The organism is Yoonia maritima (assembly GCF_043641945.1).
Taxonomy (GTDB): Bacteria; Pseudomonadota; Alphaproteobacteria; order Rhodobacterales; family Rhodobacteraceae; genus Yoonia; species Yoonia maritima_B.
Genome location: NZ_JBHZRX010000004.1, coordinates 165755 through 221490, shown reverse-complemented (window position 1 = coordinate 221490; position 55736 = coordinate 165755). Strand labels below are relative to the sequence as shown.

The 55736-nt window shown below is 54.1% G+C and carries 60 protein-coding genes and 1 tRNA gene (2 of these 61 running past the window's edge); 26 read left to right on the top strand and 35 right to left on the bottom strand.

The features are described from left to right. A protein-coding gene (locus ACHUEV_RS10740; RefSeq protein WP_394179696.1) for a hypothetical protein crosses the window boundary here: on the top strand, positions 1–363 show its 3' portion. It extends 84 nt beyond the left edge of the window; 363 of the gene's 447 nt are visible here — the last part of the coding sequence; the start codon falls outside the window, past its left edge; it ends in the stop codon at positions 361–363. A 374-nt stretch (positions 364–737) separates the two neighbouring features. On the opposite strand, the gene ACHUEV_RS10735 is transcribed toward ACHUEV_RS10740, so the two are convergent. The 5 genes from ACHUEV_RS10735 to ACHUEV_RS10715 all read right to left on the bottom strand — a co-directional run bounded on the left by ACHUEV_RS10735 (position 738) and on the right by ACHUEV_RS10715 (position 3484). Beyond that, positions 738–1247, bottom strand: a complete 510-nt coding sequence (locus ACHUEV_RS10735; protein ID WP_394179694.1) for a hypothetical protein — start codon at positions 1245–1247, stop codon at positions 738–740. Positions 1248–1374: 127 nt separating this feature from the next. Then, positions 1375–1530 (bottom strand): hypothetical protein, encoded by a 156-nt coding sequence (locus tag ACHUEV_RS10730; protein ID WP_394180183.1) that lies wholly within the window; start codon positions 1528–1530, stop codon positions 1375–1377. Between the two features lie 190 nt (positions 1531–1720). Continuing rightward, positions 1721–2905 carry a DUF6538 domain-containing protein gene (locus tag ACHUEV_RS10725; protein ID WP_394179692.1) on the bottom strand — a complete coding sequence of 395 codons (1185 nt, stop codon included), beginning with the start codon at positions 2903–2905 and terminating at the stop codon, positions 1721–1723. A gap of 98 nt (positions 2906–3003) precedes the next feature. Then, positions 3004–3079: transfer RNA gene (locus ACHUEV_RS10720), tRNA-Ala, on the bottom strand. Positions 3080–3160: 81 nt separating this feature from the next. Continuing rightward, on the bottom strand, positions 3161–3484 hold the full coding sequence (locus tag ACHUEV_RS10715) for a TIGR02300 family protein (protein WP_394179690.1): 324 nt from the start codon (positions 3482–3484) through the stop codon (positions 3161–3163). Between the two features lie 111 nt (positions 3485–3595). On the opposite strand from ACHUEV_RS10715, the gene ACHUEV_RS10710 reads away from it, so the two are divergent. Both ACHUEV_RS10710 and ACHUEV_RS10705 read left to right on the top strand, forming a co-directional pair. Further along, positions 3596–4288 carry a M48 family metallopeptidase gene (locus tag ACHUEV_RS10710; protein WP_394179688.1) on the top strand — a complete coding sequence of 231 codons (693 nt, stop codon included), beginning with the start codon at positions 3596–3598 and terminating at the stop codon, positions 4286–4288. Between the two features lie 33 nt (positions 4289–4321). Further along, positions 4322–4969: a GntR family transcriptional regulator gene (locus ACHUEV_RS10705; protein ID WP_394179686.1), complete on the top strand. Its 648-nt coding sequence runs from the start codon at positions 4322–4324 to the stop codon at positions 4967–4969. On the opposite strand, the gene ACHUEV_RS10700 is transcribed toward ACHUEV_RS10705, so the two are convergent. The 9 genes from ACHUEV_RS10700 to sucC all read right to left on the bottom strand — a co-directional run bounded on the left by ACHUEV_RS10700 (position 4966) and on the right by sucC (position 15589). Further along, entirely contained in the window at positions 4966–5799 is an 834-nt protein-coding gene (locus ACHUEV_RS10700) for a TerB family tellurite resistance protein (protein ID WP_394179684.1), read from the bottom strand. The two genes, ACHUEV_RS10705 and ACHUEV_RS10700, sit on opposite strands and share 4 nt — an antisense overlap. A 180-nt stretch (positions 5800–5979) precedes the next feature. Continuing rightward, entirely contained in the window at positions 5980–7368 is a 1389-nt protein-coding gene (lpdA, locus tag ACHUEV_RS10695) for a dihydrolipoyl dehydrogenase (RefSeq protein WP_394179682.1), read from the bottom strand. A 66-nt stretch (positions 7369–7434) separates the two neighbouring features. Beyond that, on the bottom strand, positions 7435–7845 hold the full coding sequence (locus ACHUEV_RS10690) for an MAPEG family protein (RefSeq protein WP_394179680.1): 411 nt from the start codon (positions 7843–7845) through the stop codon (positions 7435–7437). A gap of 4 nt (positions 7846–7849) precedes the next feature. Continuing rightward, a complete protein-coding gene (locus tag ACHUEV_RS10685) occupies positions 7850–8053 on the bottom strand; it encodes a L,D-transpeptidase family protein (protein WP_394180181.1) in 204 nt (67 codons plus the stop codon). 164 nt (positions 8054–8217) lie between these two features. Next, entirely contained in the window at positions 8218–9417 is a 1200-nt protein-coding gene (gene odhB / locus ACHUEV_RS10680) for a 2-oxoglutarate dehydrogenase complex dihydrolipoyllysine-residue succinyltransferase (RefSeq protein WP_394179678.1), read from the bottom strand. Next, positions 9417–12374, bottom strand: coding sequence for a 2-oxoglutarate dehydrogenase E1 component (locus ACHUEV_RS10675; protein ID WP_394179676.1), 2958 nt, complete (start codon positions 12372–12374; stop codon positions 9417–9419). The genes odhB and ACHUEV_RS10675 overlap by 1 nt, the downstream gene beginning before the upstream one ends. Positions 12375–12893: 519 nt before the next feature. Continuing rightward, entirely contained in the window at positions 12894–13775 is an 882-nt protein-coding gene (gene sucD / locus ACHUEV_RS10670; RefSeq protein WP_394179674.1) for a succinate--CoA ligase subunit alpha, read from the bottom strand. A 15-nt stretch (positions 13776–13790) separates the two neighbouring features. Next, complete coding sequence (locus ACHUEV_RS10665; protein WP_394179672.1) at positions 13791–14399, bottom strand: hypothetical protein; 609 nt, start codon at positions 14397–14399, stop codon at positions 13791–13793. After that, on the bottom strand, positions 14396–15589 hold the full coding sequence (gene sucC, locus ACHUEV_RS10660; RefSeq protein ID WP_394179670.1) for an ADP-forming succinate--CoA ligase subunit beta: 1194 nt from the start codon (positions 15587–15589) through the stop codon (positions 14396–14398). Before sucC ends, ACHUEV_RS10665 begins: the two co-directional genes overlap by 4 nt. A gap of 423 nt (positions 15590–16012) precedes the next feature. Between sucC and ACHUEV_RS10655 the strand changes: the two genes are divergently transcribed. Continuing rightward, positions 16013–16216: a LysE family translocator gene (locus tag ACHUEV_RS10655; RefSeq protein WP_394180179.1), complete on the top strand. Its 204-nt coding sequence runs from the start codon at positions 16013–16015 to the stop codon at positions 16214–16216. Positions 16217–16481: 265 nt separating this feature from the next. On the opposite strand, the gene mdh is transcribed toward ACHUEV_RS10655, so the two are convergent. After that, positions 16482–17444 carry a malate dehydrogenase gene (mdh, locus tag ACHUEV_RS10650; protein ID WP_394179668.1) on the bottom strand — a complete coding sequence of 321 codons (963 nt, stop codon included), beginning with the start codon at positions 17442–17444 and terminating at the stop codon, positions 16482–16484. 160 nt (positions 17445–17604) lie between these two features. On the opposite strand from mdh, the gene ACHUEV_RS10645 reads away from it, so the two are divergent. Next, complete coding sequence (locus ACHUEV_RS10645) at positions 17605–18360, top strand: sulfite exporter TauE/SafE family protein (RefSeq protein WP_394179666.1); 756 nt, start codon at positions 17605–17607, stop codon at positions 18358–18360. 35 nt (positions 18361–18395) lie between these two features. Here ACHUEV_RS10645 and ACHUEV_RS10640 read toward each other — a convergent pair whose 3' ends face one another. Next, on the bottom strand, positions 18396–19031 hold the full coding sequence (locus ACHUEV_RS10640; RefSeq protein WP_394179664.1) for a PRC-barrel domain-containing protein: 636 nt from the start codon (positions 19029–19031) through the stop codon (positions 18396–18398). A gap of 115 nt (positions 19032–19146) precedes the next feature. Then, complete coding sequence (locus ACHUEV_RS10635; RefSeq protein WP_394179662.1) at positions 19147–19458, bottom strand: hypothetical protein; 312 nt, start codon at positions 19456–19458, stop codon at positions 19147–19149. A gap of 173 nt (positions 19459–19631) precedes the next feature. On the opposite strand from ACHUEV_RS10635, the gene ACHUEV_RS10630 reads away from it, so the two are divergent. The 13 genes from ACHUEV_RS10630 to ACHUEV_RS10570 all read left to right on the top strand — a co-directional run bounded on the left by ACHUEV_RS10630 (position 19632) and on the right by ACHUEV_RS10570 (position 29254). Beyond that, entirely contained in the window at positions 19632–20474 is an 843-nt protein-coding gene (locus tag ACHUEV_RS10630) for an HpcH/HpaI aldolase/citrate lyase family protein (protein ID WP_394179660.1), read from the top strand. Then, complete coding sequence (locus tag ACHUEV_RS10625; RefSeq protein WP_106354509.1) at positions 20471–21016, top strand: NnrU family protein; 546 nt, start codon at positions 20471–20473, stop codon at positions 21014–21016. Before ACHUEV_RS10630 ends, ACHUEV_RS10625 begins: the two co-directional genes overlap by 4 nt. A 4-nt stretch (positions 21017–21020) precedes the next feature. Next, the gene (locus tag ACHUEV_RS10620; protein ID WP_106354511.1) at positions 21021–21224 is read left to right on the top strand and encodes a DUF1737 domain-containing protein; all 204 of its coding nucleotides are present in this window, start codon (positions 21021–21023) and stop codon (positions 21222–21224) included. After that, entirely contained in the window at positions 21221–22246 is a 1026-nt protein-coding gene (locus ACHUEV_RS10615; protein WP_394179657.1) for a MaoC family dehydratase, read from the top strand. The genes ACHUEV_RS10620 and ACHUEV_RS10615 overlap by 4 nt, the downstream gene beginning before the upstream one ends. 14 nt (positions 22247–22260) lie before the next feature. Continuing rightward, positions 22261–23349: a M48 family metallopeptidase gene (locus ACHUEV_RS10610; protein ID WP_394179655.1), complete on the top strand. Its 1089-nt coding sequence runs from the start codon at positions 22261–22263 to the stop codon at positions 23347–23349. A gap of 250 nt (positions 23350–23599) precedes the next feature. After that, positions 23600–23989, top strand: coding sequence for a succinate dehydrogenase, cytochrome b556 subunit (gene sdhC / locus ACHUEV_RS10605; RefSeq protein WP_106355322.1), 390 nt, complete (start codon positions 23600–23602; stop codon positions 23987–23989). A gap of 12 nt (positions 23990–24001) precedes the next feature. Continuing rightward, positions 24002–24373, top strand: a complete 372-nt coding sequence (sdhD, locus tag ACHUEV_RS10600; RefSeq protein WP_106354518.1) for a succinate dehydrogenase, hydrophobic membrane anchor protein — start codon at positions 24002–24004, stop codon at positions 24371–24373. 20 nt (positions 24374–24393) lie between these two features. Beyond that, positions 24394–26199: a succinate dehydrogenase flavoprotein subunit gene (gene sdhA / locus ACHUEV_RS10595; protein ID WP_394179652.1), complete on the top strand. Its 1806-nt coding sequence runs from the start codon at positions 24394–24396 to the stop codon at positions 26197–26199. Then, on the top strand, positions 26199–26522 hold the full coding sequence (locus ACHUEV_RS10590; protein WP_394179650.1) for a succinate dehydrogenase: 324 nt from the start codon (positions 26199–26201) through the stop codon (positions 26520–26522). The genes sdhA and ACHUEV_RS10590 overlap by 1 nt, the downstream gene beginning before the upstream one ends. Then, entirely contained in the window at positions 26522–26812 is a 291-nt protein-coding gene (locus tag ACHUEV_RS10585; protein ID WP_394179648.1) for a hypothetical protein, read from the top strand. Before ACHUEV_RS10590 ends, ACHUEV_RS10585 begins: the two co-directional genes overlap by 1 nt. Before the next feature lie 42 nt (positions 26813–26854). Next, a complete protein-coding gene (locus tag ACHUEV_RS10580) occupies positions 26855–27634 on the top strand; it encodes a succinate dehydrogenase iron-sulfur subunit (protein ID WP_394179646.1) in 780 nt (259 codons plus the stop codon). Further along, positions 27624–28313, top strand: coding sequence for a sulfotransferase (locus ACHUEV_RS10575; protein ID WP_394180177.1), 690 nt, complete (start codon positions 27624–27626; stop codon positions 28311–28313). Before ACHUEV_RS10580 ends, ACHUEV_RS10575 begins: the two co-directional genes overlap by 11 nt. A gap of 95 nt (positions 28314–28408) precedes the next feature. Then, entirely contained in the window at positions 28409–29254 is an 846-nt protein-coding gene (locus tag ACHUEV_RS10570; protein ID WP_394179644.1) for an urea carboxylase-associated family protein, read from the top strand. Here ACHUEV_RS10570 and deoD read toward each other — a convergent pair. The 3 genes from deoD to ACHUEV_RS10555 form a co-directional block, all read right to left on the bottom strand. Continuing rightward, positions 29251–29955 carry a purine-nucleoside phosphorylase gene (gene deoD / locus ACHUEV_RS10565; protein WP_394179642.1) on the bottom strand — a complete coding sequence of 235 codons (705 nt, stop codon included), beginning with the start codon at positions 29953–29955 and terminating at the stop codon, positions 29251–29253. The two genes, ACHUEV_RS10570 and deoD, sit on opposite strands and share 4 nt — an antisense overlap. Before the next feature lie 76 nt (positions 29956–30031). Continuing rightward, positions 30032–30358, bottom strand: a complete 327-nt coding sequence (locus ACHUEV_RS10560; RefSeq protein WP_394179640.1) for an H-NS histone family protein — start codon at positions 30356–30358, stop codon at positions 30032–30034. 105 nt (positions 30359–30463) lie between these two features. Next, on the bottom strand, positions 30464–32458 hold the full coding sequence (locus ACHUEV_RS10555; protein ID WP_394179638.1) for a methylmalonyl-CoA mutase family protein: 1995 nt from the start codon (positions 32456–32458) through the stop codon (positions 30464–30466). A 108-nt stretch (positions 32459–32566) separates the two neighbouring features. On the opposite strand from ACHUEV_RS10555, the gene ACHUEV_RS10550 reads away from it, so the two are divergent. From ACHUEV_RS10550 to ACHUEV_RS10520, 7 genes are all read left to right on the top strand, one after another. Continuing rightward, entirely contained in the window at positions 32567–33925 is a 1359-nt protein-coding gene (locus ACHUEV_RS10550) for a 1-acyl-sn-glycerol-3-phosphate acyltransferase (protein ID WP_394179636.1), read from the top strand. Positions 33926–34163: 238 nt separating this feature from the next. Further along, positions 34164–35444 (top strand): crotonyl-CoA carboxylase/reductase, encoded by a 1281-nt coding sequence (gene ccrA, locus ACHUEV_RS10545; RefSeq protein WP_394179634.1) that lies wholly within the window; start codon positions 34164–34166, stop codon positions 35442–35444. 193 nt (positions 35445–35637) lie between these two features. Further along, on the top strand, positions 35638–35853 hold the full coding sequence (locus ACHUEV_RS10540) for a hypothetical protein (protein ID WP_394179632.1): 216 nt from the start codon (positions 35638–35640) through the stop codon (positions 35851–35853). Between the two features lie 13 nt (positions 35854–35866). Continuing rightward, complete coding sequence (locus ACHUEV_RS10535) at positions 35867–36562, top strand: helix-turn-helix transcriptional regulator (RefSeq protein ID WP_394179630.1); 696 nt, start codon at positions 35867–35869, stop codon at positions 36560–36562. A gap of 117 nt (positions 36563–36679) precedes the next feature. Then, entirely contained in the window at positions 36680–37315 is a 636-nt protein-coding gene (locus ACHUEV_RS10530) for an acyl-homoserine-lactone synthase (RefSeq protein WP_394179628.1), read from the top strand. 40 nt (positions 37316–37355) lie between these two features. Next, on the top strand, positions 37356–38882 hold the full coding sequence (locus ACHUEV_RS10525; protein ID WP_394179626.1) for an ATP-dependent DNA helicase: 1527 nt from the start codon (positions 37356–37358) through the stop codon (positions 38880–38882). Continuing rightward, positions 38879–39589 carry an SDR family oxidoreductase gene (locus ACHUEV_RS10520; RefSeq protein WP_394179624.1) on the top strand — a complete coding sequence of 237 codons (711 nt, stop codon included), beginning with the start codon at positions 38879–38881 and terminating at the stop codon, positions 39587–39589. The genes ACHUEV_RS10525 and ACHUEV_RS10520 overlap by 4 nt, the downstream gene beginning before the upstream one ends. On the opposite strand, the gene ACHUEV_RS10515 is transcribed toward ACHUEV_RS10520, so the two are convergent. The 13 genes from ACHUEV_RS10515 to trpS form a co-directional block, all read right to left on the bottom strand. Continuing rightward, positions 39586–40338, bottom strand: coding sequence for a TIGR02186 family protein (locus ACHUEV_RS10515; RefSeq protein WP_394179622.1), 753 nt, complete (start codon positions 40336–40338; stop codon positions 39586–39588). The genes ACHUEV_RS10520 and ACHUEV_RS10515 overlap by 4 nt on opposite strands. Continuing rightward, positions 40338–41249, bottom strand: coding sequence for a sulfite exporter TauE/SafE family protein (locus ACHUEV_RS10510; RefSeq protein WP_394179620.1), 912 nt, complete (start codon positions 41247–41249; stop codon positions 40338–40340). The genes ACHUEV_RS10515 and ACHUEV_RS10510 overlap by 1 nt, the downstream gene beginning before the upstream one ends. 125 nt (positions 41250–41374) lie before the next feature. Beyond that, on the bottom strand, positions 41375–42181 hold the full coding sequence (locus tag ACHUEV_RS10505; RefSeq protein WP_394179618.1) for a purine-nucleoside phosphorylase: 807 nt from the start codon (positions 42179–42181) through the stop codon (positions 41375–41377). Next, the gene (locus ACHUEV_RS10500) at positions 42165–43130 is read right to left on the bottom strand and encodes an ABC transporter permease (protein WP_394179616.1); all 966 of its coding nucleotides are present in this window, start codon (positions 43128–43130) and stop codon (positions 42165–42167) included. The genes ACHUEV_RS10505 and ACHUEV_RS10500 overlap by 17 nt, the downstream gene beginning before the upstream one ends. Beyond that, positions 43131–43553 (bottom strand): hypothetical protein, encoded by a 423-nt coding sequence (locus ACHUEV_RS10495; protein WP_106354557.1) that lies wholly within the window; start codon positions 43551–43553, stop codon positions 43131–43133. Between the two features lies 1 nt (position 43554). Next, the gene (locus tag ACHUEV_RS10490) at positions 43555–44640 is read right to left on the bottom strand and encodes an ABC transporter permease (RefSeq protein WP_106354559.1); all 1086 of its coding nucleotides are present in this window, start codon (positions 44638–44640) and stop codon (positions 43555–43557) included. Beyond that, positions 44640–46178, bottom strand: a complete 1539-nt coding sequence (locus ACHUEV_RS10485) for an ABC transporter ATP-binding protein (protein ID WP_394179613.1) — start codon at positions 46176–46178, stop codon at positions 44640–44642. Before ACHUEV_RS10485 ends, ACHUEV_RS10490 begins: the two co-directional genes overlap by 1 nt. A gap of 78 nt (positions 46179–46256) precedes the next feature. Next, entirely contained in the window at positions 46257–47252 is a 996-nt protein-coding gene (locus ACHUEV_RS10480) for a BMP family lipoprotein (RefSeq protein WP_394179611.1), read from the bottom strand. 189 nt (positions 47253–47441) lie between these two features. After that, positions 47442–47861: a GNAT family N-acetyltransferase gene (locus ACHUEV_RS10475; RefSeq protein ID WP_394179609.1), complete on the bottom strand. Its 420-nt coding sequence runs from the start codon at positions 47859–47861 to the stop codon at positions 47442–47444. Continuing rightward, the gene (gene tsaB / locus ACHUEV_RS10470) at positions 47858–48466 is read right to left on the bottom strand and encodes a tRNA (adenosine(37)-N6)-threonylcarbamoyltransferase complex dimerization subunit type 1 TsaB (RefSeq protein WP_394179607.1); all 609 of its coding nucleotides are present in this window, start codon (positions 48464–48466) and stop codon (positions 47858–47860) included. Before tsaB ends, ACHUEV_RS10475 begins: the two co-directional genes overlap by 4 nt. Then, positions 48456–49019 carry a NifU family protein gene (locus ACHUEV_RS10465; protein WP_394179605.1) on the bottom strand — a complete coding sequence of 188 codons (564 nt, stop codon included), beginning with the start codon at positions 49017–49019 and terminating at the stop codon, positions 48456–48458. Before ACHUEV_RS10465 ends, tsaB begins: the two co-directional genes overlap by 11 nt. 75 nt (positions 49020–49094) lie before the next feature. Further along, positions 49095–49550 (bottom strand): universal stress protein, encoded by a 456-nt coding sequence (locus tag ACHUEV_RS10460; protein WP_394179603.1) that lies wholly within the window; start codon positions 49548–49550, stop codon positions 49095–49097. 228 nt (positions 49551–49778) lie between these two features. After that, a complete protein-coding gene (gene trpS, locus ACHUEV_RS10455) occupies positions 49779–50795 on the bottom strand; it encodes a tryptophan--tRNA ligase (RefSeq protein ID WP_394179601.1) in 1017 nt (338 codons plus the stop codon). 84 nt (positions 50796–50879) lie between these two features. Between trpS and ACHUEV_RS10450 the strand changes: the two genes are divergently transcribed. Further along, positions 50880–51563 carry a rhomboid family intramembrane serine protease gene (locus ACHUEV_RS10450; RefSeq protein ID WP_394179599.1) on the top strand — a complete coding sequence of 228 codons (684 nt, stop codon included), beginning with the start codon at positions 50880–50882 and terminating at the stop codon, positions 51561–51563. Here ACHUEV_RS10450 and murJ read toward each other — a convergent pair. Together murJ and ACHUEV_RS10440 are read right to left on the bottom strand one after the other, a co-directional pair. Continuing rightward, positions 51560–53146 (bottom strand): murein biosynthesis integral membrane protein MurJ, encoded by a 1587-nt coding sequence (gene murJ / locus ACHUEV_RS10445; protein ID WP_394179597.1) that lies wholly within the window; start codon positions 53144–53146, stop codon positions 51560–51562. The genes ACHUEV_RS10450 and murJ overlap by 4 nt on opposite strands. 108 nt (positions 53147–53254) lie before the next feature. Next, positions 53255–55736 carry the 3' portion of a [protein-PII] uridylyltransferase gene (locus ACHUEV_RS10440; RefSeq protein ID WP_394179595.1) on the bottom strand. Its footprint extends 332 nt past the window's final position, so 2482 of the gene's 2814 nt are visible here — the last part of the coding sequence; its start codon lies off the right edge, out of view — the gene reads right to left on this strand; it ends in the stop codon at positions 53255–53257.

Sequence of the window (55736 nt, the reverse complement as noted above, 5' to 3'; positions counted from 1 at the left end):
GTACCATTTCCTAAGAAATTCTGGGAGGATTGTGGCGAACAAGTCATTGTTAGCAATAGTAGTGATGGAACCCAAATGCAACTTCTGCTTGGATACGATGAGGCAGGTGGTTTAGCGATTAGTATTGAGGGAAAGAACAAGTCGGCCAAACCAAGGACATGGGGTTATTGTGCTGACCCCGAGAAAATTGGCCAGTCAGAAGTCTTTTTTACTAAGAATAATATTTTCTTTCCGAAGATGAGCATAGTTACGCCAGCTTTGGCTTTGAAAATTGTAGCGGAATTTTTAGCAAGCCCAACGGAGCTGCCAAATTCAATCAGCTGGACGGATAGTTCCGATATCGAATGGCCAGAAGTATTCTGAGGACAGTTTGATATTATAACAAGAACGCCGCCAATCTCGCCAGCGGCTCCAAACAAAATATGCCGCAATCAAATGATCCATAGGCGATTTCCGAAGTAGTTTTCCGGTCGCCAAAATCCACGGGCGTCAGTGTGGCAGTCGCCAGATTCAGCGCTGGGTGAGTACCTGCCGTCACCGAAGTTCACGTCCGACCAAACTCTGGCAAAGCAGCCATTCGTTCACTGTGCAGCATTCGTCAATTTGGGCTCTTCTGGGTCCTTCGCTGCGTTGGTCACCGATGACCGGTTCAGGAGTGCCCGCCGTTCGCTGCAACACGCCTGAACTGATACACTGCGGGACAAAGCTGCCGTCCAATAGGCGAACGCGAATGACCGCTAGAAGTCCATCTCTAATGCGGCGTCTGAGCCGACTTCTATTCCTTGGTTTGCCCAAAAATCAGCGATTACCTGTATGTTTTGGCGGAGGCGACGCATGTCGTTTGTTGCCGTTTTGCATTTCACTTTGACAGCCAACTTTTGGCTCAATTGTTCTATAACAAATACGAAGTGCTGGCTTCGTTCAATCGGATTGCGGAGAACATTGTAGCTGATCCTCAATCCATCAAATGGCCCAGGATGATGATCCACTACTTTTCCGTTAACCATAGGGTACAACCATACAGCGACGTCATCGCCGACACCTGAAGTTGTTCGCACGCCGAAGTAGTCGTCAACCTGAGAAAACTGAAGCGCGTCGAATGACTTGAAGTCGAAATTGCCTTCGGGCGGAAAATTTGGGTTTTCGTAGCCACAGATTGTGAACAGGTCGCCAAATTTCGGGCCCTGCGCGTCAAATATGAGGTCTACTGAAATATCTACTTCTTCCATTTTTTCCGTATAGATCATTGTTGTTCTTTTGCCGAGATACTTTGCGAAAGCAGACTTTCGTGAAAAACGCTGCATCAAGCAGTTTGGGCTCTTAGTTCGAATTCACTGCGCTCTGTGCGAACGACCGCTGTTTGTTGTTCTTGTATTATGCCGACATGCGGCTCTGAACTTCCAACTGCGCAACGGCTTGCGAGGACCGGCGCGGCATAATCCCAACCTCGGCATTATGGGTCATCTCATGCGCCAAGGTCGCACAATAGGATTCAGGGCTGCGGAAGGCCTGAAAGCTTGGCATTGCGATACGCCCACTTGCGCCTCTAAGCGCAAATCCATTCGGCGCTCCGACATAGAAGATGGCACAGAGGCGCTATTGCGTAGTCTGGAGCCCGCAAAGCAGCTCTTTGCGCTGGGGCGGGGGGGCATGTTCAAAGATGCGTGGGAAACGCGCTTGTCTGAGGCCCAGTGTGCGAAGGATACGCTTCACGCCCAGATCAAGACCATTGAGGATCAGATTGACACACTGCTGGACCGGATTCAGAACGACACCCAGTGAAGAGTGGACTGGAAAACAGCTTGGACAACTGCGCTGGGCTAAATGGATGACGTTGATCCCTTGCCGAAACGGTTTGTCGAATGGAAAGCCCTTTAAACAGAGAGGGCCTAACCTCGTCGTAGTGGGCTTCAGCCCAACCCCAGAACGATGCGACCCGCTGAAGCGCCTTGTTCACCGTAGTAGTGCTCATCGGGTCCATGCCTAAGGCTTCGGCTTGGTTGGCAGCGTCCAAGATGGATAAGTCTCTGATTTCGCGTTTCTTGCGCCAATTGGGTGGCAACTTCAACAATAGCGACTTGAAGGCCCTCGCGTCGTCCTTGGAGTAATCACCTAAGGGGCGATCACCTGCTATGTGAGTGAATGCAGCCATCCATGTCATATGGTCATTACGCACTTTGACAGACCAAGCGTCTCGGCTCTTTTCGGCGGTCCATTCACTAACGGCTACTGATAGGGTTAGCTGCTTGCCTGATATCGGGGCTGCATCAGGATATGAGGGAGTTGGTATGCTATCACCAATGTCACGCTTCCGTCTGGCTGTGGCAGCTTCAACCGACGCCTCCTGCAGCGCCCTTATAAGGCGCGGCCAACTTACTGATGTATCTTTTAGTGAAAGCTCTATGCCATCCCAAGTTAACACCTCTTGGGCCTCTGCGAGGAAGATTTCATCACGCTTGCCTCGAGCCAAGTTGGAGCGTGTGATCTCATCCAGCCACTCGAGGCTTTCTTGGCGTTCCTCAAAGGTGGGGCGAGGCGTATCAAAAAGTGGTTCAGAGGTGTCTTCGGGATCAGAGAACCCGTCAAGGCGGACCTCTTCCTCCTCGTCGAGGAGGTAATGTAGGTAGGCTTGCTTTGCTGTCGAAATTTGCTCTGACGTGAGTTCGTCTAACTCTAAGCTGTGGGCGTCAGGGGTGTTGGGGGCGCTTTCTAGGCGGTGCCTCGCAAATAGCTGGTCCACGCGTACGGCTTCGATCCTGACCCTCTGAAGCGCCTCTGAGCGGTCTTTTGTTCGCAGTGAAAACGTCTCTTCACGCTTTCTATAAGTATCGATGATGTCTTTTGGAACGACGGCGCGGTGGTAATAGGTTGCTCCACGGCGGTACAGACGAGTGTGTCCGGTCATCTTTTCAAGGTGCCTCACTGTAACACCTTAGTGTAACAACCCTCAAAAAACTCCCGCAAAATCAGCAAGTTACTGAACTTTCTTGCAATTTTGGTGTTTGGTGGAGCCTAGGGGAGTCGAACCCCTGACCTCTTGCATGCCATGCAAGCGCTCTCCCAACTGAGCTAAGGCCCCAAATGCAACCTTCGTTGCGAGGTGCTGTCTATGCAGCGAACCGGGCGAGATCAAGAGCAAATCGCGCCCGGGATCGTAAATTTAGTCGTCGTCGTTTGTCGCAACGTCGGCAAGCTCATCGAGCGACACTGTATCGTCGTCATCGTCGTCTTCCAGCACGTCATCGCCCAGATCAACATCATCTGTATCGTCGTCATCCAATACCAGATCGTCATCATCAGAGACGTCTGCGGCCTTCTTGGATTGCGCGTCTTCGGCGTCTGCAACCATGGTCCGGGTCTTGGACGTGTCGACAGTTACTTCATTGCCTGTATATGGGCTAATGATTGGTGTCGCGTTCAGGTCGTAAAAGCGTTTGCCGGTTTCAGGGCAAACACGCTTTGTGCCCCATTCTTCCTTAGGCATAGGCTATCCCTTCAAATTCTTGTCGTACCCTTGCGGGTGATCGGTGCCAACTGCCATAAGCAGGCAGGCGTGTCAAAGCCTTTGACACATGAAAAATATGAGTAATTGGATATGGGCCGTCATACGCTTGAAGGCAACCCCCCGATTGCGGTGAGTTTACGCCGTTCTGCACGGGCAAAGCGATTATCGCTACGGGTGTCCCGTTTGGACGGTCGTGTGACGCTAACAATGCCGCATCGCACCCCAGATCGCGAGGGAATCGCGTTTTTACGCGTGCAAGAGCCGTGGTTGCGGGGGCATTTGGCGCAACTTGCCCCAGTAATGAAGGTTTCTGTCGGTGGAACACTGCTGGTACGTGGACAGCAATTGCCCATTTTGCACGCAGATGTCCGCAGATTGCGCATTAGCGAAACGGCGGTTGAGGTTCCTATAGGTGCAAAAGCGATCGGTTCGATGATTCCCGCCCGTTTAAAAGTTATGGCACGTGATGCTTTGGCTGAAGCCTCTGACAGGTATGCCGCGCAGCTGGGCCATACCTATAGTCGACTATCGATTCGCGACACGCGGTCGCGGTGGGGGTCGTGTAGTAGTGCAGGGGTGCTGATGTACTCGTGGCGCTTGATTATGGCCCCACCAGAGGTGCTTGGTTACGTGGCCGCACATGAGGTGGCCCATTTGCAAGAGATGAACCATGCGCCCGAATTTTGGGCCGTTGTCGGGCGGCTATGCCCGGACTACGAAACCCATCGCAATTGGTTGCGCGAGAATGGTGATCAATTGCATCGCGTTTCATTCGATGATTGACCATTGCAAGCTTTGTGATCACATAGGTGCATTATGATCCAGCCACGTCCCGTTGATCCTTCGACAGCCGCCCACGAACGCGTGTATCGCGCACTTCGGACCCGCATTATGCATGGCGAGATCGATCCAGGTGCGGCATTGACCCTACGTGGCATTGGTAAAGACTATGAGGTCTCCATGACGCCCGCGAGAGAGGCTGTGCGCCGTCTTGTGGCCGAAGGGGCGCTGTTTTTGTCCTCGTCTGGGCGGGTATCAACACCAGCCTTGTCAAACGACCGGATTGAGGAGCTGGCCACGCTGCGTGCTCTGCTAGAACCCGAGCTGGCGTCACGAGCACTGCCACGCGCGCACTTTGCGCTAATTGATCGGCTAGAGGCGATTAACCAAGGCGTTAGTCAAATGATATCGCGCCAAGATGCGACAGGGTACATCCGGATGAACCTTGAATTCCATCGAACGCTGTATCTGCGGGCACAGGCTCCCGCTATGTTGGCAATGACTGAAACCGTCTGGTTGCAGCTTGGGCCAACGATGCGGGCGCTGTACGGGCGTCTGAATAGGACCGAACCGCCGTATCACCACAAGCTTATCCTAAGCGCATTGAAGGCGGGCGATGAGCCGGGCTTACGGCTTGCCGTTCGTACTGATGCGACACAAGGTTTGCGGATGCTTAAAGCTTAGCTAGAGGGCGCTGCCAATGCGAGATCTAGGACACGTCTGAAATCTTCGCCCGGCATGCCAAGCCCATAGGCCAGCTCTGTCGCGAATGCGTGCTCATTTGGCTGCATACGGTTGCTGGCGATTGCGACAGCAAGGATCCCTTGCATCATCAGGTCTTTCTCGCGGTCACGCAGCCCTTTACCAAAGGCAATGAAGTCGTTCTCATCAAGACCTTCGGACATATCGATTGTATCGACCATGTGAATGATGTCTGAGGTGGGGTAGTTTCTACCGGTCAGTCGCAGCGCTGTTTTGCGGATATGCGCAAGCTCTGCTGAATCTACGATGCCATCGCATTTCGCCATATGGCACATCGCGGACAAAATTCGTAGCGCGGCCTTTTTGCGCATGGGGCCACGCAGATCATATCCCATCAGTGATTTAATCCGGCGGATAATAACCGCGATCAGCCCCAACGCGGCGGCAATCAATAACCCATATACGGACAGATTGCGCTGCCAGTCGTTTCTTGCGACGGGACTAACATCTTCTGGGATAAGGTTCAGGGCTTGTGCGGCGACAACTTTGTCTTCGCTATAAAGCTGCTCATAGCCTTCACGACAGCCGTCGCTTGCTAGCGCGTAGCTCTGGATGTCGCTTGTGATCCGTAGCCCAAAGACCATCAGGTCATCGGTCACATAGCAAAGTGACATCATTTCGTCATTGGGGCCGGGAATGCGTGTCTCTGCGACGAATTCAAGTCCGGGGGTGCGGACGATATCAAAGTCGGCCGCCTGTGCCGAAGTGCCAAACGAAATAAGTAAACAAAGGGTAACAACGAGATTTTTCATATGGGCTCTCAGAAACTTTTACGCGTTAAAACACTAATTGGGTGCAAAAATATGGCAGGTATGTGGTTGATTGCACGCGGTTAAGCGGCACGGTCAACAAGTAATCTGTGCATTGTTGTTGCTGATGGGCCAATCTGCAACCAAAAGTAGTTGCGCCGGCAGAACCGGCGCAACAAAATTTTAGACGTGAATTGCACCGTCACCACAAGCCAAAGCAGCCTCGCGGACAGCTTCGGAGTAGGTTGGGTGCGCATGGCAAGTGCGCGCGATATCTTCGGCAGCGGCACCAAATTCCATTGCGACACAGATTTCGTGGATCAGATCACCAGCCATTGGGCCGATGATATGTGCACCCAAAATACGGTCCGTTTGCGCGTCAACCAGCAGCTTAACGAAACCATCACCGGCAAAGTTTGCCTTAGCGCGCGCGTTGCCCAAGAATGGGAATTTGCCGACCTTATAGGCGCGACCAGCGGCCTTTAGGGTTTCTTCGGTTTCGCCAACATTGCTGACCTCGGGGTGCGTGTAGATCACGCCGGGGATGACGCCGTAGTTCACGTGCGGCTTTTGACCGGCGATGACTTCTGCAACGGCCATACCTTCGTCTTCGGCTTTGTGGGCGAGCATTGGGCCTTCGATGGTGTCACCGATGGCATAGATACCCGGCACGTTCGTCGCGTAGCTTGTGTCGGTCTTGATCTGTCCACGCTCAGTTAGGGCAACACCCAATGCATCAAGGCAAAGGCCTGTGGTGTAAGGCTTGCGGCCTGTCGCAACCAGCACTGTGTCAGCTGTGATCGTATGTTCGCTTTCGTCTTTGCGAACGACATAACTGACGGTGGCTTTGTTGTTCTTGACTTCAACGCCCTGAACTGCGGCACCGAGGGTGAATTTAAGGCCCTGTTTGGTAAGCATTTTCTGGAACTGGCGTGCAATTTCAGCGTCCATGCCGGGGGTGATGGCATCGAGGTATTCGATCACAGTGACTTCGGCGCCAAGGCGGGCGTAAACTGAACCCAGCTCTAGCCCGATAACACCAGCACCGATAACAACCAGTGACTTTGGAACCTTTGGCAAGGTCAGCGCACCGGTTGATGTCACGACAGTCTTTTCGTCGACTTCGATGCCGGGCAATACAGATGCCTCGGAACCAGATGCGATGATGATGTTCTTGGCGTCATAGACATCGTCGCCGACTTTGACTTTGCCAGCTGCAGGGATAGACCCCCAACCTTTGAGCCAGTCGATCTTGTTCTTTTTAAACAAGAATTCGATGCCGCCAGTGTTCTGGCCAACGGTCTTTTCTTTGTAGGAAATCATCTGTTTCCAATCAACAGATGGGGCTTTGCCCTTGAGGCCCATTTCCGCAAAGTTATGCTCTGCTTCGTGCAGCATATGTGTGGCGTGCAGCAATGCCTTGGACGGGATACAGCCAACGTTCAGGCACGTACCGCCAAGCGTTTCACGGCCTTCGACGACGGCAACTTTCATCCCAAGTTGGGCGCAACGAATGGCGCTAACATAGCCGCCGGGGCCTGCACCGATCACGATGACATCATAGCTGGACATGGGGTCTCCTTCAGAGTTTTTAAGTGTCGGACTTGCGTCGGACTAAGGTCGGTTATTAGTCGGCGTCTAGAACAACGTCGAGATTATCATGAGCATGGTCGAGAGAAACCCCACAAACCAGATCAGCGAACGCCAAGGCGCCCAGCCAAAATAGTAGGCAGGGATGTAAAGAACGCGGGCACCAAGATAGGCCCACGCGCACGCCGCGCTGAACCCAGTTCCCTTATCACCTAGCGTGATCACGACGACCGCGATCGTGAACATGATCAGTGCTTCGAAATGGTTGTTCATCGCACGGAACAGACGGCCCGTTCCGACGCTGGCTTGGTCCATTAACGGTTTGCTAAGACGCTGGGGATCACGCGGCGACGCGGTTTTGCCTGTGCCAAGTTCCAGGTTTGCAGGGATCGCCATTAGACAAAACTGAATACCTTGGAGCACGCCAGCAAGGGCAAGAACAGTAAGCTCGGGTGTCATGGCGTCATTCCTGAATTGTGATCGGGGTGCCGTTCGGGACCAACGACCAGATTTCGCGCATTTGTTCATTATTGACGGCGATGCAGCCGTTTGTCCAATTCCAGTAGGTTTGCAGCGGGCCAAGCCAACCCAAACCGTTGAGGATGCCATGGATCATGATGCTGCCGCCGGGGGATAGGCGAAATGGCCGAGCGCAATCAAAGCCAATAGGGCGAGTGGTTTCAGAAAGCGTGGCATATTATTCTACGGTTTCAATAAAGCCCTGTGATTGTGGAGTGGTTTTGCCCGGCATCGCCGGGCAGCGCCCGGACCTCCCCCATGGGGAGGGCGCTTTGCACCCACCCCGAGGTCCGGGCGTTGCCCTATGTTTTATTACAGGTCCATCAACAGACGACGTGGGTCTTCCAGTGCTTCTTTGACGCGCACGAGGAATGTCACGGCGCCTTTGCCGTCTACGATCCGGTGGTCGTAGGACAGCGCGAGGTACATCATCGGGCGGATGACGACTTGGCCGTTGATCGCCATTGGGCGGTCCTGAATTTTGTGCATGCCGAGGATACCGGACTGCGGGGGGTTCAGGATGGGCGAGGACATCAGTGACCCGTAGACACCACCGTTAGAGATGGTGAATGTGCCGCCCTGCATTTCTGCCATGGACAGTTTGCCGTCACGTGCCTTTGCGCCTTTTTCAGCGATGGCTTTTTCGATCCCAGCGAATGACAGCTGATCAGCGTCGTTGATCACAGGAACAACCAGACCGGTTGGCGTACCCGCAGCGATACCCATGTTCACGTAGTTTTTGTAAACGATGTCAGTGCCGTCGATTTCCGCGTTCACTTCTGGGACTTCGTTCAGCGCGTGGATACATGCCTTGGTGAAGAAGGACATGAAGCCCAGTTTCACGCCGTGCTTTTTCAAGAACAGGTCTTTGTATTCGTTACGCAGCGCCATCACCTCGGTCATGTCGACCTCGTTATAGGTGGTCAGCATGGCAGCGGTGTTTTGGCTGTCTTTGAGGCGCTTGGCGATTGTCTGACGCAGGCGTGTCATTTTCACGCGCTCTTCGCGGTCAGCCTGAGATGCAGCAACAGGTGCACGTGGCGCAGCTGCTGGGGCAGGGGCGGCGGATGCGCCGGACAGTGCGTTCAGCACGTCCTCTTTCATGACGCGGCCGTCTTTGCCTGTGCCTGCAACGTTTGACAGGTTGTTTTCAGCCATCAGTTTCTTCGCAGATGGCGCGTCTTCGACGTCTTTGGCTGCTGGTGCGGCAGCAGCGGGTGCTGGGGCTTCAGCAGGTGCTTCGGCCTTGGGTGCAGCGGGTGCTGCGGCTGCACCGCCTTCGCTGATTTGTGCCAGCAGCGCGTCAACGCCAACGGTGTCGCCTTCGGCGGCAACGATTTCTGACAGGGTGCCAGCGACGGGCGAAGGTACTTCGACGGTCACTTTGTCTGTTTCCAGCTCGCAAAGCATTTCATCAACTGCGACGGCATCGCCGGGTTGTTTGAACCATGTGGCAACCGTGGCTTCGGTGACGGATTCGCCAAGTGTTGGTACGCGGACTTCGGTGCTCATTACTTTGTTCCTTCGATGGTCAGCGCATCGTTCACGAGCGCTGTTTGTTCTGCTTTGTGTTTGCTGGCCAGACCCGTCGCCGGAGAGGCCGAAGCCGCACGCCCAGCGTAAACGGGCCGTGTGTGTTTTGCTTTGATCCGGGTGAGGACCCATTCAATGTTTGGTTCCATGAAAGACCAAGCACCTTGGTTCTTGGGTTCTTCCTGACACCAGACCATTTCAGCGTTCTTAAAGCGCTCAAGTTCGTTCACAGCGGATTGGGCCGGGAACGGGTAGAACTGTTCGAAACGCATGATGTAGACGTCGTTGATCCCGCGTGCATCGCGTTCTTCCAGCAGGTCATAGTAGACCTTACCGGAACACATCACGACGCGCTTGATCTTATCGTCGGCGACCAATGTGGTGTCTGAATTGCCGTGCTGGGCGTCATCCCACAACACGCGGTGGAAGCTTGAACCAGTGGTGAATTCTTCGGCCTTAGACACCGCCAGCTTGTGACGCAGCAGTGACTTTGGCGTCATCATGATTAGTGGCTTACGGTAGCTGCGGTGCAGCTGACGACGCAGAATGTGGAAGTAGTTCGCGGGCGTTGTACAGTTCGCAACGATCCAGTTGTCTCCGCCACACATTGTCAGGAAACGTTCCAGACGTGCGCTGGAGTGCTCTGGCCCTTGGCCTTCATACCCGTGCGGCAACAGACAAACGAGGCCGGACATGCGGAGCCATTTGCTTTCGCCGGATGAGATGAACTGATCGAACATGATCTGCGCACCGTTGGCGAAATCGCCGAACTGGGCTTCCCATAGCGTCAGCGCGTTAGGTTCAGCCAATGAGTAGCCATATTCAAACCCAAGCACCGCGTATTCGGACAGCATGCTGTCGATGACTTCGTAGTTCGCCTGACCCTCACGGATGTGGTTCAGCGGGTAATAGCGATCTTCGTTGTTTTGGTTAATCAGGCCAGAGTGACGTTGGCTGAATGTACCACGTGTACTGTCCTGACCGGACAGGCGGACGGGGTAGCCTTCAGTGACCAATGAGCCAAACGCGAGCGCCTCTCCAGTTGCCCAGTCAATGCCTTCGCCGGTTTCGAACATCTTGGACTTTGCAGCCAAGATACGACCAACCGTTTTGTGCAGTGGGAAACTGTCTGGCACGGTTGTCAGGCCACGACCAATTTCTTGGAACGTCTTTTTCTTAATCGCTGTCGCGCCGCGCTGGTAATCTTCTTTTTGGGCATCCAAGTGTGACCACTTGCCGTCCAACCAGTCCGCTTTGTTCGGCTTAAAGGTTTTACCTGCTTCGAATTCAGCATTCAGATGCGCTTGGAAGCTGGCCTTCATATCCTCGATTTCGCCTTCGGGGATTAGACCATCTTTGACCAGCCGCTCTGTATAGAGCGTTAGCGTCGTCTTTTGCTTTTTGATCTTCTTGTACATCACCGGGTTGGTGAACATAGGCTCGTCGCCTTCGTTGTGACCAAAGCGGCGGTAGCAGATGATATCCAGAACCACGTCTTTGTGGAACTTCTGACGGAACTCGGTTGCGACGCGGGCAGCGTGTACCACGGCCTCTGGATCGTCACCGTTGACATGGAAAATCGGTGCCTCAACCATCAGGGCAATATCCGTTGGGTACGGGCTAGAGCGGCTGAAGTGTGGCGCAGTGGTAAAGCCGATTTGGTTGTTCACGACGATATGCATCGTGCCGCCGGTACGGTGACCGCGCAGACCAGACAGGCCGAAACCTTCAGCAACGACGCCTTGGCCAGCGAATGCCGCATCACCGTGCAGCAGAACACCCATGACCTTTGTGCGGTCTGTGTCGTGCTTTTGGTCTTGCTTGGCACGAACCTTGCCCAGAACAACAGGGTTCACGGCCTCTAGGTGTGATGGGTTCGCTGTCAGTGACAGGTGAACATTGTTATCGTCAAAGCTGCGGTCGGATGACGCGCCAAGGTGATATTTCACATCGCCAGAGCCATCGACATCCTCGGGCTTGAACGACCCACCTTGGAATTCGTTAAAGATCGCGCGGTATGGTTTTTCCATTACGTTCGCCAGAACCGACAAACGACCACGGTGCGGCATACCGATGATGATTTCCTCAAGGCCCAGCTGACCGCCGCGCTTGATGATTTGTTCCATCGCAGGGATCAGGCTTTCGCCGCCATCAAGGCCGAAACGCTTGGTGCCCATGTATTTGACGTGCAGGAATTTCTCAAAGCCTTCAGCTTCGACCAAGGAATTCAGGATCGCTTTACGACCTTCCTTAGTGAATGCGATCTCTTTGCCGTAGCCTTCGATGCGCTCTTTCAGCCAGCCCGCTTCTTCGGGGTCAGAGATGTGCATGTACTGCAATGCAAATGTGCCGCAGTAGGTACGCTGAACAATCGCAATGATTTCGTTCATCGTCGCAACTTCGAGGCCCAGCACGTTATCGATAAAGATCGGGCGATCCATGTCTGCTGCGGTAAAGCCGTAGGATTTTGGATCTAGCTCTGGGTGCGGAACGTTTTCGCGCATGCCCAGCGGATCAAGATCAGCAATAAGGTGTCCACGAATACGGTAGGCGCGGATGATCATCAGCGCACGAACAGAGTCCAAGACGGCCGCGCGTACTTGGTCCTCAGACAGGCTCACGCCTTTTTCGGCGGCTTTTGCTTCGATCTTTTTACCAGCGGCGGCGGGTTCAGCAGGCCACTGACCGTCAAGCGCAGACGTCAGATCATCGTTAGGAACCGGGGGCCAATCCATACGGCCCCAAGACGGGCCAGCGGCCTCTGCCTTGGCGTCCATCGGGGCATCACCCAGCGCCTTGAAGAACTCGCGCCAGCTTTCGTCAACCGCGTTCGGGTTGTCAGCATAGCGAGCATAAAGCTGTTCAACATATTCCGCATTGTGCCCCTGCAAGAACGAGGAAGCGTGGAAGATATCGTTAGGAGATTGGTCGTTCATGAGAGAGCCTCATTGGGTGGCTGATTTAAGGGGGGCTTCAGGCCAATCCTAGTCAGTATCGCAAGGCCTAGGATGAATAGAAATACAGCTATCGCTGGGAAGTGTTCAGTGGCTGTTGGGTCAGGTGCCAATCCAGATATATGCATACTGTAGAAGCAGAGTCCGACGAGCGAGGTTAATGGTCCGTATGTAGCGCCAGTGTGGCCCAAGCCTGCTTCGTTTGACCGACGGGCAGCCATTCCCATCGCCGGAGCTAGAATCATAGCGGCAATGAAAAATGCGGTAAGGATAGCATTCTTTGAGTGGGTGAACGGAATTAGAGCCATAAAAACCACAACAGACAGAGTTAGAGGTAAAGGAACAAATGTCCAAAATTCTCGTCTAGACGCCTGACTCTCGAAGTCAAACGTGGAAAGAACTCCTGCACGGATGAATTGCAGCGACTTCATTTTGTCTTCCTTAGAGCGCCCACGCGCAATGGATGGCACGGCGCAAACAAAATGCACCGTGCAGTTTCAATTAGCCGATTGCTTTCAGCACAGCTTCGCCAAGAGTGGCTGGGCTGTCTGCGACGACGATACCGGCAGATTTCATTGCTTCGATCTTGCTTTCCGCGTCGCCTTTACCACCGGCAACAATCGCTCCAGCGTGGCCCATGCGGCGGCCCGGAGGCGCTGTGCGGCCTGCGATGAAACCAGCGACTGGCTTCCAGCGGCCCTTTTTCTTTTGCTCAGCAAGGAATTCGGCTGCTTCTTCTTCTGCAGAACCACCGATTTCACCGATCATGATGATCGAATGTGTTTCGTCATCGTCCAGGAACATGTCCAGCACGTCGATGTGCTCTGTGCCTTTGATGGGGTCGCCACCGATACCAACAGCTGTGGACTGACCAAGGCCAGAGTCAGATGTCTGCTTCACGGCTTCGTATGTCAGTGTGCCGGAACGGGATACAACACCTACAGAACCACGCTTGTGGATGTGGCCCGGCATGATGCCGATTTTGCATGCGTCAGGTGTGATAACGCCTGGGCAGTTCGGCCCGATCAGACGAGATGTGGAACCTTCAAGCGCGCGCTTGACCTTCATCATGTCCAGCACAGGGATGCCTTCGGTGATACAGATGATCAGTTCCATTTCAGCGTCGATCGCTTCGAGGATGGAATCCGCAGCGAAGGGCGGAGGCACGTAGATCACCGATGCGTTTGCTTCTGTCACGTGCTTTGCTTCGTGGACAGAGTTGAACACAGGCAGGTCAAGGTGCGTCATGCCGCCCTTGCCGGGTGTCACGCCGCCAACCATTTTAGTGCCATAAGCAATGGCTTGTTCAGAGTGGAATGTCCCCTGAGAGCCTGTAAGACCCTGACAGATGACTTTGGTGTTTTCGTTTACGAGAATGGCCATATCGATGGTTTCTTTCTATTCTGCTGTTTCAGTGTGCTCGATGACAATGATCAAAGAGCCACGGTAAAAGCCGGGGATAAAGAACTGTGGGAGCACGGCGACTGCGATGGGCGTGCCGTTGTCCGTTTTCGCGTAGAATGCAGCGAGAACTTCGCGATCATCAGAAGTGTCGAAAATCTCAAAGGTGTCGCCATATTTTGCACCTAATACGCTTGAAGCGACAAGAACTGCCTCCTCATCACGTAGCCCGCTACGTCCAACAACGCACTCTGGATCATGTTTCCCTGTCTTGACCGCGGTGATGATGCTGCGGTTGAAAGCTGAGTAATAATCGCTGCCCCCATATTGACCTTCGGAACGAAAACCCGAGCGTTGCCAGTTAAGACGCGCAACGTTGAGATTCGGAAAGCTATCGAGGCAATAATTTAATGCTTCGATTGCTTTACGATTTCCCGAGTTATCGAGCGCATTAGCAAGCGGAATGCCCGCCGCCTTGCTTTCCGTGGGGGCCCCGCTGGTAGACGCCTGATTGGCAGCGCCTTCCGAAACGGTTGCCTCGCAGCTAGCGAGAACTATCACGCCAATCAGGGCAGCCCCAGCATATTTGAGGGCAGTAAAGATCACCCTTTAACCGCTTTCACGATTTTTTGGGCGCCGTCTTTGAGGTCGTCAGCAGCAATTACGGCGAGGCCGGAGTTGTTGATGATCTCTTTGCCTTTTTCGACGTTTGTACCCTCGAGGCGAACAACCAGCGGAACTTGCAGGCCGACTTCTTTGACTGCAGCGATCACGCCTTCGGCGATGACGTCACAGCGCATGATGCCGCCAAAGATGTTCACAAGGATGCCTTTAACGTTTGGATCAGATGTGATGATCTTAAACGCTTCGGTTACTTTTTCCTTGGTCGCGCCGCCGCCTACGTCAAGGAAGTTGGCAGGTTCAGCACCGTAGAGTTTGATGATGTCCATTGTGGCCATCGCCAAACCCGCACCGTTCACCATGCAGCCGATTTCACCGTCAAGCGCGATGTAGTTCAGGTCGAACTTGGACGCTGCCAGTTCTTTGGGGTCTTCTTCTGTTTCGTCGCGCAGAGCGGCAACGTCAGCATGGCGATAGATCGCGTTGCCGTCGAATGAAACCTTGGCGTCCAGCACCTTGAGGCTGCCTTGGTCAGTGACGATCAGCGGGTTGATTTCCAGCATTTCCATGTCTTTTTCGACGAATGCTGTATAAAGCTGGCCCATCAGTTGGACGCACTGCTTAATCTGCTGACCTTCCAGACCCAGCGCGAATGCAACGCGGCGACCGTGGAAGGGCTGGTAACCTGTTGCAGGATCAACAGTGAAGTTCAGGATTTTCTCAGGAGTGTTCTCGGCCACTTCTTCGATGTCCATGCCGCCTTCGGTGGAAACAACAAAGCCGATGCGGCTTGTCTGACGATCAACCAGCAGAGCGAGGTAAAGTTCGGTTTCAATGCCAGAACCGTCTTCGATGTAGATACGGTTTACGACTTTGCCGACTGGGCCAGTCTGGTGCGTGACCAATGTGCGGCCGAGCATCTTCTTTGCTTCTTCGGCAGCTTCTTCAACGGATTTAGCAAGACGTACACCGCCAGCTTCGCCAGCGTCCGCTTCTTTGAATTTACCTTTGCCGCGGCCACCAGCGTGGATCTGGGCCTTAACAACCCACAGTGGGCCATCAAGTTCGCCAGCGGCGGTTTTAGCGTCTTCGGCGCGCGTCACAGGGCGACCGTCGGAAACAGGAGCGCCATAGCTGCGCAGTAGAGCTTTGGCCTGATATTCGTGGATGTTCATAGGGACATGTCCAATTTGGCTTCGGTTGCACCACGTAAAGCACAAGGAATGGACGTTTTGTAACTGAAAAATGTCAGATCGGCGGATAATCGAACATTTGTGATCACACCATTTTCTGGTGTGATCACAAATACAGGCGGTGGCCGAGAAACAAAATTCGTGGTCGTCAAAAGATTCGTCGTGATAACATGAGCACCACAGCGATCAATGGTAATCCATCTGGAATTCGTGGTTGGTGTTTTAGTTGAACTTTGTTCGGCTTTTGTACCGGTCCATTGGATCCTGTGTTATTCAAATGGAATACACGGGTCGGTAATTGAACCGTATCTAGCATTCTAAATCGCAAAGATTGTTGTGGTGTTGTCGCCCGGTGTAGCTGTGACCTCGGTGGCTGAGGTAGCGAAATAGACGACGTTCGCGAACATTAAATGGATTGGTTTCGCCTATCTGATATATTTAACGGGCATGGCGCTATTTTCGTCATCTGGCGGAATGCAGGTGCGCGTCGGGGAGGAACGAAATTCGCGACGGGCATTGTTCACCCATGGATTTATCGTCGAGTTCGCCAATCCCAAAGCATTACTATATTTTGCAGCTATTCTACCTCAATTTCTGGATCAGTCGTAACCCGTAGTTCAGCAGATTGCGTTAATGGGCATGGCGACCGTCGTGATCGATGTGTCAATTTACAGTGGTTACGCATTAATGGGAGACCGACTAACGCGCGGCGGGATCAAAAGTTGGGTTGTCGCCTCTGGCAACAAGGTAGCTGGCGCCGCACTGTTGTTCGCTGGTGTTAAGAGGGCCTCCGTCAGTGCGGGAAAAACTTGATGCATTAAACAAAAAGGGTGCCCCGATGGGCACCCTTTTGCATTGGATGTGTTTCAGTCGCTTACGCGAGTGAGCCGTCGATGTCTTTACAAGCAGCAACCAGACCTTTCACCGCGTCGACAGATTTGTCGAACATGGCTTGTTCGTCTTTGTTCATCTTGATTTCGACGACACGCTCAACGCCGCCGGCACCGATGACTGTTGGAACGCCAACGTAGAAACCGTCCAGACCGTAAGCGCCGTCAACGTGGGCTGCGCATGGCAGAACGCGTTTTTGGTCTTTGAGGTAGGCTTCGGCCATTTCAATCGCGGATGTCGCAGGTGCGTAGAACGCAGAGCCAGTTTTCAGCAGACCAACGATTTCGGCACCGCCGTCACGTGTACGCTGAACGATTGCGTCCAGTTTTTCCTGTGTAGTCCAGCCCATTTCGACCATGTCAGGCAATGGGATACCAGCGACAGTGGAATAGCGTGTCAGTGGGACCATTGTGTCGCCGTGACCGCCAAGTACGAACGCTGTGACGTCGCGCATCGATACTTTGAATTCGTCAGCAAGGAAGTGACGGAAACGCGCTGAGTCGAGGACACCAGCCATGCCGCAAACTTTGTTGTGTGGCAGGCCAGAGAATTCGCGCAGTGCCCAAACCATCGCATCAAGCGGGTTGGTGATGCAGATAACAAATGCATTTGGCGCGTGTGCTGCGATGCCTTCGCCAACGGCTTTCATAACTTTTAGGTTGATGCCCAGAAGGTCATCACGGCTCATGCCGGGTTTGCGTGCAACACCAGCTGTAACGATGCAAACGTCCGCGCCAGCGATGTCAGCGTAATCTGCTGTGCCGGCCATTTCAGCGTCGAAACCTTCGGAAGGGCCAGCTTCGGCGAGATCAAGCGCCTTGCCTTTTGCAGCGCCATCGTTGAGGTCGAGCAAAGTCACATCGCCGAGTTCTTTGATCGCTGCGAGGTGCGCAAGCGTGCCGCCGATTTGTCCGGCGCCGATAAGGGCAATCTTGGGTCTAGCCATGGAAATGGATCCTTTGGTGGGTTCGATTTGCGCCATTGGGTAAGCCTTTGGAGGCGCACACGCAAGAGTGCTGCATCGCGGCATCCCTTATTATGTGGTGGTTCCTTATCCTGTAAGGCGCTAACGAAGGATGAATTCAAGGTATTTCAGGAGCAAGCAGGTGATTGAATTTGATTGGCAATTTTTCATGATTGGCATCCCTGCGATCCTGTTTGGGGGTATTTCGAAGGGTGGATTCGGGTCTGGGGCTGCCTTTGTGGCGGGGGCGATTCTGGCGCTTGTCGTGCCGCCGGGCGCTGCCTTGGCGGTGATCCTGCCGTTGTTCATGCTGATCGATGTAGCGACCCTAAAGCCGTACTGGGGAAAGTGGCACTGGCCATCTGCAAAAGGGATGATGCAGGGCGCGATCCCGGGCGTGGCATTTGCGGCTTGGGTCTATTTAGCTGTTGATGCGGATTTTTTCAGATTGCTGATTGGTGTGATCTGTTTGGCGTTTGTCGCGTTCCAGCTTAGCCGCGCAATGGGATGGCTGCGTATCGGGCAGGTGCCGTTTTCAAGGCCGCTGGCATGGTTGGCTGGAATGGTTGGCGGTTTCACGAGCTTTGTCAGTCACGCGGGTGGGCCGCCGACGGCCGTGTTTATGCTTTCGCAGGGGTTAAGTAAGACGGCGTATCAGGCCACGACGGTAATTACGTTTTGGGCTGTAAACTGGATGAAGGTCGTGCCTTACGCATTCTTGGGGATATTCACTTGGAATACGTTGCTTGGTAGTTTGGCACTGGCCCCATTTGCACTGGTTGGTGCGTGGATCGGCGTGCGGGCGCATGATTTCGTGCCAGAGCGAGCCTTTTTCGGGCTAACGTATGTTCTTTTGGTGCTGACTGGGGTGCGATTGATTTGGGTCGCATTGGTTTAGCCCCCAACTGACGCTGGGGGCTAAGGTGCTAAGTCTTATTTAGCTTCGAATTCTGGCATTGCTTCCAGTTCTTCTTTAGTCGCTGAGACATAAACAACGATGTCGCCGTCGACTTCAGTTTTCATCAGAGCAAGGTCTTTGAACGGTACGGCTACCGATTTTTCGCCAATTCCGATAAAGCCACCTACGTCGATCACGGCTTTTTCAGCTTTGCCGTCAGCGGATAGGATGATTTCGCTGACTTCACCGATTTCAGCATCGGTTTCGTCGTAGACCACTGCGCCTTCTAGATCAGCGGCAACCATGATGTCAGCCTGTGCTGAAACCAGTTCACCGTTTTCGATCATCGGGCTGGTGACCGTTTCGTTGGTTTCCGCAATAAATGCGTCAGCTTCAGCTTCCAATGTTTCGCCAGCATCAGCGATGGCGTTACCCGTTGCTTCTGCGCCGGCTTCGATGTTTTCGCCAGCTTCGGCCATTGCATTGCCTGCATCGTCAAGCAGGGTCGTGTCGGCATCGGCCTGTGCGTTCATTTCAAGTTCAGTTGAAACAGCGGAATCGTTAGCCTGCGCAGTCAGCGCGGTGTCTGCACTTGTGTTCAGATTGCTCTCTGCAAATGCAGCTGTACCAAACAAAAGTGTCAGGGCAGTTGTTGTCATCATACGTTTCATTTCGTTTCCTTTCACGGTCTGTGATGGCGGTCGCAACGTGTTGCTGTCGCCTTGTGATAGGGAACCAAGTCAGGTGTCTTTCGGTTGCATCTAAACCAAAATAATTATTCGACCTTCAAAGGTGGGACGCCAACGTGATGAAATTTTCGTACTTATAATCAAATGCTTGACCGGCTGATGCCAAACAGGTCAAACCTCCGGGTCGTGTTGTTGTGATTGTCCAACTGCCAGTAGTTGGCGCAACGAAGAGTTCGACAATGGTATTGTCATCGTCGCGATTTGCCGCCCGCGGGTATTCCCCGAAATGGGTCGCAAGGCGTTCGATGATTGTATCACGCTTTGTACATGCCTGTTCGGCGCGTGCGCTATCCGCGGTTAGCAACGCTGCCCCGACGAACATGGGCATATGCAATAGTAAGCGTTTCATGCTGGTGTACCTGATTAAGTCTGAATTCACTCTGGAAATACTTGCTGGCGACCTATGATTAATTGGTTAACGCACCGTAACGATGTACTGATTGCCGCAGTGCGGCATGTTTTCGCTTGAACTATCATTCAAAATCTGGACATTTACGCGCAACAATATTGCGAGGACACGCTATGCACGACCGCCCATTCCGCTCAGCACTTTATATTCCTGGCTCAAAGGATCGCGCGTTGGACAAAGCGCGTGGCCTGCCTGTGGATGCGATTCTGTTCGATCTTGAGGATGCCGTTTCGCCCGATGCCAAGGTAGAAGCCCGCGCGACGCTCGCGAGCGCGCTAGAGCAAGGCGGCTATGGCCCACGGTTTAAGGTTGTACGCATTAATGGGCTTGATACTGAGTGGGGTGCGGATGATGCGGCGGCTGTTGCTGCAATGGATTGCGACGCGGTTCTGTTGCCAAAGGTAAATAGCACGGCTGACGTCGACGCACTGGCGGCACTTATTCCCGATTTGCCAATTTGGGCAATGATGGAAACCCCGCAAGGCATTTTGAATGCAGCAAGTATCGCAGCACACCCACGTATGGCGGGGTTCGTGTTGGGAACGAATGATCTGGCCAAAGATCTGAACGCGCGGGGCAGGGCGGCAATGGTGACCTCGCTTCAGCTATGTCTGCTTGCGGCCAAGGCCGCGGGGATTGTCGCGCTTGATGGCGTCTATAATGCATTCAAAGACGAAGACGGATTGCGTGCCGAATGTACCGAGGGGCGCGATATGGGCTTTGATGGTAAGACCCTGATTCACCCGGCGCAGGTTGCCGTTACCAATGCGACCTTTGGCCCAAGTGACGATGAAATTGACCTTGCTCGCCGTCAGATCGAAGCATTCGACGCCGCCGAGGCCGAAGGGCAGGGCGTCGCTGTTGTGGACGGTCGCATCGTTGAGAACTTGCATATTGTCACCGCGCGGGCGACGCTAGCGAAAGCTGACGCCATCGCCGCATTGGAGACTTCATGACATTTATCATTCTTGGACTGGTTCTTTGGGCTGGAGTTCATTTTTGGAAACGACTTGCCCCCGCAAGCCGCGAAGCGCTGGGCGACAAGGGTAAGATGATCGTGACCGCAGGGTCTTTCATCGGTCTGATCTTGATGATCATCGGATATCGTGGCGCTGAAGGGACATTCTATTGGGGGCGAACGCCTGCAATGACGGGGATTAATAACCTGTTGATGCTGCTGGCCTTCTATTTATTCGCCGCAGCCGGATCGAAAGCACGGATTACACAGTATATTCGCCACCCGCAGTTAACTGCCGTAATGCTGTGGGCTGTTGCTCATTTGCTGGTGAACGGTGACACGCCGTCGTTCATTTTGTTCGGTGGGCTGCTGGTCTGGGCCAGCTCCGAAATTCAACTGATCAACCGCGCGGAACCTGACTGGACGCCCGCTCATGCGGTACCCATGAAAAAAGAAATCACTGCTTTGATCGCAACCGTGGTCGTCTTTGCCGTTGTGGCGGGCGTTCATATTGCGCTCGGCTATAACCCGTTTGGATGAAGACATGAAAATCTATCGACTACTGACTGAAGACGACACCGCTGCATTTTGTCACAAAGTGTCCGAGGCCCTATCAAAAGGTTGGGAGCTATACGGCAGCCCAACTTATGCGTTTGATCAGGCAAATGGCGTGATGCGTTGCGGTCAGGCCGTCACCAAAGATGTCGACACGCCTTATACACCTGACATGAAGTTGGGCCAGCAATGACCAAGACAAACGCAGGCCGCTTTTTCGAGGATTATGCCGTTGGTGATGTGATCACCCATGCGGTGCCGCGCACGATTAAGATGGGTGAAAGGGCGCTGTATCACGCGCTTTATCCCGCGCGTCATGCGTTACATTCATCAGATCAATTCGCGCAAAGCTGTGGGCTGCCGTTTAGCCCGCTTGATGATCTTGTGACATTTCATACGGTGTTTGGGAAAACCGTGCCCGATGTATCGCTCAACGCCGTCGCGAATTTGGGCTACGCAGAGGGTCGATGGATCACGTCACTCTGGCCCGGCGATACGATCACCGCGACGTCAGAGGTGATTGGGGTTAAGCAGAATTCAAACGGTAAAAGCGGTGTTGTCTGGGTTCGGACAACAGGTCGGAACCAACACGGCGAAGAGCTCATGTCTTACGTTCGTTGGGTCATGGTGCGCAAACGGGGCGAAGGCCCAGCACCTGAAACGGTGATCCCTGATCTGGCAAAGGCCGTATCAGCGCAGGACCTTGTTATTCCTAAGGGTTTGGATTTCACGAACTACGACTTCGCACTTGCGGGCGAACCGCATCGCCTGTCGGATTATTCTGTGGGCGAGGTGATCGACCACGTTGACGGCGTCACGATTGAAGAGGCCGAGCATATGCTCGCCACGCGCTTGTGGCAGAACACCGCGAAGGTTCATTTCGACGCGACCAATCGACCAGATGGCAAGCGCCTGATTTACGGTGGCCATGTGATCAGCCTTGCGCGGGCACTGTCGTTCAACGGTTTGGCAAACGCGCAGATGATCGTCGCATTGAACGGTGGGGCGCATGCGAACCCTTGCTTTGCCGGTGACACCGTACGTGCGTGGTCAGAGGTTTTGGATATTGCCGAAACATCGGCACCGGGTGTCGGTGCAATCCGCTTGCGGCTGGTGGCGACCAAGGGCGAGGCCGGAACGCTGCGCGGCGAAGACGGGAAATACGCGCCAGAGGTTCTTCTGGACTTGGATTACTGGGCGCTGATGCCTGTATGAGCAATGCAGGCTGGATGGCTAAACTTCATCGCGAAGCAGGCGAGAAAGTTTTCCGTGGGGCGTTAGAAGACTTGCAAGCTGGCAAATTGCGGCGGGTCGAAGCCGCGCGTCGCACGGCGCTATTACTATCGTTGTTTGTGATGCTATCCCCTGTCGCCCTAATCGTGGCAGGTGGCATCATCGCCGTCGCAGCTTTGCCTTTTTTAGGAGGCATCTTTTGGGGAGGTCTCCTAATTGCCGTCGGGGTATTTCTGTTTCCCGCGCGCTTTCGGGTACCTGAACGTGCGCTTCGGCGCAATGACGCGCCACGCCTGTTCAAGGATTTGGACCGGGTCAGTGAAGCGTTGGGCGCTCCGAAGGTTACGGTCGTGGCTGTAGATGGAAGCTTTAATGCTTTCGCAGCGATGCATCGCAAAGAGGTTGTGCTTGGGATTGGTGCCGTGTTGTGGGACGCTAGTTCACCGGAACAACGGCTTGCACTTGTTGCGCATGAGACCGCGCATTTCGTGAATGGTGATCCTTCGCGAACGCGAGTGATTGGGTTTGCTTTACAGATGCTTGATAAATGGGAAATGCTTCTTGAGCCCGATTTTGGTGATGCAGCGCATGCTTTCGCAGCACTGCTTCTCTTGCCGTTGCGTTGGTTGGTTGCACTTCTGAATGAGACAATTCGGACGTTGCTATACGTCCAGATGCAGCGCGCTGAATATCTGGCTGATGCTCTGGCGGCAGAAGTTGCAGGGGGCAATGCTGTAAGGCAATTACTGTCCACAATCAGCCTATCTGAGTATATTGATGAACAATGGAGCACGCGGCATGGCGTTGGTTCTGCTCGGGGGCGCGATGTTATCAAAATGATTGTAGAGCCCGTGGTTCAATTGAATGCTGATGAACGCGTTGAAATTGCGATGGGTAATGGGAAAGTGGATCATTCAGTTGATACCACGCATCCTCCTACCCACTATCGGATCGCTTTCCTCGACGCTGCCTGCCTAACCAAACGTAAAATTCTGAACAATCTGTTCGATCGTGAAGATATGTCGTTCGAGAAAGCGTTCGATGCCGTGGGTGAGAGCCTCGCGGCACAGCTTGAAGTTCAATGAACTAATCGCCGACCTGCGCGAGGCTAGTCACCGAGTATGATAATTGAGATTAATTCTGACTAAATCGATCATCTAATGTTTTGTGATCACGTGGAAAAATTGTGTGATCACAAAAGTGCAGAATTTCGCTGATTGGCGTATTATTTCACCGTTAATCCATCTTCCTCTGCGTGACTCTTGTTTGGAACTGGTGCAAAAAAGGACCAAAGGCGCGACCGAAATGGCAGCCAAGCCAAAGAAGGGAACATTCATGGCCGACAATAAACAGGACAACCGTCCTCTGTCTCCGTTCATGATCGGGCAATACTACCGACCACAGTGGACGTCGATGACGTCGATCTTCACACGTATCACTGGGCTTTCACTGCTCGTTTCTGCATTGATGATCGTATGGTGGTTTGTTGCCGCTTCGGCCGGGCCAGACGCTTTTGCGGTGGCTAACGGTTTCCTGACCAGCTGGTTTGGTGATCTGGTCTTGTTCCTGTCGACTTGGGCGATGTGGTATCACATGCTTTTCGGTATCCGTCACCTGATCTGGGACTCTGGCCGCATGCTTGAGGTCGACCAGTCCGAACTATACGCGCAAGCCGCGTTGGTTGGGTCCGTCTTGCTGACAATCTTTGTCGTTATCGTTCTTTAAGGGAGGCAGATCATGGCATTTATGACTGACCGTAAACGGGCTGCTGGCCTTGGTTCCGCCAAAACAGGAACTGAACATCACTGGCACATGATGGTGACTTCTGTGGCGCTTGTGCCGCTTGTGGTGCTGTTCATCTTTACATTCGGCGCGATCCTTGGATCGCCTTATGAAGAGGTTATTGCCTATTATCAGCGTCCAGTTCCTGCGACGATTGCGATCCTGACTATGCTGGTTGGCTTTAACCACTTTGCCAACGGCGTCCGCGCTACCATCGAAGACTATACCGGTGGCATGACACGCAAAGCGCTGATCATTGGCATGACTTGTCTTTCTTATACTGCTGCCGCCTTTGCGATCTTCGCAATCGTGCGCATCGCCCTTTAATTCTGCGGAGCAACTCAATCATGGCTGCATACGAATACGAAACCCATAACTATGATGCGATTGTTGTTGGCGCTGGTGGCGCTGGCCTACGCGCAACTTTGGGTCTGGCAGAGCAGGGCCTGCGCACCGCTTGTATTTCAAAGGTTTTCCCAACACGTTCACACACTGTTGCTGCCCAAGGTGGTATCGCGGCGTCCCTTGGTAACATGGGTCCAGATAGCTGGCAGTGGCACATGTATGACACTGTGAAAGGCTCTGACTGGCTGGGTGATACCGATGCAATGGAATACCTTGCGCGTGAAGCCCCAAAGGCCGTCTACGAGCTAGAGCATTATGGTGTGCCATTCAGCCGGACCGAAGAGGGTAAGATTTACCAGCGTCCGTTTGGTGGCCACACAACTGAATTTGGTGAAGGCCCGCCCGTACAGCGTACCTGCGCTGCAGCTGACCGGACTGGTCACGCGATCTTGCACACGCTTTATGGTCAGTCGCTGAAACAGCAGGCTGAATTCTACATCGAATACTTTGCGCTTGATCTGATCATGTCCGAAGATGGCGTTTGTCAGGGTGTTGTCTGCTGGAAGCTGGACGACGGCACGATGCACGTCTTTAACGCTAAGATGGTTGTATTGGCGACTGGTGGTTACGGCCGTGCCTATTTCAGCGCGACTTCTGCCCACACCTGTACAGGTGACGGCGGCGGCATGGTTGCCCGTCAGGGTCTTGCGCTGCAGGATATGGAATTTGTTCAGTTCCACCCAACCGGTATCTACGGATCAGGTTGCCTGATCACAGAAGGCGCCCGTGGTGAGGGTGGCTATCTGACCAACTCTGAGGGTGAGCGTTTCATGGAACGCTATGCGCCCAACTACAAAGACCTTGCACCGCGTGACTACGTCAGCCGTTGTATGACAATGGAAATTCGCGAAGGTCGCGGTGTCGGCCCAAGTGGTGACCACATCCACTTGAACCTGAACCACCTGCCAGCCGAAGCACTGGCCGAACGTCTGCCCGGCATTTCTGAATCGGCCAAGATTTTCGCAGGTGTTGACGTGACCAAAGAGCCAATCCCGGTTCTGCCAACGGTTCACTATAACATGGGCGGTATTCCAACGAACTATTACGGTGAGGTTCTGAACCCTACTGCCAAAGACCCGAACGCTGTTGTTCCTGGCCTTATGGCCGTTGGTGAAGCTGGCTGTGCCTCTGTCCACGGTGCGAACCGTCTTGGTTCTAACTCGCTGATTGACCTTGTGGTCTTTGGCCGTGCCGCCGCGATCCGCGCTGGCCAGGTGGTTGATCGCGACGCGGCAAACCCAACGCTGAACCAACCTTCTGTTGACGCGTGTTTCGACCGTTTCGATGGTCTGCGTAACGCAAACGGCAATGTTGCTACTGCTGATTTGCGTCTAGAGATGCAAAAGGCGATGCAGGCTGACGCGGCTGTGTTCCGTACAGATAAGACTCTGGCCGAAGGCGTTGAGAAGATGACGGCGATCGCGGGCAAAATGGATGACCTGAAGGTCACCGACCGCAGCCTTGTCTGGAACTCTGACCTGATGGAAACGCTTGAGCTGACCAACCTGATGCCAAACGCATTGGCGACGATTGTAGGTGCTGAAGCGCGCAAAGAAAGCCGCGGCGCACACGCGCACGAAGACTACGCGACACGTGACGACGAAAACTGGCGGGTGCACACAATCAGCCACGTTGACGGCAACAAGGTGACCCTAAGCCACCGCCCCGTCATCACTGCGCCGCTGACAACCGAGGCCGAAGGCGGGATTTCAGAAGCGAAGATCGCACCAAAAGAGCGGACGTTCTGATGCGTGCTGTTGCTCTAATCGGTGCGATGACCATGTCCCTATCCGGGTGCATGCAAGATATCGGAATGCAGGGTGATGCTTTGGCGCGCACGGCGGCGAAAGGCGTTGTGAATAATGTTGTTGCGTCTAAGTTCCCGGGGGTCGATGCGACGCCGGTGACAGATTGCATCATCGACAATGCAACGGGCGCTGAAATCCTAACGATCGCCGAGGCGGCGGTTGTTGGGACGACGCAAGCAACGACCGACCTTGTGGTCGGTATTGCACAGCGCCCTGAAACTGTACGCTGCACGGCGAGCAATATGCTAGGAGTGAGCCTGTGATGCGTGTTTCCGCTTTTGCAATGATGTGTGCTTTGGCTGGGTGTGCAACGACGCCACCCACCCCAGAAGAAGCTGCCCAGATTTGCGAAAAGCGGGCACAAGCCGCACAAGCCCCCACTGGCGGGGTAACTGTCGGCGTGAACAGCGAAACAGGCCTATCAACAGGTATTGAGATCGGCCTATCAGCTGATCTGCTGCGCGGGCGTGACCCGCTCGAAGTTTATGAAAGCTGCGTCATCGATTTGACCGGCCAACCGCCAATCCGCCCCGCGCGGTTGCGGGCACTTTAAGAATTTTCGGGCAATACTGTCCGTGACGGAAGGATCATCACTATGGTGCAACTGACACTCCCTAAGAACTCCCGCATGACTGTCGGGAAAACATGGCCAAAGCCTGACGGCGCAACCAATCTGCGTAAGGTCCAGATTTACCGTTGGAACCCAGACGATGGCAAAAACCCGCAGCTGGACACATATTTCGTTGATATGGACACCTGCGGCCCGATGGTTCTGGACGTTCTGATCAAGATCAAGAACGAGATTGATCCAACCCTGACTTTCCGCCGCTCTTGCCGCGAAGGTATCTGTGGCTCTTGTGCGATGAACATCGACGGGATCAACACACTGGCCTGTATTTACGGCCTCGACGAAATCAAAGGCGACGTGAAAATTTACCCGCTGCCGCACATGCCAGTGATCAAGGATTTGATTCCTGACCTGACCCATTTCTACGCACAGCACGCGTCGATCATGCCTTGGCTTGAGACAAAGACGAACCGCCCTGCGAAAGAGTGGAAGCAGTCGATTGAAGACCGCAAAAAGTTGGATGGCCTGTATGAATGCGTGATGTGTGCGTCATGCTCGACATCTTGCCCATCTTACTGGTGGAACAGCGATCGTTACCTCGGCCCAGCGGCCTTGTTGCACGCGTACCGTTGGATCATCGACAGCCGAGATGAAGCAACAGGCGAGCGTTTGGATGATCTGGAAGATCCGTTCAAACTGTACCGCTGCCACACGATCATGAACTGTGCCAAGACATGCCCTAAAGGGCTGAACCCGGCCAAAGCCATTGCCCACATCAAGGGCATGATGGTTGAGCGTGTTGTCTGACGTTACTGTAAATGGTCGTCCGAAGGTTTTTGTGATTGGTTTCTCGAAAACGGCGACGACGACCATTCACAAGTTCTTTGCCAATAACGGGTATCGGTCCGTTCATTGGGATCTCGAAGATGGTAGGTTCTTGGCCGGAGTTGTCACAACCAACGCCCTGAGCGGGCTTCCCATATTGTCAACGATCGACAGCTATGATGTGTACTCTGAGTTCAGTTATGCTGACGGAAAACTCTATCTCGAGGCAAACTACTTTTTCAGAGAACTTTTTGATGCATATCCAGACGCTTACTTTTTGCTAAACACCCGTGATGAGGACGCATGGGTGCGTTCCCGCAAAAAGCATTTTGGGCGCAATAAAAAGGGGCGGGGGTCTCTCTTTGATCGTATCCGATCCGCATATGGCGTGTCAGAAGCTGAAACAGAGCAAGCCTGGCGTCGGTTGAGACCTGTGTATCATCAGCAAGTTCGCGATTTCTTTGGAGAACGTCCTGATGCACGTTTCCTTGAGTTTGACATTGATAGCATGCACGTTTCCCAATTGATTGATTGGGTCGCAGATGATTACGCCCTCTCTGATGAGCTTTGGTGTCCTGCGAATGTTACGACGGAACAGGAAAAGATCAGGCGACAACGGCGAAATCCAATTGAGCGTCTGTTGGGTAGGTTCAAAAATTAACCATTCGACTCCTTTTTGCCCCCGGAAAAGGGGATGGGAACAGAAAGGGAGCCGTTTTTGCTTGCCTCTTGCCTTGAATGCTGTTTGCTTTCGTCATGAATACAATACCCGTTGACGCCGAAAAGCGCCGCGCCGCGCGGCCTGTTATTTGTTACCCGACCAAAACGCTGCCCTTACCGGATATGGCGATTTATGGGGCTGCGCGCGAAAAGCTGACGCCGACCGCGGGCGTGACTGTGCTGTCGCGTGAGGCGGCCACTATTGTGATCCCTAGGGGACATTTCATGCGCATACATTCGGTCGGGGCCCCCCAAGTCGGGGACCTGAACCTGTTCAACGCTAATGATTTGTCAGAGCGGTTCTATTCGGGGAAAACGCGGGCTTTGCATGGGACGCACGTCACCACGGGTGACAGGCTTTGGTCATCTTTTCCGAGCATGCGCCCGATGGCGACAATTACGCATGATACGTTAAACTGGTACGGGATCGATCAATATGGGGGCTCTGTGCATGATGTGATTGGCACGCGCTGTGATCCCTATACTGGGCGGCTTTTGTCTGGTGAGGACTATCACCATTGCTGCCATTCAAATTTGACGCGTGCCTTGGCTGCGCATGTGGGGCTTTCGCTGGCTGAGGCAGAGCTACATGTGCATGATGTATTGAACGTGTTTATGTGCACCGGGTTCACCCGCGACACTGGCCAGTACTTTATGAAAGCCAGCCCAGTGCGTCCCGGTGACTATATTGAAATGTTCGCCGAGATTGATCTGCTTGCAGTGCTAAGCGCATGTCCTGGCGGTGATTGCAGTGCTGAGCATTCGAGTGATGCCGCTGCTTGCTATCCGTTAGAGATGGAAGTGCTGCGTCCTGCTGACGGCACCCTTGATCGTTGGGTGCCGCCTGCAAAGAATAAATACGACCGTAGTCACGGCGCTTAGGCGAACGCCGCCTCAAGCGCGATTTCGACCATGTCACCGAACGATTTTTCGCGGTCTTCGGCTGGCAGGGCTTCGTGTGTGATTAGGTGGTCGCTAACTGTCAGCACCGCAAGCGCACGGCGACCGTAGCGGGCGGCAAGGTTGTAAAGCTCGGCCGCTTCCATTTCGACGCCCAGAATGCCATGGCGCACCATCTGTTCGTTCAGGTCTGGCCGTTCGTCATAGAATACATCAGACGAATAGATGCCGCCGACATGTGTTGGAACGTCTTTCGTTTGGGCAGCCTTGTGCGCGGCGGCAAGCAGACCGTAGTCAGCGCAGGGCGCAAAGTTCAGCTCTTTGAAGATGCCGCGCGAGGGGGTGGAGAGCGTGGATGCTGTCATCGCAAGGATAACATCGCGGATGCCGACGTGTTCCTGCATACCGCCGCAAGACCCGATCCGGATCAAGGTTTGCGCGTCATATTCTTTGATCAGCTCATTCGCATAGATAGAGAGCGATGGCATCCCCATGCCGGAACCTTGGATGGTCACGGGGTGGCCGTTCCAAGTGCCCGTGAAGCCCAGCATGCCACGCACCTCGTTGATGCAGCGTACGTCTGTTAGAAAGGTCTCCGCTGCCCACTTTGCGCGGTAAGGGTCACCGGGCATGAGGACAGTTGGGGCAATGTCGCCTTTTTCGGCGCCGATGTGGACTGTCATGTTTGTCTCCTTATCCATTTGCGCACAGTTTAGGCCGCTTGTACGCAAAGGGGGAGAGCCGAATGCAGAGCCTGTTTTAGATTTCCATCGCGTCAGGAGACTGACCAGTCGCTATTGCAGCTTTGAACCACTGTGGTTGGCGGCCTTTGCCTGTCCATGTTTGCTCAGCATTTTCTGGGTTGCGGTACTTTGGCGAAGAAAGTGACTTTGCACCGCCCTTGCGTCCCTTAAGGCTATTGCCAGTAATATCCGCAAGCGAGTAGCCGAATGCAGCGACGGCTTTTTCAGCGGCGTCCCGTGCAGCCTGTTTCTCCTTTTCCGCGACTTCGACCAATGCAGATTCAACATCGGACTTCAGTGTTTCAAGGGCAGCCCGTGACATTGATGTTAGATCGAGGTTCATAGAGGTCTCCTTTACATTTGCCGCGTGCTAGCATCGGTTGTGTTGGCAGGGACATAGAAAACGAACGACTGCTATACAAAAGTACAATTGTCAGGATTAACCTTATTACTCTGCGGCGATGAGACGTGCGTCCACCAAATTGATGATGTCTGCCATGATTACGTTCAGCTCAAAATCCTTCGGCGTATAGACATTTGCGACCCCAATTGCGCGTAGCGCTTCGGCGTCGTCTTCGGGAACAATCCCGCCGACAATGACCGGAATATGTTGCAGGTCAGCGGCGGCAAGTTTTGCCATCACGTCCCGAACGAGCGGAAGGTGTGAACCTGACAAGATCGACAGCCCGATGACATGCGCCTGACTTTCGCGAGCGGCCTCGATGATCTCATCTGGTGTCAGCCGGATGCCCTCATAGGATATGTCCATGCCACAATCGCGCGCGCGTGTCGCGATTTGCTCGGCGCCGTTCGAGTGACCATCAAGTCCCGGTTTTCCGACAAGAAATTTCAAACGCCGCCCGAGTGCCGCGCTGACCAGATCAACCTGTTCACGCAGGTCGTCCAAGCCTTCTGTGCGGTTGGACTGGTTCTGACTAACGCCAGTTGGTGCGCGGTACTGCCCAAAGACAGAGCGGATAACATCTGCCCACTCGCCTGTTGTAACCCCAGCACGTGCGCAAGCGATGGATGGCGGCATCATGTTGCTGCCGTCCTGTGCTGCCGCACGTAGGTCAGCAAGCGCACTCGCAACGGCTTTGTTGTCACGGTTTGCTTTCCAATCGCTCAATCGGCGCAGTTGGTCTGCCTCGGCTTCGGGGTCTGCAACCATGATCGCGTCATCCCCGGCGGTAAGCGGTGATGGCTCTCCTGCTTGCCATTTGTTCACGCCAACGACGGTTGTATCGCCATTTTCGATCCCGGCGATTCGCGAAGCGTTGCTTTCGACGAGCCGCGATTTCATATAGCCGATCGCCCCAACAGCGCCGCCCATCCCGTCGATCTGGGCAAGTTCAGCGCGCGCACCTTCTTTGAGTGCGTTCACCTTGCGGTCGATGGCTGGGTTGCCGTCGAACAGGTCGTCGAATTCAAGTAAGTCGGTTTCATAGGCCAAGATTTGTTGCATCCGTAGTGACCATTGCTGATCCCATGGGCGGGGTAGACCCAATGCTTCGTTCCATGCTGGTAGCTGTACGGCGCGTGCACGGGCGTTTTTCGACAATGTGACCGCCAGCGTTTCGAGCAAGATACGGTAAACGTTGTTTTCTGGCTGCTGTTCGGTCAGCCCAAGTGAGTTGACCTGAACACCATAACGGAAACGACGATACTTTGCGTCCTCCACCCCATAACGGGTCGCGCAGATTTCATCCCATAGTTCGACAAAGGCACGCATTTTGCACAGCTCAGTCACGAACCGGATACCCGCGTTCACAAAGAAAGATATGCGACCAACCATCGCTGGGAAGTGTTCGGCGGGTACTTTGCCTTTCAGGTCGTCCAACACGGCGGTGGCTGTCGCCAAGGCAAAGGCCAATTCTTCTTCAGGCGTCGCTCCGGCCTCTTGCAGATGATAGGAACATACGTTCATCGGGTTCCATTTGGGCAGGTGCTCGCGGGTATAGGCCGCCACATCTGTGATCATCCGCAGGGACGGTTCGGGCGGGCAAATATATGTGCCGCGCGACAAGTATTCTTTGATGATGTCGTTTTGAACGGTGCCTTGAAGGGCGCTGATGTCCGCGCCTTGTTCTTCGGCAACGGCAATATAAAGCGACAGTAGCCATGGTGCCGTCGCGTTGATCGTCATCGAGGTGTTCATCTGATCAAGCGGGATGTCGTTAAACAAGGCCCGCATATCGCCCAGATGGCTGACGGGCACGCCAACTTTGCCGACTTCGCCTTTGGCAAGCACGTGGTCGCTATCGTAGCCAGTTTGCGTTGGTAGATCAAAAGCGACTGACAGGCCGGTCTGACCCTTTGCGAGGTTGCCGCGATACAGCGCATTTGATGCTGCAGCCGTCGAGTGGCCAGCATAGGTGCGAAATAGCCATGGGCGGTCTTTCTGCGTCTGCGACATATCGGGTCCTCTGGTTCTGTTGCGCAATTTTATTGCGTTCGTGATTTATTATCCGATATTTTGTGGCGCTGTCAATTCGCTGCGTTGCGGCATGATGGGATTTACGTCAGGTCGTTTCCCTGTCAGGTTCGCGCAATGACGCAAACCGTTTCAATGCCGCTGTGGGCCTTTGCCCTAATTGTCCTGTTTGCAGCAGTGACGTTCGCGTCGCATTTCCTATTTCCATCCGTGCGCTGGTTCTTTCGTAAACGTGCTGAAAGGGTCATTGCTCGGGTAAATCAACGCCTTCAGCGTCCGATCGAGCCGTTCAAGCTTGCGCGTCGTTACGACATGATCCAACGGCTGATCTATGACCCCGAAGTAACCAAGGCCATTGTTGAATACGCCCGCAAAGAAAACGTTCCCGAAAACGTCGCCTTTGAAAGGGCCAAGGGGTACGCGCGTGAAATCGTGCCTTCGTTTTCAGCGACCGCATATTTCAGCATTGGAATCAGGTTGGCACGTTGGCTTTCAAAGTCGCTTTATCGTATTCGGCTGGGGACGTTTGACCGTAAACGACTCGCAGAAATCGATCCGGACGCCGCCGTTGTGTTTGTCATCAACCACCGCAGCAACATGGATTACGTGCTTGTTACCTATCTGGCGGCAAATGCTGGCGCATTGTCATATGCAGTGGGCGAATGGGCCCGCGTCTGGCCGTTATCGCCGATCATCCGTGCGATGGGTGCCTACTTTATTCGGCGCAAGTCGCGGGGTGCGTTGTATCGTAAAGTTCTTGCGCGATACGTGCAAATGGCGACGCGCGGAGGTGTTAGTCAGGCTGTTTTTCCTGAAGGCGGGCTAAGTCTTACGGGGCAGATGGCTGCGCCGCGCGTGGGGCTGCTGAACTATATTATCGAAGATTTCGATCCCGAGCAGCGCGAAGTTATCTTTGTTCCCGTCGCAATTAACTATGACCGTGTGTTGGAAGACACGATCCTGATTGCCGCTGATAAATCAGGCACACGTAAATTTAGACCACCGTTTTGGCACGTTGCGCGTCGAGTAGGTCGGCATGTATGGCTCCGCATCACGCGGCGGTTCAGTTCATTTGGTACTGCATCGGTCAGCTTTGGCGATCCGCTTGAGCTGTCAAAGTTTCGTGACGCGGTGAGCGGTGATTTGACCGATGGAGTTGCCCAAGAGCTGATGTCGCGTATCGCACAGGTTATTCCCGTGCTTGGCGTGCCAATCGTTGCGCATACTTTGATGTATGACAACGTGGATAGCAAAGCTGCGCTAATTGCACGAATTACAGAAAAGCTGACCCAGCTAAAATCTGGGCGGATGCCTCTGCCGCGTCGCGATCCTGCTGTCATTGCAGAGGAAGCACTTGAGCGTTTGGCAGCACGGGACGTGGTTGTGCTGGATGGCGACAGTATTCGCACCGTGGAAACAGGACAGGACATTCTGGCCTATTACGCGAATTCGATCGCACACCACCTAAACAACTAACCAACCACACGACTTGAACGGTTTTCGCAGGCGTCAAATGCGCCTGCGCTGGTTGGCTGTGCGCGATCTTTTGACGCAATTTTGCGATTTCAGCAAAGTTACGCTGCGACGCCGCGGACATATTATTACAAAAGTGAACCTCATGAGGTTGCAAAGTTGCGTGCTGAATATTATCCATCAGTCAGAGCGTCGATTCTGCGGCGCAGCAACAAATGGATTTTCAGTGATGGAGACCGACATGGCCCTAGACCAGAATGCACCCGCAACAGCACCGAAAAAGGCGCTATATGAGGTCGGTGAACTGCCGCCCGTCGGTCACGTGCCCGATCAAATGTACGCATGGACAATTCGCCGCGAACGCCACGGTGAACCTGATAAGGCATTTCAGGTAGAGGTGGTTGATACGCCTAAGCCTGACAGCCACGAAGTGCTGGTTCTCGTTATGGCAGCTGGCATTAACTACAACGGTATCTGGGCCGGCCTAGGTGTTCCGATCAGCCCGTTTGACGTTCACGGCGAAGATTTCCACATCGCAGGTTCCGACGCGTCCGGTATCGTTTGGGCCGTTGGTGACAAGGTCAAACGCTGGAAAGTTGGCGATGAAGTTGTCATCCACTGCAACCAAGATGACGGCGATGATGAGGAGTGTAACGGTGGTGATCCAATGTACTCTGAAAGCCAGCGAATTTGGGGCTATGAGACACCTGATGGATCATTTGCACAGTTCACATGTGTACAATCGCAGCAGTTGATGCATCGCCCCAAGCATCTAACTTGGGAAGAAGGTGCGTGCTACACGCTCACACTAGCAACGGCTTATCGGATGCTATTCGGCCACCATCCACATGAGCTAAAGCCAGGTCAAAACGTTTTGGTTTGGGGTGCATCCGGCGGTCTGGGTTCATATGCAATTCAGCTAATTAATACGGCTGGCGCAAATGCTATCGGCGTGATTAGCGATGAATCCAAACGCGATTTTGTCATGTCATTGGGCGCTAAAGGGGTCATTAACCGGAATGACTTTAAATGCTGGGGGCAAATGCCAACAGTGAATACGCCAGAATATAAAGAATGGTTTAATGAAACCCGCAAGTTCGGCAAAGCCATTTGGGAAATCACTGGAAAAGGCAATAACGTCGATATCGTATTTGAACACCCCGGCGAGGCAACATTCCCAGTTTCCACATTCGTGTGTAAGCGCGGCGGCATGGTTGTGATCTGTGCGGGGACAACAGGCTATAACCTGACTTTCGACGTTCGTTATATGTGGATGCACCAAAAACGCTTGCAAGGCAGCCACTTTGCTAACCTTAAGCAGGCCAGTGCTGCGAACCAGTTGATGATTGAACGTCGCTTGGATCCTTGCATGTCCGAAGTATTTACTTGGGATGAGTTGCCAGAAGCACACAGTAAGATGCGTCGCAATGAGCATAAGCCGGGCAATATGGCTGTGCTTATCCAGTCCCCAAAGAACGGATTGCGTACTTTTGAAGATACCGTCGAGGCATCAAAAAAATAACGCGTGAATTCGCTTAAAAAAGAAGAAAAGGCGTTACCGGAAACGGTAGCGCCTTTTTGCTATCGCAATGATTTTAAAACGCAATACGTCTACTCACTATTATTGGGGAGTATGAAGGTATGAATAATTCTTTCATAAATTCATGGATACTCTTGCCGTCAGTAAAACAAAAATGATTAGAAGAGACATGTGAATGGGACACGAATGGATCATCGACGTACTCGCCGATTTAAAACGCTTTGCGAACACGCATGACCTACCGATGTTGGAAGCGCAGCTTGAAAATACGACGATCATCGCCTCGGCAGAAATCGAGCGTTTGGTCGAAGAAACGTGTCATTTGACACAGGGGGACAGTCCTGGAACTCGACAGTTTTCTCCAAACGCTGGAGCAAGCAGGCGCGCTTGATGAAATTCAAGATTTGATCGTGCGTTTGCGGGATGAATTCAAAGTTGAACACGTCGTCTATCACTGGCTAAGCGCAGATGGTGAGCAATACGGATTTGGCACCTATGACCCAGTTTGGGTCCAGCGCTACATCGAGCAAGACTATATTCGCATCGATCCAGTCGTGATCGGAACCTTTCAACGCTTTCATCCGGTTGACTGGAAGCAGCTGGACTGGTCATCGCGTGCGGCCCAAACATTTCGCAAAGAAGCGATCACGTATGGCGTAGGCACGCAGGGGTTCTCGTTTCCAATTCGCGGCCCAAATGGCCAACTGGCGTTGTTAACCGCAACCCACAGCACAAGCGATGAAGAGTGGGAACGCTTTACCAACGAAAACCAACGCAAATGGATTTTGATTGCGCATTATCTGAACCGCAAAGCCATGGAGTTGGAGGGTCGCCGCAAGCCGGAACCCGTTCGACAACTGTCGCCACGCGAAATTGAGGCGTTAACCTATCTAGGGATGGGGCATGCACGGGCACAGGTGGCAGAGCTACTTAATATCTCTGAACACACGCTTCGTGCCTATATTGAAAGTGCGCGTTTTAAGCTTGGCGCGTCAAACACGACCCACGCGGTCGCACGCGCCGTGGCCGAAGGGCTTATTGTGTTGGGCGGGGCTGCACGGGCTGCGCGCGGCGGTTGGCCGGGGCGTGAATCACGTTAGCGCTGCAATGCAGCATTCCATTAAGAACCAATTAACAAGCAGGGCGCGCGATTAAGCAATTAGGTGCGTGCCGACTTCTACCCTCTGAACATTATTAACTGCTCGAGGGGAGCAAAAATGCTTCGTTATATTTATGGGAATGACTTAGCTAAATTTCCCGTACTCCAAGATACAATGCACCGTGACCGCGCGACGCAATTCGCTGAACGACTAAAGTGGGCGGTGACCGTCGATGAAAATGGATGGGAGCGGGACGAATACGATGCGATGAACCCGCTTTACGTCGTTTGGGAAAACGCGGATGGCACGCATGGCGGCTCAATGCGGTTTTTGCCGACGTCAGAACGCACGATGGTTAATGATCACTTTAGCGAATTGTTAAAGGGCGAAAGAATCGAAAGCCCCTTTATCTGGGAATGCACGCGTTTTGTTTTAGGTCAGCAGGCAACCCCACGGGTCGCGGCAGCCATGATGTTGGCGGGAGGAGAATTGATGCGTGCGTTTTCGTTAACTCATTTATTGGGGGTTTTTGATCCGCGGATGGTCAGAATCTATTCGATGATTGGCGCATCGCCCGAAGTGTTGGGTAGTTCAGGCGAAGGCCGCGATAAGATTAGCGTTGGATTATGGGCATACCGGCCAGAAGATCGCGTCCGTGTTCTACGCCGTGCAGAGGTTTCTTCTGACGTGTCAGAAAGCTGGTTCGATCTTTCTTTCGGGCGGTCAATTCAGCAGATGCAAAAGGTGGCCTAATCCACTGGTCCCGCCGCGACGGTACAGGTACTGTCGCGGCATGAACGCACCAGTCATCACATTTTCAGACGATCAGGCCGAGGCTTGGGATAACGTCGCGACCGCCCTGCGCCAATCCGGCGTGGATTTAGACGATAGCCTGCTTATGGCGCCCGCGTCTGACAAGTCGTCAGTGATGGCCGTGATTGGCAAGGCTGGATCGGGCAAGACCATGCTGTTGGCCAAGCTCTATAAAGCATTGGAAGAAGCGGGCGTTGACGTCATTTCTGGCGATTGGGAAGGCCGCAAACGCAAAGACCGCCGAACACTGGCGATTTTGGCACCGACCAACAAGGCCGCGAGCGTGCTGCGAAACCGTGGCGTTCCCGCGACGACGATCCACCGGATTCTTTATACCCCGGTCTATGATCCAGAATATGAAAAGGTGGCGGAATGGCTGGCCGGGCAGGGTGAGCGCCCCGAAATCGAAGGCCTGACAGATGTCGCGCTTGATCGCGCCTTTGCGTCTTATCAAGTTAACAAATCCATTCCTGCGGCACTGGCGGCCGCTGGTCTGCGTGGCAGTGATTTTATTACGGGTTGGAAACGGCGCGAAGAAGCGTTGGATATCGGCTTTGTTGATGAAAGCTCGATGCTGGACAGTAAGCAGTTCGAAGACCTGCAAGAGATTTTCCCGACCCTGATCCTGTTTGGCGATCCGGCGCAGTTACCCCCGGTTCAGTCGTCTGGCGGGATGGTATTTGAAACCCTGCCGGAAAAGCGCGTTCTAACGTTGAACCGTATCCACCGGCAGGACGCGGGCAACCCGATCCTTGATCTGGCGCATGCTTTGGCTGATCCGCAGCTCGATTTCTATGCGTTTGAGCGCATGGTCGAAGAGGCGTCAAAAACAGATGAACGTGTCGTGATGGCCCAAAGGGTCGAGGCCGATTTGATGGCACGTTCCCCCTGTCTGGTCTGGCGCAACGCCACCCGTATTCGTCTGATCCACGCATTTCGGTCTGCGTTCGGTGCCCCTCATGACGAATTGCTACCGGGCGAGCCGCTGATTTGCGATGGTATCGAACTTCCGATGAAACACCGCAAAAAGCGGTTGGACCTAGAGGCGCGCGGCCTGATCAAGGGCGCGCAAGTGATCTACCTTGGGCCCGGACGCAAACCTGGGTTTTCCCGCTTGCATGTGATGGGCGCAGAGGACCCACAGGTCAGCGCAGCAAGCATCGTCAAAATCGAACAAGAAGGCGATGAAGAGCCGTTTATCCCCTTTGCTGCCCGTATGGGGGCCACGTTCCTTCATGGTGCAGCCGTTACCATTCACAAGGCGCAGGGTTCGCAATGGGACACGGTGCAGGTCTTTGCCCCTGATATTTACGCGGCCAGCCGTATGGGCCGCGTCGAGGCAGGACAGCCGTTGTGGAAGCGGTTAGCCTATGTTGCAATTACCCGTGCGGAAACGCAGCTGCGTTGGGTCGTTCGAAACCGTTTGGCACGGCCAGATGGCGTGCTGCGCGTTGACGACCTTGAAGTCCCAGCCGCGCCCCTAGAACTGACAAGTGAGGAACCATGAAGACAATCATGATTACTGGCGCCAGCAGTGGTATTGGGCGCGTCACAGCTGAACATTTCCTAAACAACGGTTGGCGTGTTGGCCTAATCGCGCGTCGCGCGGATGCGCTAGCGGAAATTGACCATGCTAAGGCGGTGCACTTGCCCTGCGACGTGACGGATGAGGCAGTGGTTGATGCCGCGTTTGCAGATTTCGGGCATTTGGATGTGTTGTTTAACAACGCTGGCATGTTTGGTCCGCAGACAACCATCGACGAAATCGCGCTGTCGGATTGGCAGCAGGTGATCGACGTGAACCTAACGGGCATGTTTCTATGTGCGCGTGCCGCGTTCCGGCAGATGCGCCACCAAACGCCACAAGGTGGGCGGATCATCAACAACGGTTCGATTTCTGCCTACACCCCGCGCGAAGGGTCGATCTGCTATACGACCACGAAACATGGTGTATCTGGCCTAACGAAAACGATTAGCCTTGATGGGCGGGCTTTTAATATTGCTTGCGGTCAAATCGATATCGGCAATGCTCGTACCGAGATGGTGCAAAACCTGGAAAAAGCGCGTGCCGCACAAGGGCTAGATCCTTTGCCAACGATGGCTGTCGAAGATGTGGCGCGGTCTGTTTATCACATGGCCTCGCTTCCCGCAGAGGCGAACGTCCAGTCGATGATGGTGATGGCAACGAAGATGCCACATATCGGGCGCGGTTAGCGGCGCAACATCCCAAAGATCGCCGAGGCACCCCAACCTGCGCCAACAGCGATTGCCAGCGACATCAGCCCGTACAGCAGGGCGTAATTGTGGGCGAGGTTATATAACCAACGCTCTAACCCGACCTTGCGCACCGGGATTTCGGTTCGGTATTCGTCGATCACACGACCATTGCGGGTTAGAAATATACGCGCCTCGTAGGTCCCTTCGGTCAAGTTCGCGGGCAACGTAATCGCAGTCCGAAACAGCGTGTCCTCTTCAAGGTCAATCGCGCCCTCAAGACGCTGGTATAATCCTTCGTCTGTGCGAATGCGGATCAGGGCGTTCATAAAGGCGACGCTGTCGCTGACCTGACCGCCAATCGCCTTGATCGTGCGGGGGGTTGTAATGCGGTATTGCAGGTCTTCGACGTGATGCAGCACGTCGCGCATCGGTGCGGATGTTGCGACTGCATAGAATGACGGTGCCGCGTCGACCTCTACCTCATCGGTGTTGACCCAAATTCCAACACGACGGTCTTTGCGCCAGATATCGACGGGCTGATCTGGCCCTGCGATCGTGACAATGACGCCAAGTTCGCTTTTGTCGGGGATGGGGGTTTCACGTTTTACAGCGCCAAACACGAGGATATCGGATCCTTCGAATGTCGCGGTGATTGCGACTTGATCCTGTGATAGGCCAAGCACGATTTCTTCTTCCGCATGAGCGGGCAGGGCGCAGATTAGTAGGAATGCTATAATCCGGATCATCACATTCCCGCCGTCAACGAATAAAGTTCGGTCGGTTTGATCAACAGATCAATTGCTAGCTTTAGGCAGACCCCCAACACCAGCGTTGCCAAAAGAATGCGCAGCTGTTCCGCCTTCATGCGAACGCCAAGGCGGGTGCCAAATTGGGCGCCAATGACGCCGCCGATCAGCAGAAGTAGGGCCAGTACTACGTCAACTGAGTGGTTGGTCGTCGCATGTAAAACTGTCGTAAAGCCCGCAACAAAGATGATTTGAAACAGCGATGTGCCGATCACGACCTTGGTAGGCATGCCTAGCAAATAGATCATCGCGGGGACCATGATGAACCCGCCACCAACGCCCATGATCGCGGCAAGGACACCAACGAACATCCCCACAAGAACTGGCGGAATGACCGAGATATAAAGCCCCGACACCCGAAATTTCATCTTGATGGGCAGGTTATGTACCCAACCATGCTTGCGACGTGTAATATGCGCACCCGGTTTATTCGCACGGCGAATTGCATTCAGGCTTTCGACAAACATCAACGCGCCGATCACGCCAAGGAACAGCACATAACAAAGCTGAACAAGCAGATCGACCTGTCCCAGTGATCGCAGGTAGCTAAATAACAATACCCCAAGCGCAGACCCAATGAGTCCGCCAACAAGCAGCACCGTTCCCATCACCATATCGACAGTTTTGCGTTTGAGATGGGCAAGCAGGGCGGAAAACGACGAAGCGACAACTTGGTTCGTGCTTGTTGCGACGGCTACGGCTGGTGGGATGCCGATAAAAAACAGAAGTGGCGTGATCAAGAACCCGCCTCCAACGCCAAACATTCCCGACAAAATCCCGACTAATCCGCCGATCCCTAACAGAAGAAAAGCGTTCACCGATACTTCGGCGATGGGAAGGTAAACTTGCATGAACTGATCCGGGCGTTTGTGCCTGTACACACACCAAAACCGTTTACCGCCGGAGTGTCAAACGGTCGCACAAATTTAATGCATGCGAGGTGCTGAATTGCCGATTTTGTAAGGGGTATGCAGACCTAGGCCTGCGCCTTTAAATACCCGCGCAGAACCTTTTCTAGCTTGGCCGCGCCGATGGGGGCCATGGCCTTGGTGTGCTCGTGGCTGATGTTCTCGTCGCTCATCCCGGCTGCCATGTTGGTGATCGTCGAAATCGCGGCAGCCTTTAGCCCAAGGAAACGCGCAAGGATAACCTCTGGCACAGTGGACATGCCCACGGCATCAGCGCCAAGCAATTTGATTGCCCGAATTTCTGCAGGGGTTTCGAACGATGGGCCTGAATACCACGCGTAAATGCCATCGGGCATTTCGACATCTGCCGTGTCCGCAGCCTTGCGTAGCGCCGCACGGATTTCAGGGTCGTAGGCGTCTTTCATCGGGACAAAGCGTGCGTCAGTTGGTTCACCGATCAGCGGGTTCAGTCCGGAAAAGTTGATATGGTCGGACAGGCACATGATGGACCCGGTCGGCATGTCAGCCTGCATCGAACCGGCAGCATTGGTGGCGATCACGCGATCCGCACCAAGTTCGCGCAATACCTCAAGCGGGAGGCGCATGGCGTCGGCTTTGCCGTTTTCGTAATAATGCGCGCGGCCACCAAAGACGGCAACACGCACGCCCTCGATATCACCGATCACAAGGTTGGGGTTATGTCCGGACACGCCCGCGTGTGGAAAACCGGGTAGGTCGCCATAAGGGATCGCGACGCCGTCAACAGTGTCTGCAATGTGCCCAAGGCCCGATCCGAGGATCAGACCTATCTGGACGGGTGCATCGCCAGCGATGCCGCGAATTTGGTCAGCAAGCGCCTTAGCGTTCTTTGACATAGGCTTGCCCCCCTGCTTTGGGGCCAGCGGCCTTGCCGACGAAACCAGTCAGAATAACCACGAGGATAAACGGTAGTACGTCCAGCAGTTGGTTGTTCAACGCAAAGCCAATGACGTTTTCAACAACGTCGGACCGCAGCGCCATCGCCTGAAGGAAACCGAACAACAGGCACGAATACAGCGCGTACCATGGGCGCCATTTTGCAAAGATAAGCGCGGCCAAAGCGATATAGCCACGACCAGCGCTCATGTCTTTGGTAAAGCCCGCTTGCAGTGCTGTCGCCAGATACGCGCCAGCAATACCACAAAGCACGCCACAGATCGCAACAGCCGCAAAGCGTAGGCCGATAACCGAAACACCTGCGGTATCAACAGCGGCAGGGTTTTCACCCACGGCCCGCAGACGTAGACCAAAGCGCGTGCGATATAGTATCCACCATGTTGCAGGGACGAGCAGCAACGCCACATATACAAGGATCGTATGACCCGAAATGAGTTCGTAATAGATCGTTCCAAACACCGGCACATCGCGTAACTGTTCTGCGAAGGGCAGGTCGATTGGGTTAAAACGCGCATCACCAGCCAATTGCGGTGTACGACCACCCTGTTTAAACCAGCTTTGCGCGATAACGACCGTCAAGCCCGCCGCAAGAAAGTTAATCGCGACCCCGGAAATCAATTGGTTTCCACGGAACGTGATCGAGGCCAACCCGTGAATACCAGACAGCAGCATCGATGCACCGATGCCTGCCAATAGTCCCAGCCAAACGTCGCCTGTGACAGATGCAATCGCTGCCGACATAAACGCCGCCGCCAGCATCTTGCCCTCTAGCCCGATGTCGAAAATCCCGGCCCGCTCGGAATATAGGCCAGCCAAACAGGCCAACAAAAGCGGGGTCGCTAGACGCAAAGTCGCGTCTAGCATCTGCAAGAGGGTCGCAAAGTCCATTTAGGCAACTTTCTCCATCAAGAATGGAAATAGGGCAAAGAAGCGGTCAGCCACTTCTGGGTTCCGGCGTAGGGCGTCTTCTGCCTCGGCCTGTGTGATGTCGACGGCTTGGGTTTTGTCGCGGCGCAAGAAGAACTGTAGCCCCAGCATTGCGTCAAAACGGTCGTCGGTGATGAATGGGTCGTGTGGGATGCGGCGCATCACTGCCTCATTCGGGCGGAATACGCTTGCGGGTTTTTGCAGTGCAAGCAGTGCCACCAAATGCGGTGGTACGTCGCCGCCGGGCGTTTGTGCAATCACGTGATGGATCCACATGTGGAGCTCTTCCATCGTGATCATGCCAAGCGCAAGACAGCTGAGCACAAAGCCCAGATCTGCGCCGGTGTCATCATCGACACCTATTTTAAAGGGTCCTGCCATCATTTTATGCTCTCCTCATTGCTAGGAATAGCCGCTCGAGCGGCATGCGCACCATATTGTCTAGTGCACCCGTAAAGAGGATCACCAATGCCTGTATTACGATGATCAACTCACGGGGGATCGACGTCCATAGGGCGAGTTCTGCGCCGCCTTGATATAGAAAGCCGAAAAGAAGGGCCGCCAAAAGAACCCCAAAGGGGTGGTTGCGACCCATAAGCGCGACGGCGATGCCAATAAAGCCAGCGCCCTCTGCTGCGTTCAGGACCAGCCGTTCGGCCTCGCCCTGTACGTTGTTGATGGCCATCATACCGGCAAGTGCGCCGGAAATAAGCATGGTGACCATGATGATTTTGGTGGGGCTGATGCCTGCGTATTTCGCGGCAGATTCAGATTCCCCGAATGAACGAATTTCGTAGCCAAGGCGCGTACGCCAGACCAATGCCCAGACGAACAAACATGCCGCCAGTGCCACAAAGAATGTCACGTTCGCAGGTGCACCACGGAAAAACGTGGTGTCGCCAAAGTTAAACATGTCTTGGAAGGACGGCAGATGCGCGGGTTCCGGGAATTTGGAGGTTGCTGGTTCCATGCCCGGTGCCTTAAGCGCGCCAATCAGCAGGAAGTTCAGCAGCGCAGCAGCGATAAAGTTGAACATGATCGTGGTGATAACGATGTGGCTACCACGTTTGGCTTGCAAGAACGCAGGAATAGCAGCCCATGCGGCCCCAAATAGGGCCGCCGCAGCCGCCGCGCCAATCAGCGCGACCGTCCAGTGCGGCCATGGGATGTACAAACACACGATCGCAACGCCCAAACCGCCAAGCAAAGCCTGACCTTCGCCGCCGATGTTGAACATCTTTGCCTGCGCAGCAATCGCAACTGCAAGGCCGGTGAAAATAAAGTTGGTAGCGTAGTAGATCGTATAGCCCCAGCCATAGGTAGAGCCGAGCGCGCCACTGACCATAAGCTTAAGCGCAGCCCAAGGGTTTTCACCAATCGCGAGGATCACGAGCGCAGACAGAATAGCAGCAAGAATGATCGAGATCACTGGAATCAGGATCACGTCAGCCCATTTTGGCATCACGTCCATTAGGAATCGCCTCCGCTCATCCCGGCCATGAGAAGCCCGAGTTCTTTTTCGTCTGTATTTTGAGGCATCCGCTCGCCCATTATTTTTCCGTCAAACATAACAGCGATCCGGTCTGAGAGCGACAAAATCTCTTCTAACTCTACTGAAACCAGCAAAATTGCCTTGCCCTGATCCCTTAGTGCAACAATCTGCTGGTGGATGAATTCGATTGCGCCGATGTCCACACCACGTGTTGGCTGGCCGATTAGCAGCAAATCGGGGTTGCGTTCAATCTCGCGGGCGAGAACGATTTTCTGTTGGTTGCCCCCGGAAAAGCTTTTCGCGGTAAGCGTCGGGTCCGGTGGCCGCACGTCGAAACGGGCCATCTTTTCTTCGGTGTCTTTCTTAAGCGCGGCGTTATCCATGAACAGGGCGTTCTTTTGATAGCGGGCGTCGCGGTGGTAACCAAATCCGGTGTTTTCCCACGCGTGGAAGTCCATGATCAGCCCTTCGCGCTGACGATCTTCGGGAACGTGAGCGATGCCACGTGCGCGGCGGCTTTGGCCGTCAGATTTTGCACCGGTTAGGTCGATTTCTTCGCCGTTCATCTTGATGCTGCCAGTGGCCTTTTCGTAGCCGCCCAGAACCTCTAGCAGTTCAGACTGGCCGTTGCCTGCGACACCAGCGATCCCAAGGATTTCGCCTGCATGTACGTCGAAACTGATCCCTTTGAGGCGGTGAACACCCTTCGCATCGGTGACGTTCAGGTCTTTGACCTCTAGGATCTTGCGCCCGATCTGGGCAGGGGCCTTGTCGACGCGCAGAAGTACTTTGCGACCGACCATTAGCTCGGCCAGATGAGGCGGGCTCGTTTCGGACGTCTTAACTGTGGCAGTCATTTCGCCACGGCGCATGACGCTGACCGTATCGGTGATTTCCATGATCTCGCGCAGCTTGTGCGTAATCAGGATGATCGTTTTGCCTTCGCGACGCAGGTTTTCCAGAATGCGGAAAAGATGGTCAGCCTCGGCCGGGGTCAGAACGCCCGTTGGCTCGTCGAGGATAAGGATATCAGCCTTGCGATACAGCGCCTTCAGGATTTCAACACGCTGCTGCATCCCAACACCAACGTCTTGGATGACCGCATCGGGATCGACGTTCAGTTCGTATTCTTCAGCAAGGTTTTTCAATTCGCGACGGGCACGGGCGAGCGACGGTTTAAGCAGGCCGGAATCCTCGGCCCCAAGTACCACGTTCTCGAGCACCGTGAAGTTTTCAACCAGTTTAAAGTGCTGGAACACCATACCGATACCTGCCGCGATGGCGGTTTGGCTGTCGGTAATGTTTTTCTTTTCGCCTGCGATGAAAATCTCGCCTGCGTCGGCTTTGTAAAAGCCATAGAGGATCGACATCAGGGTCGATTTACCGGCACCGTTTTCACCAATGATCCCGTGAATCGTGCCGGGCATCACGCGGATTGAGATGTCTTTGTTGGCTTGCACGGGTCCAAAGGCCTTGGAAATGCCTTTGAGTTCAATCGCTGGGGCGGTGTCGGTCATGGGGTACCTGTATCAAATGGTAAGGGCCGCGCAAATGTAGCCGCGCGGCCCTGTTTTTGTATAGTCTATTGGGCGTGATTAGAAATCAAGCGCCGGGCAAGTTTCGTCGCTAGAGTAATCGTGAACGGCCAATTCGCCGGACTCGATTGCAGCTGCAGCAGCGTAGGTCGCCGCCAGAACGTCATAGCCAACGATACCTTCGTTGTTTGCGTCCATTGCAAAGCCAACACCGTGGTTTGCGACGCTCATCACGTTAAAGCCTGTTTCCATGTCACCGCCGTCAGACATTGCGTCGTAGACCGCAGAATCAACGCGCTTCATCATGGATGTAAGAACTTTTCCTGGGTGCAGGTGGTTTTGGTTCGCATCAACACCGATCGACAGGATGCCTTCGTCTGCAGCAGTTTGCAGAACGCCAACGCCTGTGCCGCCAGCGGCCGCGAATACAACGTCAGAACCTTGGCTGATCTGTGCAAGTGTCAGTTCAGAACCCTTAACCGGGTCGTTCCAAGCCGCAGGTGTCGTACCTGTCATGTTGGAAATCACTGTCACATCTGGGTTTGCCGCTTTGGCGCCCTGTGCGTAACCACATGCAAATTTACGGATAAGTGGGATGTCCATGCCGCCGATGAATGAAACAGTGCCTGTTTCAGATGTCAGCGCAGCCATCATACCAACAAGGTACGAACCTTCGTGTTCGTTGAATACAACCGAACGAACGTTTGGCGCGTCAACGACCATGTCGATGATTGCGAACTTGGTGTCTGGGTAATCAGCAGCAACCTCTGCCAATGGTGTACCCCAAGAGAAGCCAGCCATGACGATTGGGTTTGCGCCAGATTCGGCAAAGCGACGGATCGCTTGCTCGCGCTGTGCGTCAGATTGAATTTCAACTTCAGCATAAGAACCGCCAGTTTCGGCAGCCCAACGCTCTGCACCGTTATAGGCGCTTTCGTTGAAGGATTTGTCGAACTTGCCGCCAAGGTCAAAAAGAATCGCTGGGTCAGCAGCCGCAGCGCCTGCTGTCAGTGCCAGCGCAGCAGATGCGCCGAAGAATTTTTGCATAAGGGTCATTTGTGTCTCCCAAGTCGTTAAACGAGGCTTATTCGGCGCTATGCGCCACCTCTGTCAAAAGCCGAGCCGATCTTTGCGTCGGTCCATCAGCCGATAAGGCCCTGACTGACGCGGAAGATCAACTGCTTTTTCGTTTTGAACACCGTCTTCGTCCCCGTTTGAGCCGTTAAATTAAAGGCTTACGTCGGGTTATGCGACCTGTAGTTGTTTCCGTAAAACAAGTGCGGCGATGGCTGCCCCATCTTTGGGCATATAATAACCCGGGCGATGACCCACTTGGGTGTAACCTGCTTTTGAATATAGGGCTTTTGCAGCTTCGTTGTTCTTAGCGACCTCGAGGAAAATGCTCGATACGCCCGATTTTTGTGCAGATGTCTCTGCTTCGCTTAATACGGCGCTGGCCAATCCCTTGCGGCGATGGTCTGGGGCCGTCGCAACGGTCAAAATTTCGGCTTCATCCAAAGTCACGCGGAGTAACGCAAAGCTACGGCTATCGCCCGATAGAATCGTTCCGGGCTGGTCAAGCAGTGTGGCGAATTCTTTTGACGACCATGACCGCGCGTTTGGAAATGCAGCGGCATGAATTTCAGCAAGCGTTTCAGGGGTCACAGCAATATCGCTGGCGCTTGATCACGAGGAGGAGCAGCGTCAGCCGCGCGTACGTAGAGCGGGGTGGGGCGGTGCGTATCGTTACCGATCCGCTCTGCTGTAATCCACGCTGTTGCACTAATCAGTTGTTCGGCCGTCTTTTCCAATGTCGTCGCATTTGGCCAATCTGCCGATACAGTCTCTTGATCCGCGATCAACTTGGGTTGTGATGACGTGCCAGCCTCGTTGAATTCTTGAACATAGCTCTGGCCGCGTGGCGCAGGAATAACTGCGGTGATCGGAAGTGTCTCTCCGTATATGCGAGCGTCAAAGCCGTTCACGCCAATTGCAGGTTTGCCTAAGCCCAAGGCAAGGCCACGGGCGGCAGATACCGCAATACGAATCCCAGTGAAATTGCCCGGGCCTGTCCCGACGCCGATAGCATCAAGATCAGGCCACGTGTGTCCCTCTGCCGCCAGCATTTCTTCAAGCATTGGCATCAGGTGTTCGGCTTGTCCTTTGGACATTTCGTCAACGCGGGTGATAATTCGGTCGCCCAACAACAAAGCGGCGGCGCAATGCGCCGCCGATGTATCAAATGCGATGACTTTGACGTTAGGCTGCAACGGGCCGCACCTCGACCACCTCGGGGATGTAGTGGCGTAGCAGGTTTTCTATACCCATTTTCAGCGTCAGGGTGGATGATGGGCAACCTGCGCACGCACCTTGCATGTGCAGATATACGACGCCGCGTTCAAACCCGTGGAATGTGATGTCGCCGCCGTCTTGTGCAACGGCAGGGCGGACACGAGTGTCCAGCAGTTCTTTGATCTGGTTTACGATCTCGCCGTCTTCGCCGGAGTGTTCGGCGTGGCCACTAGCCGGGGCGTGGTTGTCAGCCATAACTGGCTGGCCAGATTGGTAATGCTCCATGATCGCACCCAGAATACCGGGTTTGATGTGGTCCCACTCAACGTCGTCAGCCTTAGTTACAGTGACAAAATCATTGCCAAAGAACACACCAGTCACTTTTCCAGCAGCAAAGATACGCTTTGCGAGCGGAGAATTCTCAGCCGCCTCAAGGGTCGGAAAATCGGCGGTACCCACCTCTAGCACGTTCTGGCCGGGCAGGAATTTGAGCGTTGCCGGGTTCGGCGTTGATTCCGTCTGAATAAACATGGTGCAAACCTTTTTTGTCAGGGTTCTGATATGCGCCTTGGACAGGTCTATGTCAAGGTTTGGAACGATTCTAAACTAGGTAATGGCTTCAAGGCGTTCTTTCGAAAGGTCGCCGGGCACAATTGTAATTGGAATGGGCAAGCTGCCGGATTGGCGCGACAGCTGCGTCACCAAGGGGCCGGGCCCTTTGTTATCTGTCCCCGCGCCTAGGACAAGAACTCCGATGTCGGGGTCTTCGTTTACGTGGTTAATAATCTCGGTCAGGGGCTCGCCTTCGCGGATGATCAGTTCTGGATGGACGTTCTGGCGGTCGCGCATCCATTTGGCGAAGACTTCGAAATGAACTTCGATCCTTTCGCGCGCTTCAGCACGCATGATTTCACCAACGCCGATCCAGTGGTTAAATTCATCTGGCGGGATTACCGACAAGATCGCGACACCACCGCCAGTTTTGGCCGCCCGCATCGCAGCGAAACGCATGGCATTTAAACATTCGCGGCTGTCGTCAAGGACGACCAAGAACTTACGCATAATCAGCTTTCTCCCGTTCGGGCTGATACTGAAGCATAGTTACGACACTGGCAATGAAATTGAAGCAGTGATCATACGCTGGCGTTCGGTGCCGGGGGACACCGAACGCCTCGTATACCGGGGCGTCCAACTGGGCGGGACGACGACGCCCGGGCGGGGCGTGCAGAGCGAATCGATGCGACGCAACCCCATGCTCGGGGTGGCGCGATTCAGTTTTGTGACGGTCGCTTAAGACCGTAGCAATCCAACGATGTCGTAGGTCTGCTTGAGGATCGGTTCAGCAATTGCGCGTGCTTTTTCCGATCCGGCTGCCAAAATGCGATCGATTTCAGCGGGGTCGTCCATGAGCCGTGCCATTTCTTCGGAAATGGGTGCCAGTTTAGCGACGGCAAGATCAGCAAGTGCGGGTTTGAATGTTCCCCATCCAGCACCGGGGTACTGTGCGATCACGGCCTCGGGTGTTGTATCGTCCAATGCGGCATAGATTTCGACAAGGTTCCGTGCCTCTGGGCGGTCAGCCAGCCCTTCGACTGTTTCGGGCAGTGGCTCTGGGTCGGTTTTTGCTTTCTTGAACTTCTTGGCGATCTTGTCAGCATCATCGGTCATGTTGATGCGTTCCATGTCGCTTTCGCCCGACTTTGACATCTTCTTGGTTCCGTCGCGCAGGTTCATGATGCGCATGGCTGGTCCTTCGATGACTGGGGTGGGCATTGGGAAGAAATCAGTTTTGTAGTCGTGGTTAAACTTGGCGGCGATGTCACGGGTCAGTTCAACGTGCTGCTTTTGGTCTTCGCCGACGGGAACATGGGTTGCGTGGTATAGCAAAATGTCAGCGGCCATCAGGGAAGGGTAGGCGTATAGGCCTAGCGATACTTTTTCAGCGTTGCTGCCTGCTTTGTCTTTGAACTGGGTCATGCGGTTCATCCAGCCGACACGCGCCACACAGTTAAAGATCCAGCCGAGTTCCGCATGCGCGGCGACTTGGCTTTGGTTGAAAAGGATCGATTGCGACGGATCAAGGCCAGCGGCCAGATAGCCAGCGGCAACTTCGCGGGTCATATTGGCCAGCTCTTTTGGGTCCTGCCAGACCGTGATCGCGTGCATGTCGACGACGCAATAGATGGTTTCCATCTGGCCTTGCATGCCAACAAACCGTTTGATCGCACCAAGGTAGTTGCCCAGCGTCAGCCCGCCAGAGGGCTTAATCCCAGAGAAAACGCGGGGCGTGAATGTCGTATCTGTCATTGTAAAATGTCCGGGCTGGATTTCGGGGCAGGGGTCGCATACCCATGCCAGACGGACCCGTCAATTTCAACAGCCCAAGGCCGCATGATGAAACCTGAAAGCCCAATCAACGCTATTCCGCCAATTATTATTGTGCTGACACTGATTATCGTTGCCGTCGAATGCATCATGCAGCTTGCTGATTTAGGAGTCTTAGGCGGCGCGCGGGGTGTCGGCTGGCGTGTCGCAGCGATCCAAGACTACGGTTTTTCTGGCGCTGTGCTGGACCGAATGTTGATCCACGGGGACTATTCATTCGGAATGATGCGCCGATTGGTGACCTATCCGTTCATCAACGCGAACCTGACCCAAGCGGCGTTTTGCGCTGCATTGACCCTTGCCTTGGGGAAATTCACGGCAGAGTTTTATGGCGGCATAAAAATCTTTGTACTCTATGCAGTAACGGCGATCATCGGTGCTTTGGTCTTTGGCTTGTTGGCACCAAACAATTACCCACTGATCGGTGGGTTCCCGTCGGTATATGGTTTGATTGGGGCATATACCTATGCGCTGTGGCTGAACCTTGGCGCAATGGGGCAGAACCAGCTACAGGCGTTTCGCTTGATCGCTGTGTTGCTTGGGCTTCAGTTGTTGTTCGGGCTGTTGTTTGAGACCGGTTATGGCTGGGTCGCGGAATTGACCGGATTTGTTGTTGGCTTTGCGTTGTCGCTATTGCTCGCACCCGGCGGTTGGACGGCGTTCTTGGGCCGAATGCGGCAGCGGTCTTAGCGGCGCAGGTTGCGTTTGAACTCGGCGAGCTTGAACGCACCAATCAGATGCCCGATCCCAAAATAGCTGACGATCCCAATTAGGACCAACACCAGCAGCGCAAGGTAGCGCAGCGTCGCGACGCCGAAGAATGGCGATAGCAACGCAGCCGTTACCCACAAGATCAGCCCCATTCCAGCAGATGCCAGAACGATGCGGGGAAGCCTCTGTTTGAACCGTGCATCAAATTTTGATGCGCCATCCATATGACGCGTGCCATTCAGCAAAAGCAGAACGGTGGCCCAACCGGTTAGGGACGTGCCAACCGCCGCAGCTATATAGCCGATAAATGGCGAAAGGCCGATCGCAAGTGCGGCGTTAAGGGCAAGCGCGACCAAGGCGTAATAGAATGGCCGTTTGGTATCTTCGCGCGCGAAATAAAGTGGCTGAAGCGTCTTTTGCATAACAAACGCGGGCAAGCCAAGGCCATAAATCGCAACGGCAATCGCTGTCGCTGCAGTGTCGTCGCTGTCAAAGACACCACGTTCGTACAAGACACTGACAAGCGGGAGTGAGATCACCATGAGCGCGACCGCAGCAGGTACTGTCAGCGCAAGGCTGATTTCGCTGGAACGGTTAAAGGCGTTTTGCCCGCCTTCGTGATCGCCTGCACGCAGGCGGCGCGATAGATCGGGCAACAGTACAACGCCAATCGCGATGCCAACGACACCGAGCGGCAGTTGATACAGGCGGTCAGCGTAGTTCAGCCAAGCAACCGCGCCGTCAAAGAAGCTGGCGACCTGACGCCCAACCAAAAGGTTGATCTGTACGACGCCGCCAGCCAATGCAGCAGGGGCGGCAATAATAGCAAGGCGCTTGAGTTCGGGGGTCATCTTGGGCCGCTTTAGTCGCAGCGGGTATCCCGCCCTTGCGGCCGCCCACCAAACCAATGCCATCTGCGCAAGTCCCGCAATTGGTACAGCCATCGCCAATGAATCGCCCACTTGGAGACCAAGCGCGTCATCAATCCCCATTCCCAGTGCGTCAGATACTGGGCGGCCCATTGCAGCCGAGATCACCATGGCAAGGATAAATATGACGTTCAGCAATACAGGTGCCGCGGCAGCAGCCATAAAGCGGCCCGTCGCATTCAATACGCCGGACAGCAGCGCAGCCAATGAAATGAACAGAATATAAGGGAACGCGAGGCGACCATAGCTGACGGCAAGGTCAAAGCGTTCATCGCCGATAAAACCGCTGGCCATTGCGGTGACCAGTACGGGCATGAAGATGATGCCGATGACCGTAAAACCTGTCAGCAGAACGGTCATGCCAACAAATGCGTCCTGCGCAAACTTATGCGCACCTTCGTCGCCTTCCAGCTTTTTAGAGAACATCGGCACAAAGGCCATGTTAAACGCGCCCTCGGCAAAGAAGCGGCGGAAAAGGTTTGGCAGTGAAAACGCGACCAAGAATGCCTCGGCAACGGGACCAGTCCCCAAATAGGCCGCGATCATGATGTCGCGCACAAAGCCAAGCAATCGGCTGGCCAAAGTCCACAAGCCAACGGTGAAGAAGCCCGACATCAAACGGATTGGTTTCATAAAGTGTTGACCTCGATCATAAAGGCGTTTCGGCCAACCCTATGGAAGCGCTGGACGCGCAGCAAGAATGCGGTTGTGCAGAAACTGTGCAGTGCGTGGTCATGGGCATCAGGTACGTGCCCGTTCAGAACCTTGTTCGATTGCCTCGCGCAGTTTGCGTTCAAGTGCCGCGCGTTTCGAGTCTGAATAGTATTTCAGCCCAACCATGTCCTTCACATAGAAAGTATCGACGACTTGCTCACCATATGTCGCGATCACCGCAGAGGCGATATAGACATAGTTATTCGCCAAAGTGCGCGTCAGGTCATAAAGCAGACCGGGACGATCCCGAGAGTCGATCTCGATGATGGTGTAGATCGCAGAGCCTTCGTTATCGAAGGTGATGTTCGTCGGTACCTTGAACGCACGTTCGCGTTTCTTAATCTTGTCTTTGCTAACAAGCGCGTCACGCGCGACGACCTCACCCTTGAGGGTTTTTACGATCATTTGGCGCAGGCGTGGCAGACGAGATTCTTCATAGGGGTGTCCGTCGTTGTCCTGAATCCAGAAAGCAGCCGTCGCATAGCCGTCTTTCGAGGTATAGGTCCGCGCGTCCACAATGTTTGCACCAACCAGCGCCAATGCACCTGTCATGCGGCTGAATAGGCCGGGGTGGTCGACCATAGCGAAACAGGCACGGGTGGCGTCGCGGTCTTCGTCCAGCATGAGGTCAATGCGGATTTCATCGTCGGATATGTCGCGCAATAGGTTCGCGAAAATGACGTGTGCAGCAAATGGCAGGCCCTGCCAATAGGGCCCATAGTGGCGGGCCGATTCCACCTTAAGATCTTTGGCGGACCAATCTGACAGCTCATCACGTAGCGCACGTTTGGCTTCGTTTTCGCGCGCCTCGCGGTTCAGGTCTTCTAGGCCATTTTGCAGGGCGTCTTTCGTCGCGGTATACAGATTGCGAAGAAGAACCGCTTTCCAGTTGTTCCACGTTCCGGGGCCAACGCCACGGATATCACAAACGGTCAGCACGGTGAGTAGGTCGAGCCGTTCAACGGATTTCACGGCCTTGGCAAAGCCACGCACGGTGCGCGGTTCGGAAATGTCACGCTTTTGCGCGACATCCGACATCAATAGATGATACCGGATCAGCCATTCGACAGTGTCGCAGTCTTTCTTGCTGAGGCCAAGCCGCGGGGCGACCTTGCGGGCAATCTGCGCACCCAAGATTGAATGGTCTTCGTCCCGGCCTTTACCGATGTCGTGCAGTAACAGCGCGACATACAGGACCTTGCGGTTCACCCCACGCTCTAGAATGCCGGACGCGACTGGCAGTTCTTCGATCAGCTCTTTGCGCTCGATTTGGGCAAGATTGCTGATGCACTGAATGGTGTGTTCGTCGACAGTGTAGTGATGATACATATTGAACTGCATCATCGCGACGATGGGCGCAAATTCTGGAATGAACGCGTCAAGAACGCCCAGTTCATTCATGCGCCGCAAACCACGTTCAGGGTTTCCGTGCTTTAAAAGCAAGTCGATAAAGATACGCCGCGCTTCTTTGTTTTGGCGCATGTCTTCGTCGATCAGTTCAAGATTCGCCGCAATCAAACGCATCGCATCCGGATGCAGCAATGTGCCTGTGCGTAAGGCTTCCTCGAATATGCGCAGCATGTTCACGCTGTCAGCAAGAAACGCGTCTTCGTCTGCAACTGTCAGGCGGTTTTGCTTGATCGCATAAGGGGCTTTCGCCTTTTTGCGCCGCGTGAGGAGGCGCACCAACATCGGTTCAGATTTGGTGTGCGTGGCTTCTAGCGCGGTCAAGAAGATACGGGTCAATTCGCCGACGCTGTTGGCCTGCCGGAAATAGGCCTGCATAAAGTGTTCAACCGCCCGGCGTCCGCCGTGATCCGTATAGCCCATTGCCTCGGCGACTTCGACTTGTAGGTCAAATGTCAGCTGGTCCGTTGCCCGGCCTGTAATCAGGTGGAGGTGGCAGCGCACGGCCCACAGAAAATCTTCGGCAGTCACAAAGGTTTCGAATTCGTCAGGCGAGAAAACCCCAAGACCAACTAGGTCGGCGGCGTCTTTTACGTCATTGACGTATTTACTGATCCAGAACAGCGATTGCAGATCCCGTAGACCGCCTTTGCCTTCTTTGACGTTCGGTTCAACGACATAGCGCTGGCCACCTTGTTTACGGTGCCGTTCAGCACGTTCTTCTAGTTTGGCCTCGATGAATTCACCGGCGGTTCCCTTGAACAGGTCCGACCAAAGTCGCGCACCCAACCGTTTGGCAAGCTTTTCGTCACCAGCAAGGTACCGGTATTCGACCAGCGACGTCCGGATCGTGTAATCCTCGCGAGCGAGACGAACGCAATCCTTTACTGTGCGGCTGGCGTGGCCGACCTTAAGCTTAAGATCCCACAGCATATAGAGCATGGATTCAATCACGCTCTCGGCCCAAGGAGTGATTTTGTAGGGCGTCAGGAAAAGTAAATCGACATCGGATTCCGGTGCCATTTCGCCACGGCCATATCCACCCACAGCTATCAGCGATAGCTTTTCACCCTCAGTTGGGTTGGGCAGCGGGTGCAATCGT

Coding starts and splice junctions, on each gene's coding strand:
- ACHUEV_RS10615 (WP_394179657.1), top strand. CDS start 21,221: ATGACCAAGACAAACGCAGGCCGCTTTTTCGAGGATTATGCCGTTGGT.
- sucD (WP_394179674.1), bottom strand. CDS start 13,775: ATGGCCATTCTCGTAAACGAAAACACCAAAGTCATCTGTCAGGGTCTT.
- ACHUEV_RS10725 (WP_394179692.1), bottom strand. CDS start 2,905: ATGACCGGACACACTCGTCTGTACCGCCGTGGAGCAACCTATTACCAC.
- ACHUEV_RS10525 (WP_394179626.1), top strand. CDS start 37,356: ATGAACGCACCAGTCATCACATTTTCAGACGATCAGGCCGAGGCTTGG.
- ACHUEV_RS10465 (WP_394179605.1), bottom strand. CDS start 49,019: ATGTTTATTCAGACGGAATCAACGCCGAACCCGGCAACGCTCAAATTC.
- ACHUEV_RS10520 (WP_394179624.1), top strand. CDS start 38,879: ATGAAGACAATCATGATTACTGGCGCCAGCAGTGGTATTGGGCGCGTC.
- ACHUEV_RS10460 (WP_394179603.1), bottom strand. CDS start 49,550: ATGCGTAAGTTCTTGGTCGTCCTTGACGACAGCCGCGAATGTTTAAAT.
- ACHUEV_RS10515 (WP_394179622.1), bottom strand. CDS start 40,338: ATGATCCGGATTATAGCATTCCTACTAATCTGCGCCCTGCCCGCTCAT.
- ACHUEV_RS10550 (WP_394179636.1), top strand. CDS start 32,567: ATGACGCAAACCGTTTCAATGCCGCTGTGGGCCTTTGCCCTAATTGTC.
- ACHUEV_RS10450 (WP_394179599.1), top strand. CDS start 50,880: ATGATGAAACCTGAAAGCCCAATCAACGCTATTCCGCCAATTATTATT.
- ACHUEV_RS10705 (WP_394179686.1), top strand. CDS start 4,322: ATGATCCAGCCACGTCCCGTTGATCCTTCGACAGCCGCCCACGAACGC.
- ACHUEV_RS10495 (WP_106354557.1), bottom strand. CDS start 43,553: ATGATGGCAGGACCCTTTAAAATAGGTGTCGATGATGACACCGGCGCA.
- ACHUEV_RS10690 (WP_394179680.1), bottom strand. CDS start 7,845: ATGACACCCGAGCTTACTGTTCTTGCCCTTGCTGGCGTGCTCCAAGGT.
- mdh (WP_394179668.1), bottom strand. CDS start 17,444: ATGGCTAGACCCAAGATTGCCCTTATCGGCGCCGGACAAATCGGCGGC.
- ACHUEV_RS10590 (WP_394179650.1), top strand. CDS start 26,199: ATGCGTGCTGTTGCTCTAATCGGTGCGATGACCATGTCCCTATCCGGG.
- ACHUEV_RS10505 (WP_394179618.1), bottom strand. CDS start 42,181: ATGTCAAAGAACGCTAAGGCGCTTGCTGACCAAATTCGCGGCATCGCT.
- ACHUEV_RS10640 (WP_394179664.1), bottom strand. CDS start 19,031: ATGAAACGTATGATGACAACAACTGCCCTGACACTTTTGTTTGGTACA.
- sdhC (WP_106355322.1), top strand. CDS start 23,600: ATGGCCGACAATAAACAGGACAACCGTCCTCTGTCTCCGTTCATGATC.
- ACHUEV_RS10570 (WP_394179644.1), top strand. CDS start 28,409: ATGAATACAATACCCGTTGACGCCGAAAAGCGCCGCGCCGCGCGGCCT.
- lpdA (WP_394179682.1), bottom strand. CDS start 7,368: ATGTCCAGCTATGATGTCATCGTGATCGGTGCAGGCCCCGGCGGCTAT.
- sdhA (WP_394179652.1), top strand. CDS start 24,394: ATGGCTGCATACGAATACGAAACCCATAACTATGATGCGATTGTTGTT.
- ACHUEV_RS10630 (WP_394179660.1), top strand. CDS start 19,632: ATGCACGACCGCCCATTCCGCTCAGCACTTTATATTCCTGGCTCAAAG.
- odhB (WP_394179678.1), bottom strand. CDS start 9,417: ATGAGCACCGAAGTCCGCGTACCAACACTTGGCGAATCCGTCACCGAA.
- murJ (WP_394179597.1), bottom strand. CDS start 53,146: ATGAAACCAATCCGTTTGATGTCGGGCTTCTTCACCGTTGGCTTGTGG.
- ACHUEV_RS10480 (WP_394179611.1), bottom strand. CDS start 47,252: ATGACCCTTATGCAAAAATTCTTCGGCGCATCTGCTGCGCTGGCACTG.
- ccrA (WP_394179634.1), top strand. CDS start 34,164: ATGGCCCTAGACCAGAATGCACCCGCAACAGCACCGAAAAAGGCGCTA.
- ACHUEV_RS10675 (WP_394179676.1), bottom strand. CDS start 12,374: ATGAACGACCAATCTCCTAACGATATCTTCCACGCTTCCTCGTTCTTG.
- trpS (WP_394179601.1), bottom strand. CDS start 50,795: ATGACAGATACGACATTCACGCCCCGCGTTTTCTCTGGGATTAAGCCC.
- ACHUEV_RS10500 (WP_394179616.1), bottom strand. CDS start 43,130: ATGGACTTTGCGACCCTCTTGCAGATGCTAGACGCGACTTTGCGTCTA.
- ACHUEV_RS10530 (WP_394179628.1), top strand. CDS start 36,680: ATGCTTCGTTATATTTATGGGAATGACTTAGCTAAATTTCCCGTACTC.
- sdhD (WP_106354518.1), top strand. CDS start 24,002: ATGGCATTTATGACTGACCGTAAACGGGCTGCTGGCCTTGGTTCCGCC.
- ACHUEV_RS10620 (WP_106354511.1), top strand. CDS start 21,021: ATGAAAATCTATCGACTACTGACTGAAGACGACACCGCTGCATTTTGT.
- sucC (WP_394179670.1), bottom strand. CDS start 15,589: ATGAACATCCACGAATATCAGGCCAAAGCTCTACTGCGCAGCTATGGC.
- ACHUEV_RS10635 (WP_394179662.1), bottom strand. CDS start 19,458: ATGAAACGCTTACTATTGCATATGCCCATGTTCGTCGGGGCAGCGTTG.
- ACHUEV_RS10585 (WP_394179648.1), top strand. CDS start 26,522: ATGCGTGTTTCCGCTTTTGCAATGATGTGTGCTTTGGCTGGGTGTGCA.
- ACHUEV_RS10610 (WP_394179655.1), top strand. CDS start 22,261: ATGGCTAAACTTCATCGCGAAGCAGGCGAGAAAGTTTTCCGTGGGGCG.
- ACHUEV_RS10490 (WP_106354559.1), bottom strand. CDS start 44,640: ATGGACGTGATGCCAAAATGGGCTGACGTGATCCTGATTCCAGTGATC.
- ACHUEV_RS10735 (WP_394179694.1), bottom strand. CDS start 1,247: ATGATCTATACGGAAAAAATGGAAGAAGTAGATATTTCAGTAGACCTC.
- ACHUEV_RS10580 (WP_394179646.1), top strand. CDS start 26,855: ATGGTGCAACTGACACTCCCTAAGAACTCCCGCATGACTGTCGGGAAA.
- deoD (WP_394179642.1), bottom strand. CDS start 29,955: ATGACAGTCCACATCGGCGCCGAAAAAGGCGACATTGCCCCAACTGTC.
- ACHUEV_RS10540 (WP_394179632.1), top strand. CDS start 35,638: ATGGGACACGAATGGATCATCGACGTACTCGCCGATTTAAAACGCTTT.
- ACHUEV_RS10510 (WP_394179620.1), bottom strand. CDS start 41,249: ATGCAAGTTTACCTTCCCATCGCCGAAGTATCGGTGAACGCTTTTCTT.
- ACHUEV_RS10560 (WP_394179640.1), bottom strand. CDS start 30,358: ATGAACCTCGATCTAACATCAATGTCACGGGCTGCCCTTGAAACACTG.
- ACHUEV_RS10485 (WP_394179613.1), bottom strand. CDS start 46,178: ATGACCGACACCGCCCCAGCGATTGAACTCAAAGGCATTTCCAAGGCC.
- ACHUEV_RS10700 (WP_394179684.1), bottom strand. CDS start 5,799: ATGAAAAATCTCGTTGTTACCCTTTGTTTACTTATTTCGTTTGGCACT.
- ACHUEV_RS10625 (WP_106354509.1), top strand. CDS start 20,471: ATGACATTTATCATTCTTGGACTGGTTCTTTGGGCTGGAGTTCATTTT.
- ACHUEV_RS10710 (WP_394179688.1), top strand. CDS start 3,596: ATGGGCCGTCATACGCTTGAAGGCAACCCCCCGATTGCGGTGAGTTTA.
- ACHUEV_RS10715 (WP_394179690.1), bottom strand. CDS start 3,484: ATGCCTAAGGAAGAATGGGGCACAAAGCGTGTTTGCCCTGAAACCGGC.